The organism is Nocardia sp. NPDC050713 (assembly GCF_040654315.1).
Classification (GTDB): Bacteria; Actinomycetota; Actinomycetes; order Mycobacteriales; family Mycobacteriaceae; genus Nocardia.
Genome location: NZ_JBFAHS010000026.1, coordinates 1 through 54,865, shown reverse-complemented (window position 1 = coordinate 54,865; position 54,865 = coordinate 1). Strand labels below are relative to the sequence as shown.

General features: G+C 69.8%; 58 protein-coding genes, 1 rRNA gene and 1 riboswitch (1 of these 60 cut by a window edge). Of the genes, 17 read left to right on the top strand and 42 right to left on the bottom strand.

What is annotated here, in order from left to right; all coding sequences use genetic code 11:
* Both AB0H49_RS32980 and AB0H49_RS32975 read left to right on the top strand, forming a co-directional pair.
* Positions 1–183: the end of a hypothetical protein gene (locus tag AB0H49_RS32980; RefSeq protein WP_357256757.1), read on the top strand. Its footprint begins 183 nt before the window's first position; only the last 183 of its 366 coding nucleotides appear in the window; its start codon lies beyond the left edge, outside the window; the stop codon is at positions 181–183.
* Complete coding sequence (locus AB0H49_RS32975; RefSeq protein ID WP_355004114.1) at positions 180–551, top strand: hypothetical protein; 372 nt, start codon at positions 180–182, stop codon at positions 549–551. The genes AB0H49_RS32980 and AB0H49_RS32975 overlap by 4 nt, the downstream gene beginning before the upstream one ends.
* A gap of 51 nt (positions 552–602) precedes the next feature.
* Here the strand turns inward: AB0H49_RS32975 and AB0H49_RS32970 are convergent, their stop codons facing one another.
* From AB0H49_RS32970 to AB0H49_RS32920, 11 genes are all read right to left on the bottom strand, one after another.
* Positions 603–1,415, bottom strand: a complete 813-nt coding sequence (locus AB0H49_RS32970) for an acyl-CoA thioesterase II (protein WP_357256769.1) — start codon at positions 1,413–1,415, stop codon at positions 603–605.
* Between the two features lie 94 nt (positions 1,416–1,509).
* Positions 1,510–2,931 (bottom strand): pyruvate kinase, encoded by a 1,422-nt coding sequence (pyk, locus tag AB0H49_RS32965; protein ID WP_355004115.1) that lies wholly within the window; start codon positions 2,929–2,931, stop codon positions 1,510–1,512.
* Between the two features lie 70 nt (positions 2,932–3,001).
* A complete protein-coding gene (locus AB0H49_RS32960; protein WP_357256755.1) occupies positions 3,002–3,670 on the bottom strand; it encodes an amino acid ABC transporter permease in 669 nt (222 codons plus the stop codon).
* A gap of 6 nt (positions 3,671–3,676) precedes the next feature.
* The gene (locus AB0H49_RS32955) at positions 3,677–4,432 is read right to left on the bottom strand and encodes an amino acid ABC transporter substrate-binding protein (protein WP_357256753.1); all 756 of its coding nucleotides are present in this window, start codon (positions 4,430–4,432) and stop codon (positions 3,677–3,679) included.
* A 168-nt stretch (positions 4,433–4,600) separates the two neighbouring features.
* The gene (locus AB0H49_RS32950; RefSeq protein WP_355004117.1) at positions 4,601–5,056 is read right to left on the bottom strand and encodes a TM2 domain-containing protein; all 456 of its coding nucleotides are present in this window, start codon (positions 5,054–5,056) and stop codon (positions 4,601–4,603) included.
* Positions 5,057–5,288: 232 nt separating this feature from the next.
* Positions 5,289–6,548, bottom strand: a complete 1,260-nt coding sequence (gene lgt / locus AB0H49_RS32945; RefSeq protein WP_357256751.1) for a prolipoprotein diacylglyceryl transferase — start codon at positions 6,546–6,548, stop codon at positions 5,289–5,291.
* Between the two features lie 175 nt (positions 6,549–6,723).
* Positions 6,724–7,524, bottom strand: a complete 801-nt coding sequence (gene trpA / locus AB0H49_RS32940; RefSeq protein ID WP_357256749.1) for a tryptophan synthase subunit alpha — start codon at positions 7,522–7,524, stop codon at positions 6,724–6,726.
* Positions 7,521–8,783, bottom strand: a complete 1,263-nt coding sequence (trpB, locus tag AB0H49_RS32935) for a tryptophan synthase subunit beta (protein ID WP_355004120.1) — start codon at positions 8,781–8,783, stop codon at positions 7,521–7,523. Before trpB ends, trpA begins: the two co-directional genes overlap by 4 nt.
* On the bottom strand, positions 8,783–9,601 hold the full coding sequence (gene trpC / locus AB0H49_RS32930; RefSeq protein WP_067846729.1) for an indole-3-glycerol phosphate synthase TrpC: 819 nt from the start codon (positions 9,599–9,601) through the stop codon (positions 8,783–8,785). Before trpC ends, trpB begins: the two co-directional genes overlap by 1 nt.
* Positions 9,602–9,784: 183 nt before the next feature.
* A complete protein-coding gene (locus AB0H49_RS32925) occupies positions 9,785–10,642 on the bottom strand; it encodes a TIGR02234 family membrane protein (RefSeq protein ID WP_355004121.1) in 858 nt (285 codons plus the stop codon).
* Positions 10,639–12,243, bottom strand: coding sequence for an anthranilate synthase component I (locus tag AB0H49_RS32920; RefSeq protein WP_355004122.1), 1,605 nt, complete (start codon positions 12,241–12,243; stop codon positions 10,639–10,641). The genes AB0H49_RS32925 and AB0H49_RS32920 overlap by 4 nt, the downstream gene beginning before the upstream one ends.
* Positions 12,244–12,457: 214 nt before the next feature.
* Here AB0H49_RS32920 and AB0H49_RS32915 point away from each other — a divergent pair, with 214 nt between their 5' ends.
* From AB0H49_RS32915 to AB0H49_RS32905, 3 genes are all read left to right on the top strand, one after another.
* Positions 12,458–12,919: a peroxiredoxin gene (locus AB0H49_RS32915; RefSeq protein WP_355004123.1), complete on the top strand. Its 462-nt coding sequence runs from the start codon at positions 12,458–12,460 to the stop codon at positions 12,917–12,919.
* Between the two features lie 124 nt (positions 12,920–13,043).
* A complete protein-coding gene (locus AB0H49_RS32910) occupies positions 13,044–13,610 on the top strand; it encodes a permease (RefSeq protein WP_357256745.1) in 567 nt (188 codons plus the stop codon).
* A 202-nt stretch (positions 13,611–13,812) separates the two neighbouring features.
* The gene (locus AB0H49_RS32905) at positions 13,813–14,259 is read left to right on the top strand and encodes a transcriptional regulator (RefSeq protein WP_357256768.1); all 447 of its coding nucleotides are present in this window, start codon (positions 13,813–13,815) and stop codon (positions 14,257–14,259) included.
* 12 nt (positions 14,260–14,271) lie between these two features.
* On the opposite strand, the gene hisI is transcribed toward AB0H49_RS32905, so the two are convergent.
* The 5 genes from hisI to AB0H49_RS32880 all read right to left on the bottom strand — a co-directional run bounded on the left by hisI (position 14,272) and on the right by AB0H49_RS32880 (position 17,629).
* Positions 14,272–14,619 (bottom strand): phosphoribosyl-AMP cyclohydrolase, encoded by a 348-nt coding sequence (gene hisI, locus AB0H49_RS32900; protein ID WP_097248387.1) that lies wholly within the window; start codon positions 14,617–14,619, stop codon positions 14,272–14,274.
* A 136-nt stretch (positions 14,620–14,755) separates the two neighbouring features.
* Positions 14,756–15,529 (bottom strand): imidazole glycerol phosphate synthase subunit HisF, encoded by a 774-nt coding sequence (gene hisF, locus AB0H49_RS32895; protein WP_357256743.1) that lies wholly within the window; start codon positions 15,527–15,529, stop codon positions 14,756–14,758.
* A 4-nt stretch (positions 15,530–15,533) separates the two neighbouring features.
* Positions 15,534–16,361 (bottom strand): inositol monophosphatase family protein, encoded by an 828-nt coding sequence (locus AB0H49_RS32890; RefSeq protein WP_355004126.1) that lies wholly within the window; start codon positions 16,359–16,361, stop codon positions 15,534–15,536.
* 11 nt (positions 16,362–16,372) lie between these two features.
* A complete protein-coding gene (gene priA / locus AB0H49_RS32885; protein WP_355004127.1) occupies positions 16,373–17,104 on the bottom strand; it encodes a bifunctional 1-(5-phosphoribosyl)-5-((5-phosphoribosylamino)methylideneamino)imidazole-4-carboxamide isomerase/phosphoribosylanthranilate isomerase PriA in 732 nt (243 codons plus the stop codon).
* Between the two features lie 72 nt (positions 17,105–17,176).
* A complete protein-coding gene (locus AB0H49_RS32880; protein ID WP_355004128.1) occupies positions 17,177–17,629 on the bottom strand; it encodes a MarR family transcriptional regulator in 453 nt (150 codons plus the stop codon).
* Positions 17,630–17,730: 101 nt separating this feature from the next.
* Here AB0H49_RS32880 and AB0H49_RS32875 point away from each other — a divergent pair, with 101 nt between their 5' ends.
* On the top strand, positions 17,731–18,252 hold the full coding sequence (locus AB0H49_RS32875; protein ID WP_357256740.1) for a nuclear transport factor 2 family protein: 522 nt from the start codon (positions 17,731–17,733) through the stop codon (positions 18,250–18,252).
* A 171-nt stretch (positions 18,253–18,423) separates the two neighbouring features.
* Here the strand turns inward: AB0H49_RS32875 and hisH are convergent, their stop codons facing one another.
* The 5 genes from hisH to AB0H49_RS32850 form a co-directional block, all read right to left on the bottom strand.
* Entirely contained in the window at positions 18,424–19,059 is a 636-nt protein-coding gene (gene hisH, locus AB0H49_RS32870; protein ID WP_355004130.1) for an imidazole glycerol phosphate synthase subunit HisH, read from the bottom strand.
* Positions 19,056–19,688, bottom strand: coding sequence for an imidazoleglycerol-phosphate dehydratase HisB (hisB, locus tag AB0H49_RS32865; RefSeq protein WP_141812686.1), 633 nt, complete (start codon positions 19,686–19,688; stop codon positions 19,056–19,058). The genes hisH and hisB overlap by 4 nt, the downstream gene beginning before the upstream one ends.
* Before the next feature lie 20 nt (positions 19,689–19,708).
* The gene (locus tag AB0H49_RS32860) at positions 19,709–20,842 is read right to left on the bottom strand and encodes a histidinol-phosphate transaminase (protein ID WP_357256737.1); all 1,134 of its coding nucleotides are present in this window, start codon (positions 20,840–20,842) and stop codon (positions 19,709–19,711) included.
* The gene (gene hisD / locus AB0H49_RS32855) at positions 20,839–22,176 is read right to left on the bottom strand and encodes a histidinol dehydrogenase (RefSeq protein WP_357256735.1); all 1,338 of its coding nucleotides are present in this window, start codon (positions 22,174–22,176) and stop codon (positions 20,839–20,841) included. The genes AB0H49_RS32860 and hisD overlap by 4 nt, the downstream gene beginning before the upstream one ends.
* 149 nt (positions 22,177–22,325) lie before the next feature.
* The gene (locus AB0H49_RS32850; RefSeq protein WP_357256733.1) at positions 22,326–22,928 is read right to left on the bottom strand and encodes a maleylpyruvate isomerase family mycothiol-dependent enzyme; all 603 of its coding nucleotides are present in this window, start codon (positions 22,926–22,928) and stop codon (positions 22,326–22,328) included.
* On the opposite strand from AB0H49_RS32850, the gene AB0H49_RS32845 reads away from it, so the two are divergent.
* The gene (locus AB0H49_RS32845) at positions 22,927–23,076 is read left to right on the top strand and encodes a hypothetical protein (protein WP_357256731.1); all 150 of its coding nucleotides are present in this window, start codon (positions 22,927–22,929) and stop codon (positions 23,074–23,076) included. The genes AB0H49_RS32850 and AB0H49_RS32845 overlap by 2 nt on opposite strands.
* Before the next feature lie 11 nt (positions 23,077–23,087).
* Here AB0H49_RS32845 and AB0H49_RS32840 read toward each other — a convergent pair whose 3' ends face one another.
* The 3 genes from AB0H49_RS32840 to AB0H49_RS32830 all read right to left on the bottom strand — a co-directional run bounded on the left by AB0H49_RS32840 (position 23,088) and on the right by AB0H49_RS32830 (position 27,457).
* Positions 23,088–24,623 (bottom strand): protein kinase, encoded by a 1,536-nt coding sequence (locus AB0H49_RS32840; protein WP_355004134.1) that lies wholly within the window; start codon positions 24,621–24,623, stop codon positions 23,088–23,090.
* Between the two features lie 167 nt (positions 24,624–24,790).
* A complete protein-coding gene (locus AB0H49_RS32835) occupies positions 24,791–26,533 on the bottom strand; it encodes a penicillin-binding transpeptidase domain-containing protein (protein ID WP_357256729.1) in 1,743 nt (580 codons plus the stop codon).
* Between the two features lie 60 nt (positions 26,534–26,593).
* A complete protein-coding gene (locus AB0H49_RS32830) occupies positions 26,594–27,457 on the bottom strand; it encodes an arylamine N-acetyltransferase (protein WP_357256727.1) in 864 nt (287 codons plus the stop codon).
* A gap of 19 nt (positions 27,458–27,476) precedes the next feature.
* Here AB0H49_RS32830 and AB0H49_RS32825 point away from each other — a divergent pair, with 19 nt between their 5' ends.
* Both AB0H49_RS32825 and AB0H49_RS32820 read left to right on the top strand, forming a co-directional pair.
* Positions 27,477–27,671, top strand: coding sequence for a TerB family tellurite resistance protein (locus AB0H49_RS32825; protein WP_357256725.1), 195 nt, complete (start codon positions 27,477–27,479; stop codon positions 27,669–27,671).
* Between the two features lie 52 nt (positions 27,672–27,723).
* On the top strand, positions 27,724–28,902 hold the full coding sequence (locus AB0H49_RS32820; RefSeq protein ID WP_357256723.1) for a winged helix DNA-binding domain-containing protein: 1,179 nt from the start codon (positions 27,724–27,726) through the stop codon (positions 28,900–28,902).
* Between the two features lie 396 nt (positions 28,903–29,298).
* Here AB0H49_RS32820 and AB0H49_RS32815 read toward each other — a convergent pair whose 3' ends face one another.
* The gene (locus tag AB0H49_RS32815; RefSeq protein ID WP_357256721.1) at positions 29,299–30,948 is read right to left on the bottom strand and encodes an MFS transporter; all 1,650 of its coding nucleotides are present in this window, start codon (positions 30,946–30,948) and stop codon (positions 29,299–29,301) included.
* Between the two features lie 103 nt (positions 30,949–31,051).
* Between AB0H49_RS32815 and AB0H49_RS32810 the strand changes: the two genes are divergently transcribed.
* On the top strand, positions 31,052–31,501 hold the full coding sequence (locus AB0H49_RS32810) for a MarR family transcriptional regulator (protein ID WP_355004139.1): 450 nt from the start codon (positions 31,052–31,054) through the stop codon (positions 31,499–31,501).
* A 170-nt stretch (positions 31,502–31,671) separates the two neighbouring features.
* Positions 31,672–32,310, top strand: coding sequence for a GNAT family N-acetyltransferase (locus AB0H49_RS32805; protein ID WP_357256719.1), 639 nt, complete (start codon positions 31,672–31,674; stop codon positions 32,308–32,310).
* A gap of 44 nt (positions 32,311–32,354) precedes the next feature.
* Here AB0H49_RS32805 and AB0H49_RS32800 read toward each other — a convergent pair whose 3' ends face one another.
* From AB0H49_RS32800 to nadA, 4 genes are all read right to left on the bottom strand, one after another.
* On the bottom strand, positions 32,355–32,840 hold the full coding sequence (locus AB0H49_RS32800; protein ID WP_355004141.1) for a YbaK/EbsC family protein: 486 nt from the start codon (positions 32,838–32,840) through the stop codon (positions 32,355–32,357).
* Between the two features lie 192 nt (positions 32,841–33,032).
* Positions 33,033–33,893 carry a carboxylating nicotinate-nucleotide diphosphorylase gene (gene nadC / locus AB0H49_RS32795; protein ID WP_357256716.1) on the bottom strand — a complete coding sequence of 287 codons (861 nt, stop codon included), beginning with the start codon at positions 33,891–33,893 and terminating at the stop codon, positions 33,033–33,035.
* Between the two features lie 58 nt (positions 33,894–33,951).
* A complete protein-coding gene (locus tag AB0H49_RS32790; protein ID WP_357256714.1) occupies positions 33,952–35,637 on the bottom strand; it encodes an L-aspartate oxidase in 1,686 nt (561 codons plus the stop codon).
* A 100-nt stretch (positions 35,638–35,737) separates the two neighbouring features.
* Complete coding sequence (gene nadA, locus AB0H49_RS32785; protein WP_355004144.1) at positions 35,738–36,781, bottom strand: quinolinate synthase NadA; 1,044 nt, start codon at positions 36,779–36,781, stop codon at positions 35,738–35,740.
* Positions 36,782–36,857: 76 nt separating this feature from the next.
* Between nadA and AB0H49_RS32780 the strand changes: the two genes are divergently transcribed.
* Both AB0H49_RS32780 and AB0H49_RS32775 read left to right on the top strand, forming a co-directional pair.
* Complete coding sequence (locus AB0H49_RS32780) at positions 36,858–37,610, top strand: NUDIX domain-containing protein (RefSeq protein ID WP_357256712.1); 753 nt, start codon at positions 36,858–36,860, stop codon at positions 37,608–37,610.
* A gap of 77 nt (positions 37,611–37,687) precedes the next feature.
* Positions 37,688–39,121 carry an ATP-binding protein gene (locus AB0H49_RS32775; protein ID WP_357256710.1) on the top strand — a complete coding sequence of 478 codons (1,434 nt, stop codon included), beginning with the start codon at positions 37,688–37,690 and terminating at the stop codon, positions 39,119–39,121.
* Between the two features lie 64 nt (positions 39,122–39,185).
* Here AB0H49_RS32775 and AB0H49_RS32770 read toward each other — a convergent pair whose 3' ends face one another.
* From AB0H49_RS32770 to bioB, 5 genes are all read right to left on the bottom strand, one after another.
* Complete coding sequence (locus AB0H49_RS32770; RefSeq protein ID WP_357256766.1) at positions 39,186–39,368, bottom strand: hypothetical protein; 183 nt, start codon at positions 39,366–39,368, stop codon at positions 39,186–39,188.
* Between the two features lie 218 nt (positions 39,369–39,586).
* Positions 39,587–40,144: a DUF1353 domain-containing protein gene (locus tag AB0H49_RS32765; protein WP_357256708.1), complete on the bottom strand. Its 558-nt coding sequence runs from the start codon at positions 40,142–40,144 to the stop codon at positions 39,587–39,589.
* A gap of 66 nt (positions 40,145–40,210) precedes the next feature.
* A complete protein-coding gene (locus AB0H49_RS32760) occupies positions 40,211–40,855 on the bottom strand; it encodes a DUF2567 domain-containing protein (protein WP_357256706.1) in 645 nt (214 codons plus the stop codon).
* Between the two features lie 23 nt (positions 40,856–40,878).
* Positions 40,879–41,106: a hypothetical protein gene (locus AB0H49_RS32755; RefSeq protein WP_097248370.1), complete on the bottom strand. Its 228-nt coding sequence runs from the start codon at positions 41,104–41,106 to the stop codon at positions 40,879–40,881.
* Positions 41,107–41,115: 9 nt separating this feature from the next.
* Positions 41,116–42,129, bottom strand: a complete 1,014-nt coding sequence (gene bioB, locus AB0H49_RS32750; protein ID WP_355004149.1) for a biotin synthase BioB — start codon at positions 42,127–42,129, stop codon at positions 41,116–41,118.
* 133 nt (positions 42,130–42,262) lie between these two features.
* On the opposite strand from bioB, the gene AB0H49_RS32745 reads away from it, so the two are divergent.
* The gene (locus tag AB0H49_RS32745; protein ID WP_357256703.1) at positions 42,263–42,847 is read left to right on the top strand and encodes a TetR/AcrR family transcriptional regulator C-terminal domain-containing protein; all 585 of its coding nucleotides are present in this window, start codon (positions 42,263–42,265) and stop codon (positions 42,845–42,847) included.
* A gap of 209 nt (positions 42,848–43,056) precedes the next feature.
* Here AB0H49_RS32745 and AB0H49_RS32740 read toward each other — a convergent pair whose 3' ends face one another.
* The 6 genes from AB0H49_RS32740 to AB0H49_RS32715 form a co-directional block, all read right to left on the bottom strand.
* A complete protein-coding gene (locus AB0H49_RS32740; RefSeq protein ID WP_357256701.1) occupies positions 43,057–44,265 on the bottom strand; it encodes an MFS transporter in 1,209 nt (402 codons plus the stop codon).
* Positions 44,266–44,560: 295 nt separating this feature from the next.
* A complete protein-coding gene (locus tag AB0H49_RS32735; RefSeq protein WP_357256699.1) occupies positions 44,561–45,913 on the bottom strand; it encodes an LLM class flavin-dependent oxidoreductase in 1,353 nt (450 codons plus the stop codon).
* Positions 45,910–46,692, bottom strand: a complete 783-nt coding sequence (locus AB0H49_RS32730; protein WP_355004153.1) for an ABC transporter ATP-binding protein — start codon at positions 46,690–46,692, stop codon at positions 45,910–45,912. Before AB0H49_RS32730 ends, AB0H49_RS32735 begins: the two co-directional genes overlap by 4 nt.
* Positions 46,668–47,531, bottom strand: a complete 864-nt coding sequence (locus AB0H49_RS32725) for an ABC transporter permease (RefSeq protein WP_355004154.1) — start codon at positions 47,529–47,531, stop codon at positions 46,668–46,670. The genes AB0H49_RS32730 and AB0H49_RS32725 overlap by 25 nt, the downstream gene beginning before the upstream one ends.
* Complete coding sequence (locus AB0H49_RS32720) at positions 47,531–48,622, bottom strand: ABC transporter substrate-binding protein (protein WP_357256696.1); 1,092 nt, start codon at positions 48,620–48,622, stop codon at positions 47,531–47,533. The genes AB0H49_RS32725 and AB0H49_RS32720 overlap by 1 nt, the downstream gene beginning before the upstream one ends.
* Positions 48,623–49,114: 492 nt before the next feature.
* Complete coding sequence (locus AB0H49_RS32715; protein ID WP_357256694.1) at positions 49,115–50,281, bottom strand: alpha/beta hydrolase; 1,167 nt, start codon at positions 50,279–50,281, stop codon at positions 49,115–49,117.
* Between the two features lie 113 nt (positions 50,282–50,394).
* Positions 50,395–50,459, top strand: a riboswitch (cobalamin riboswitch).
* 54 nt (positions 50,460–50,513) lie between these two features.
* Between AB0H49_RS32715 and AB0H49_RS32710 the strand changes: the two genes are divergently transcribed.
* The 3 genes from AB0H49_RS32710 to AB0H49_RS32700 all read left to right on the top strand — a co-directional run bounded on the left by AB0H49_RS32710 (position 50,514) and on the right by AB0H49_RS32700 (position 54,150).
* Positions 50,514–51,545, top strand: a complete 1,032-nt coding sequence (locus AB0H49_RS32710) for an iron ABC transporter permease (RefSeq protein WP_357256692.1) — start codon at positions 50,514–50,516, stop codon at positions 51,543–51,545.
* 743 nt (positions 51,546–52,288) lie between these two features.
* Positions 52,289–53,128: an ABC transporter ATP-binding protein gene (locus tag AB0H49_RS32705; protein ID WP_357256690.1), complete on the top strand. Its 840-nt coding sequence runs from the start codon at positions 52,289–52,291 to the stop codon at positions 53,126–53,128.
* On the top strand, positions 53,125–54,150 hold the full coding sequence (locus AB0H49_RS32700) for an ABC transporter substrate-binding protein (protein ID WP_357256688.1): 1,026 nt from the start codon (positions 53,125–53,127) through the stop codon (positions 54,148–54,150). The genes AB0H49_RS32705 and AB0H49_RS32700 overlap by 4 nt, the downstream gene beginning before the upstream one ends.
* A gap of 40 nt (positions 54,151–54,190) precedes the next feature.
* On the opposite strand, the gene AB0H49_RS32695 is transcribed toward AB0H49_RS32700, so the two are convergent.
* Together AB0H49_RS32695 and rrf are read right to left on the bottom strand one after the other, a co-directional pair.
* Entirely contained in the window at positions 54,191–54,661 is a 471-nt protein-coding gene (locus AB0H49_RS32695; protein ID WP_357256686.1) for an SRPBCC domain-containing protein, read from the bottom strand.
* Between the two features lie 116 nt (positions 54,662–54,777).
* Positions 54,778–54,865 (bottom strand): 5S ribosomal RNA (rrf, locus tag AB0H49_RS32690); the annotation flags it as partial.

Sequence of the window (54,865 nt, the reverse complement as noted above, 5' to 3'; positions counted from 1 at the left end):
GGACTCGGCGTCCGGCAAACACCGCGAAATCGGAACGCACGCCCGAAATCGCGCCCGGCTGTGTCGCGCGAGAGCACCGAGGCATTAAACTCCCGGCGGACAGCATCAGTCATTGGTGGTCCGACACACGACAGGAACCAGACATGCCGAGAATCTCGGATGTTTCGCTTCATGTTTATGTGACGCCAGAGATCCTCGAACAAGTCGTCGAGAGGGTTCGCGCGGTGGTGGACGACCACCTGCACGACCGCGACGTCTTCGCCTGGCGTTTCACATTGCCCGTCGACCCCGACGATCCCACCCACGTGGTGCTCGAAACCCAATGGCGCGGAAGCCATCCGGGCAGCGATCCGGACCCGCGCCGCACCTACGAGATCGCGCTCAGCCTGGTCGGCGCACCGCGCGATCTGACCGCCCCGAGCCTGGCCGCGCTGGAACGGCGGCTGATGATCGAAACATCCTGCGGCACCGCCGATCCCGATGTGCCGCGGACGATAAGCACGCAGCGCAGGGACAGCTTCGATTTCGAGACCGAGCGGGAAATCCTCTAGGCCCTGTCTCGAAGTCCGGCTAGCCTCCGAGACAGTGCCTAGCGCTTCTGGTCACCGACGCGACGGGAAGTGGCGGATCAGACCTTCCTGCACCGTGGTGGTCAGGAGTTCACCGCTGCGCGAGTAGAACCGGCCGGTGGCCAGGCCGCGCGAGCCCGCCGCGACCGGGGACTCGGTGGAGTACAGGGCCCAGTCGTCGAAGCGGAACGGACGGTGGAACCAGATGGAGTGGTTCACGGTGGCCGCGACGATCCGGTCCAGTCCCCAGGACAGGCCGTGCGTGGTGATGATCGAGTCGAGCACCGTGGTGTCGGACGAATAGCCGAGCGTGGCGACGTGGATCAGCGGATCGTCGGGCAGTGTGCCGTCGGCGCGCATCCAGACGCGGTTGTGGTTGAGCCGCTCCCCCGTGCCCTTCAGAATCCAGGCCGGGTCGTTGGTGTAGCGCATGTCGATCGGGTGCGGCGCGTTGACGAACATCTCCAGCTTGTCCTCCAAGCCTTCGAAGCTCTCCTCCACGCGCGGCAACTGCTCGGGATCCGGCACCTCGGGGTGGGGATGGGCGTGCTCCAGCCCCTTGCCCCAGTCCTGGAAGGCGGCCAGCATGACGAACAGCTCCTGATCGTCCTGCACCGCGGTGACCGTGCGGTTGGCGAAGGAGCGGCCGTCCCGGTGCCGGTCCACCCGGTACTCGATCGGCTGCTTCGGATCGCCGCCCCGCACGAAGTGCGCGTTCACGGCGTGCACGGGCCGGTCGCCCACGGTGCGACCGGCCGCCACGATCGCCTGGGCGACCAGCTGTCCGCCGAAGGTCCGGCTCCAGACCTTCTCCGGATGGTGACCGACGAAGACGTCGGTGTCCATCTGCTCGAGATCGAGCAGACCGAGCAACACATCCAGATCGGACCGCGTCGTCGGGTCTTGGGTGCCGACGTGGCCGCCTAGCGAAGCACTCACTCTAATGGTCCTCCTCACCGATACGGTGCACGTGGATCAGGTTGGTGGAACCGACAGTACCGGGCGGGGAGCCCGCCACGATGACCACCAGGTCACCCTTCTTGTATCGGTCCATCGACAGCAACGCCTGGTCCACCTGGTGGATCATCGCGTCGGTGGTCTTGACCGTCGGCACGATGAACGTCTCGGTGCCCCAGGTCAACGCGAGCTGGCTGCGCACCTCGGGCAGCGGGGTGAAGGCGAGCAGCGGCAGCGGGGTGTGCAGGCGGGCCAGGCGGCGCACGGTGTCGCCGGACTGGGTGAACGCCACCAGCGCCTTGGCGTTGAGCCGCTCGCCGATGTCGCGCGCGGCGTAGGAGATGACGCCGCGCTTGGTGCGCGGCACGTGGGTCAGCGGCGGCACCCGGGTGGAGGACTCCGCCTCGACCGCGTGCACGATTCGCGCCATGGTGCGCACCGTCTCGATCGGGTACGTGCCGACCGAGGTCTCACCGGAGAGCATGACCGCGTCCGCACCGTCCAGCACCGCGTTGGCCACGTCCGAGGCCTCGGCGCGGGTCGGGCGCGAGTTCTCGATCATCGACTCCAGCATCTGGGTCGCGACGATGACCGGCTTGGCGTTCTCCCTGGCCATCTGGATGGCCTTCTTCTGCACCAGCGGCACCTGCTCCAGCGGCAGCTCGACGCCGAGGTCGCCGCGCGCGACCATGATCGCGTCGAAGGCGAGCACGATCGCCTCGAGGTTGTCGATGGCCTCGGGCTTCTCCAGCTTGCCGATCACCGGGACGCGCCTGCCGACCCGGTCCATCACGTCGTGCACCAGCTCCACGTCGGAGGGCGAGCGCACGAACGAGAGCGCGATGAAGTCGACGCCGAGCTTCAGCGCGAATTCCAGGTCCTCGATGTCCTTCTCGGACAGCGCGGGCACCGAGACGTCCATGCCGGGCAGCGAGACGCCCTTGTTGTTGGAGACCGGTCCGCCCTCGGTGACCCGGCAGACCACGTCGTTGCCGTCGACGGCGGTCACCGTCAGGCCGACCTTGCCGTCGTCGACGAGCAGGCGGTCGCCGGGCTTGGCGTCCTTGGCCAGCTCCTTGTAGGTGGTCGAGACGCGGCTGTGGCTACCGTCCACGTCGTCTACGGTGATGCGCACTTCTTCGCCGGTCGCCCACACCGTACGGCCCTCGGTGAACCGGCCGAGCCGGATCTTGGGGCCCTGTAGATCGGCCAGGATGCCGACCGCTCTGCCGACGTGGTCCGAGGCCTGCCGCACCTTCTTGTAGTTCTCGGCGTGGTCCGCGTGCTCGCCGTGGCTGAAGTTCAGCCGCGCAACGTCCATCCCGCTCTCGACGAGTTCGCGGATACGGTCCTCGGTGGCAGTGGCCGGGCCGAGCGTGCACACAATCTTCGTCCGTCGCATCACGAGTAGAGCCTAGTCCTGCCGGGTGGCGTGGGCCCGTCGTGGCCTCGGTGAAGAATTGGTGAACTGGTCCTCACCTGGCGACGTGCCGGGACAGGTGGGTCTCCAGGCGAGTCTGACCGAAGCCGAGGATCAGGCAGATGACCCAGTAGTACAGCGCGGCCACCCCGTAGAGGGCGAAGAAGTCGAAGGTCGGCGCGGCCGCCAGCTGGGCGGTGCGCAGCAGTTCGGTGACCAGGATGGTCGACGCCAGCGAGGTGTCCTTGACCAGCGAGATGAGCGTGTTCGACAGCGGCGGCACCGCGATGCGCGCGGCCTGCGGCAGGATGATCAGCCGCAGCATCATCGGATACGACATGCCGAGCGCCTGCGCCGCCTCCCACTGGCCGTGCGCGACCGACAGGATCGCGGCGCGCACCACCTCCGCCGCGTAGCCACCGACATTCAGGCTGAACGCGATCACCGCCGCCGGGAACGGATCGATGACGATGTCGAACTGCGGCAGCGCGTAGAACACGATGAACAGCTGCACCAGCAGCGGCGTGCCGCGGATGATCGAGATGTAGAAGCGCGCGGGCGCGGACAGCAGCCAGGTCGGCGACATCCGCGCCAGCGCGACGAACAGCGCGAGCGCCAAACCGATCACGAAGCTGATCGCGGTGAGCGGAATGGTTTTGGTGACGGTGGCCTCGAGCATCGGCCACAGGTTGCGCCAGATCAGCTCCCGGGTCGCGGCGTCCACTGGCGGTTATTTGCTGACGTCGACGCCGAAGTACTTCTCCGAGATCTGCGCCAGTCTGCCTTCGGCGCGCAGCTCGTCCAGCGCGCGGTTCACCTCGGCGATCAACGGGTCGCCCTTTCGGGCGGCGAAGCCCATGGTGCTGGTCTCGCCGGTCTGCGCGGCGATCTTCACCGACTTGTCGCCGGAGGTCTTGGTGTACTCGTTGAACACCAGGTTGTCGTTGACGGTGCAGTCGACGCGGCCGTTCTTCAGCAGCTGGATGGCCTGCACCCAGCCCTCGACGGCCTCCACCTTCGCGCCGGCGCCCGCGGCGACGGCACTCCAGTTGCTGGTGGCGGACTGCGCGGAGATCTTGCCAGCGAGATCGGCGAGCGAGGTGATGGCGTTGTTGTCGGCGCGGGTGACGATCACGCCCTCGGAGGTCGTATACGGCTGAGAGAGCTCGTACTTGTTCTTGCGCTCCTCGGTGATCGAGACCTGGTTGGCGACCAGATCGAAGCGCTTGGACTCCAGGCCCGCGAAAATCGCGTCCCACGGCGTCTGCACGAACTCGACCTTGCGGCCGAGTTTATCGGCGACGGCGCGGACCACGTCGACGTCGTAGCCGGTGAGCGCGCCGTCGGAGCCCTGGTAGCTGAACGGCGAGTAGGTGCCCTCGGTGCCGACCTTCAGCACGTTCGGGTCGTCGCCGCTACCGCAGGCGGTGAGGCCGGTGGCGGCGACGATGGCGAGCATGGCGGCGGCGAACAGCTTGCGACGCACGAAATCCCTCTCTCCGGTGCGTGGACGGCCCCACACACGACACACAGATCCGGCCCAAGTTACGCCCGTCGCGGGCCGTTGCACAGTATTTCGATCAACGTGCGCGAAAGGTCGCGTCGCGGAAACACGAAGGGCGCCGCCTTGTCGGCGGCGCCCTTCGGCTGGCGATCAGTCCCGCAGGGGTCGCCCGTTGGCGTCGGGCACCTTGCCGGTGAGGATCATGATCCCGTCGATGAGCGCCCAGATACCGCAACCACCGCAGGTGACGATCTGCAGGATGCCGATGGTCGTGTACCCCAGGTAGAAGCGACCGATACCCAGGGTGCCGACCAGCAGCTGCAGAATGCCCGCGATCATCTTCTGCTTGTCGGACAGCGGCACGCCGAACGCGTCACGGCCGTACGGCGCCTCCGGATCGGCCGGGTTGTAGCCCTGCGGCTGACCGTACGGCGCGGCAGGCGGGTAACCACCCGGCTGCTGGCCGAACTGCTGCTGCTGACCGTACGGGTCGGCGGGCTGGCCGTACTGCTGGCCCGAAGCGTCCTTGTTCAGGTCCGGTCCCGTACCGGGCGGACCGTACTGCGGGCCGCCGAAGCCCTGGTTGTTCTGGTAAGGGTCGGTCACTCATGTCCTCCTCATCAAGTGGGCACCCATTGCTGGCCCCCGGTTCGACGATCGCCTCGACGGGCACGCCCGCGACGATCACCGGTCATTCTCGCCGGAATCGATCGATTTTGTCGCATCAGCGCCCATAGGGCACGGGGTCCGAGGAATTGGATTCCTCGGACCCCGTGTGGTTATCGCGCCCTGTGGTGAATGTGTTGCCTACGACCGCCGTCGATTTCGCGGTCGCGAGCTACTCGCCCTTGTCGGCGGTGGACTTCTCACCCACTCCGGCAGCGGACTTCGCGTCCTCGATGGACTCGTCCGCGTCCGGGGAGGCACCCGTCTCCGCGACCGCGGCGGACTTCTCGGCCGCAGTGGACTTCTCGCCTCCGTGCGGCGACTTCGCCGAGCTCGCTGCCGTAGCCTCGGTGGACTTCTCCGCGCTCATAGTCGCCGACTCGCCGCTGTCGGAGTTCTCCGACGTCGCCTCGCCGGGATCATCCAACCGGCCCGATTCCGAGTCCGATTCGCCCGCGTCGTCTTTCGCGGACTCCTTGGTCAGCGCCACGCCGCCCCCGGCCGTCGCCGCCGTTGCGCCCGCGGCACGCAACGCGCCGATCTGCCACGGCCACGGTCGGTTCATCGCGCCGGGTTGCAATTGCTCCGCGGTCTCGCGTCCCTTCGTGGCGAACACGAAATAGGCGATGGCCGCGAGGAAGACGAGCGCCGAGGTGAACGAGTTGACGCGGATGCCCGCGATCATGGTGGCCTCGTCGTCGCGCATCAGCTCCACGAAGAACCGGCCGAAGCTGTATCCCGCGACGTAGAGCGCGAACAGCCGACCATGGCCGATCCGCCAGCGCTTGTCGATCTGCACGAGCAGCACCACGACCAGCACGTTCCAGAGCAACTCGTAGAGGAACGTCGGGTGCACGATCTTCTCGACCACGTCGTTGGAGACGCCGTTCATCGGGTCGGGATCGCCGTTGGCGTCGAACCTCGGGTAGATCTCCAGGCCCCAGGGCACGGTGGTCTCGCGGCCGTAGAGTTCCTGGTTGAACCAGTTGCCGAGGCGGCCGATGGCCTGGGCCAGCAGGATCGGCGGCGCGATGGCGTCGCCGAAAGCGGGCAGCGGGATGCGGTACACCCGGCAGCCGATCCAGGCGCCGACGCCGCCGAGGAATACCGCGCCCCAGATGCCGAGCCCGCCCTGCCAGATGTAGAGCGCCTCGATCGGGTTGCCGCCCGCGCCGAAGTACTTCTGCCAGTCCGTGGCCACGTGGTAGAGGCGCCCGCCGACCAGGCCGAACGGCACCGCGAACATGGCGACGTCCAGCACCGTGCCCTGCTGACCGCCGCGCTCCTGCCAGCGCCGCTCGCCCCACCAGATGGCGACGACGATGCCGAGGATGATGCACAGGGCATAGGCCCGCAACGGGATCGGCCCGAGTTGCCACACGCCTTGCGGGGGGCTGGGGATATAGGCCAGCACATCGCTTCGTAACGTCACGGGGCCACCGTAGCCGAGGACCGGCGAAGCGCACGATCCGGCGGGCCTCCCGCCGCCTCTCGCCCCGGCCGTACGCGGGACTTCGACGGCCTCCACTCGGCACTACCGGCCGGGCGTGCCTCCGCGTTCGCCGCGGCCGTGCGCGCTCTGGACGGACTCCGCCCGAGGACAGGTCCTACGAGGCGACGGTCGCCGAGCGTACGCCGTCGGCGAGTTCGCGGGTCAGCGCGCGCACCGCGTCCAGCCCGTCGGCCGCCGCCGTGACCAGCGCCGAACCCACGATCACGCCGTCGGCGTAGCTGGCGATCTCGGCGGCCTGTGCGCCGTTGCGGACGCCGAGGCCGACGCCGATCGGGATGTCGGAGTGCGAGCGGACGCGAGCGCACAGTGCGGGCGCCGCGGAGGACACCACGTCGCGTGCGCCGGTGACGCCCATGGTCGAGGACGCGTAGATGAAACCGCGGCTCGCCTCGAGCGTCTTCACCAGTCGCTCCTCGGTGGAGGACGGCGCGACGAGGAAGATGCGGTCCAGATCGTGCGCGGCCGAGGCGACGAACCAGTCGTCGGCCTCCTCCGGGATGAGGTTCGGCGTGATGAGACCCGCGCCGCCCGCCTCGGCGAGATCGCGCGCGAAACGGTCGACGCCGTACTTGAGCACCGGGTTCCAGTAGGTCATCACCACGGCCTTGCCGCCCGCCTCGGCGATCGACTCGACCACCGTGAACACGTCGCGCACCCGCACACCGCCGCGCAGCGCCTGCTCGGCGGCGGCCTGGATGGTCGGGCCGTCCATCACCGGGTCGGAGTAGGCGACGCCGACTTCGATGATGTCGCAACCGGATTCGACCATCGCGCGGCAGACGTCGATGGAACCGGCCAGGTCCGGGTAGCCCGCGGGCAGGTAGCCGATGAGCGCGGCCCGGTTCTCCGCGCGCGCCGCGGCGAAGGTGTTGGCGAGACGGGACTGCTGACTCACGACTCGGTCTCCTGCGGTGCGTCGAACAGCCCGAACCAGCGGGCCGCGGTGTCCATGTCCTTGTCGCCGCGGCCGGACAGGTTGACCAGGATGATCGCGCCGGGGCCGAGTTCCTCGCCGAGCTTCAGCGCGCCCGCCACGGCGTGCGCGGACTCGATCGCCGGAATGATGCCCTCGGCGCGGCTGAGCAGCAGCAGCGCGTCCATCGCCTCGGTGTCGGTGATGGGCAGGTACTCGGCGCGGCCGATGTCCTTGAGGTAGGCGTGCTCGGGGCCGACGCCCGGGTAGTCCAATCCCGCGGAGATGGAATGGGATTCGATGGTCTGACCGTCCTCGTCCTGCAGCAGGTACGAGTAGGCGCCCTGGAACGCGCCCGGCGTGCCGCCGGTGAAGGTCGCGGCGTGCCTGCCGGTGTCGACGCCGTCGCCCGCCGCCTCGTAGCCGATCAGCCGGACGGCCGGATCGTCGAGGAAGGCGTGGAAGATGCCGATCGCGTTGGAGCCGCCGCCGACGCACGCGGTCACCGCGTCGGGCAGCCTGCCGGTCAGGTCCTGCACCTGCTGGCGCGCCTCGAGGCCGACGATGCGCTGGAGGTCGCGCACCATGAGCGGGAACGGGTGCGGGCCCGCGGCCGTGCCGAAGCAGTAGTAGGTCTGTTCGGCGTTGGTGACCCAGTCGCGCAGCGCCTCGTTGATGGCGTCCTTGAGCGTCTGCGAGCCGGTGGTCACCGAGATGACCTCGGCGCCGAGCAGCCGCATCCGCGCCACGTTCAGCGCCTGGCGGGCGGTGTCGACCGCGCCCATGTAGATGACGCAGTCCAAGCCGAGCAGCGCGCACGCGGTGGCGGTGGCGACGCCGTGCTGGCCCGCGCCGGTCTCCGCGATGACACGGGTCTTGCCCATCCGCTTGGCCAGCAGCGCCTGGCCGAGCACGTTGTTGATCTTGTGCGAGCCGGTGTGGTTCAGGTCCTCGCGCTTGAGCAGGATGCGCGCACCGCCGGCGTGCTCGGCGAGCCGCTTGCACTCGAACACCGGCGAAGGACGTCCGGTGTAGTCGCGCTGCAGGCGGTCCAGCTCGTCCAGGAAGGTGTGGTCGGCGCGGCACTTCTCGTACTCGGCGGTGACCTCCTCGATCACCGCCATCAGCGCCTCGGGCACGTGCCTGCCGCCGTAGACGCCGAAGTGGCCGCCGAGATCCGGTTCGTGCGAACTCGGATGAGCGACGCCCGCGCTGGCCTGGGGTAGTCCGTGCACCGCCATCACCGGCCCCGTCGGGCCGGCTTGGGGCAGGACGGGTGGGTGCCCGCGGTCACCAGCTCCGACACTGCCGCGCGCGGATCGCCGCTGGTCACCAGACCCTCGCCGACGAGCACGGCGTCCGCGCCCGCACCGGCATAGGCCAGCAGGTCGGCGGTGCCGCGGATGCCGGACTCGGCGATCCGGATGACCTCGGTGGGCAGCCCGGGAGCGATGCGTGCGAACACGTCGCGGTCCACCTCGAGCGTCTTGAGGTTGCGGGCGTTCACGCCGATCACCGACGCGCCCGCGGAGAGCGCGCGGTCGGCCTCTTCCTCGGTGTGCACCTCGACCAGCGCGGTCATGCCGAGCGATTCGGTGCGATCGATGAGCGAGGAGAGCACGTCCTGCTCGAGCGCCGCGACGATCAGCAGGATGACGTCGGCGCCGTGCGCGCGTGCCTCGTGGATCTGGTAGGGACCGACCACGAAATCCTTGCGCAGGATCGGGATGTTCACGGTGGCGCGCACCGCGTCCAGGTCGTCGAGCGAGCCGCCGAAACGGCGTCCCTCGGTGAGCACGCTGATGATGCGGGCGCCGCCGTCCTCGTAGGCCTTGGCCAGGCTCGCGGGATCCGGGATGTCGGCCAGCGGTCCCTTGGACGGGCTCGCCCGCTTGACCTCGGCGATGACGCCGATGCCGTCTTCCAGGAGTGCGGCGCGCGCGTCCAGCGGGGCGGGCGCGGCGGCGGCTGCGGCCTTGATGGCGGGGAAGTCCAAGAGGGCTTCCCGTGCGGCCACATCCGCGCGGACCCCGTCGAGAATCGAGTCGAGTACCGTCATCTGGCTCGAATCCTTTCTGGGGAGACGGACTTGCTGCCTGAGAATCCCCCCAGGCGCTGTCTCACCGATGCTGACAAAGAATAAATGGCCTTACCTCTTGTCTTGCCGCCGGGGTTCAGCTCCGCGGCCGACCTGCGGTCGCACCATGCGGGGAACCCACGGGACGTGGTCTGGGCGGTCACGTCAGCCCGCACCGCCGTCCGCCGCACGGTCGCGCGGGTTCGACGCGGCGGTGTCGGGCGAATCGGGCTCGTCTCCCTCGCGCGCAATCGGATTCACGTTTTCGCGCGATTCGGACACCGCGCGGTCGCCCGAATCCGGCATCGCGCCGGGCGTGTCGTCCGTCGGATCGGTGCCCGCGTCCAGCGCGTCCCACAGCACCCGCTCGGAGAGTTGCCCGGAGTCGTCCGCGGCGCGCCGCTTGGTCACCTCTTCGGTGGCGGCCTCGCGACGGACCACCGGACTCTCGTACTTTCCGGAGAGCCTGCCCGATTCCCTCGGCATCCTGGCGAGCAGGACACCGGCGGCGAACGCGGCGAACGCGGCGGCCAACGTGAGCACCGCGGGCAACGGGGCGGTAATCACCTCCGTGACCGTGGCGCGGCCGGGCAACTCGGCCAGCGCGGCGGCGCGCTCCGCCGTCGCGCCCTGTCCGGTGAGCAATGCGAAGGCGGGCACGGCGGTCACCGCGGCGACGAGCGCGACGAGCACACCGACCATCCGGCGCAGCCATCCCTTGGTGGCGAGCAGCGCGGCGATGGCCGCGAGCAGCACCAGCGCCAGCGGGGTGAGCGCCCCGAACCAGACGCTGCCGTTCAGCTCGTCGGTGCGCGGTTCGGTGAGCCCGTCCGAGGACGACACCGTCACCCAGGTCAGCCTCGACGAGCCCCACATCAGCGCCGCGGCGAGCGCGAGAAGCACGATGGCCCCGACCGGGTACCGACGTCCTTCGGCGCGGCCGGGGGGCGCGACCGCCTCGGCCGCGGACGACTCGTCGGGTTCGGCCGAGGCGCGCGGATGTCGGTCGGGTTCGTTGGTCATAGGGTTCCGCCGTCTCGGTTCGCCGCATCGGCATCGCCCGTGGGCGCGGCATCGGCTTCGGAGGCGGAACCCGCAGCACCGTACGCGCGCACGGTCTCGGCGGCGGCGACGGCCTTCAGCACCGCCATCGCCTTGTTGCGCGATTCCACGTCCTCGTAGTCCGGGTCGGAGTCGGCGACCACGCCCGCGCCCGCCTGGACGTAGGCGACGCCGTCCTTGAGCAGGGCGGTGCGGATGGCGATCGCGGTGTCCGCGTCGCCCGCGAAGTCGAGGTAGCCCACGACACCGCCGTAGACGCCGCGCCGCGTCGGCTCGAGTTCCTCGATGAGTTCCATCGCGCGCACCTTCGGCGCACCCGAGAGCGTGCCCGCCGGGAAGCAGGCGCTCACCGCGTCCAACGCGACCTTGCCCGGCTTCAGCCGTCCCGACACCGTCGACACCAAGTGCATGACGTGGCTGTAGCGCTCGATATGCCGGTACTCGGTGACGCGCACCGTGCCCGGCTGGCAGACCCGCCCGAGATCGTTGCGCCCGAGATCGACGAGCATCAGGTGCTCGGCGTTCTCCTTCTCGTCGGCGAGCAGGCCCTTCTCCAGCAGCAGGTCGTCCTCCTCGGTGACGCCGCGCCAGCGAGTGCCCGCGATCGGGTGCGTGGTCGCCACGCCCTCCTTCACGGTCACCAGCGATTCCGGGCTGGAGCCGACGATGGAGAAGGCGGTGCCGCCCTCGCCGTCGGGGACGTGGATCAGGTACATGTACGGACTCGGGTTGGAGGCCCGCAGCATCCGGTACAGGTCGAGCGGCTCACCGTGGTAATCCATCTCGAACCGCTGGGAGAGCACGACCTGGAACGCCTCGCCCGCCTCGATCTCCTTGACCAACCTGCGCACGCCCGCGCCGAATTCGTCGGAGGTGCGCTGGCGGCGGTACTGCGGCTCGGGCTGGTCGAAGACCGAGACGGTGGACTGGGCGGGCGCGGCGAGCGCCTCGGTCATCCGGTCCAGCCGCGCGACCGCGTCGTCGTAGGCCTCGTCGACCCGGTCGGCGGTGCCGTTCCAGTTCACGGCGTTGGCGATCAGGGTGATGGCGCCCTCGTGGTGGTCGAAGGCGGCCAGGTCGGTGGCCAGCAGCAGCACCATCTCGGGCAGTCGCAGGTCGTCGGCGGCCAGGTTGGGCAGCCGCTCGATGCGGCGCACCGCGTCGTAGCCGAGGTAGCCGACCATGCCGCCGGTCAGCGGCGGCAGATCGGGCAGCCGCTCGGTGCGCAACAGTTGCAGCGTCTCGCGCAGCGCGAGCAGCGGGTCGCCGCCGGAGGGAGCGTCCACCGGGATGTTGCCGAGCCAGGCCGCTTCGCCGTCCACCACGGTCAGCGCCGACGGGCTGCCCGCGCCGATGAACGACCAGCGCGACCAGGACCGTCCGTTCTCGGCGGACTCGAACAGGAAGGTGCCCGCCCGATCGGCGGCCAGCTTGCGATAGGCCGACAGCGGAGTTTCGGAGTCCGCCAGCACCTTTCGGGTCACGGGGACCACCCGGTGTTCCGCGGCGAGCAGATGGAACTGTTCGCGGGTCGTGGTGGTGGGAGTGGACGCGCCAGGCATTCCTCCATCATCCCAGGGCGGACGCTCGGACTTCGTCCGGCCCGGTCCAAGGCCGCCATCGGCGCGTCGCCGCCGACTCGCGCGCCCGTGAGCCGTGGGCGCGCGCGTCCCTACTCTCGCCGCGTCGGCTTCGAGCGACCCACCTCCCGGCCCGGCGATCGGCGGCCGAACGGACAGTACCGAGCGTCCAGTACGCCCGGTACTGTTCTGATCTATGCGCAAAGGCCAGCTCGCCCCACAGTTCGAGCTCCCCGATCAGTCCGGCACCGTCCGCTCCCTCGACGAATTGCTCACCGAGGGACCGCTGGTGCTGTTCTTCTACCCGGGCGCCAATACCCCGATCTGCACCGCGGAGGCATGCCACTTCCGTGATCTGTCCGCGGAATTCACCGCGCTCGGGGCGTCCTGCGTCGGCATCAGCACCGACGCCGTGGACACCCAGGCGGGCTTCGCCACCAAGCAAAGACTCGACTATCCCCTGCTGTCCGACCGCGACGGCGCGGTGGCCGCGCAGTTCGGCGTCAAGCGCGGACTGCTCGGCAAACTCGCGCCGGTGAAGCGGCAGACCTTTGTCATCGACACCGACCGCACCGTGCTCGAAGTGATCACTGGAGAGTTGCGGGCCGACGCGCACGCCGACGAAGCGCTGGCCTTCCTGCGCGAGCGCGTCCGCTGAGCGTTTTTCCTCCTTCGCTCCGGCCGTGCGCGGCCGGAGCGGACACCGTCCGGTAGCGCCGACGAGGCGAAACGCCGACGCGCACCGCCGTCCGGAGACCGACCGGTCGGCCTACGCTGAGACCATGACTTCGAGCGAGGTTCGGCCGGACGGCCAATCCAGCGCGTCCGTCTGGCGCAATCGGATCATCGGCGGCGTGGTCCTGTTCGTGGCCCTCATCGTCACCTACCTCATCCTGGCCGCCTTCATCCCGCGGTGGTGGGCCCAGCGGCTCGCCGAGATGGTGAACGGCAGTTTCGCCAAGGGCATCGGCTGGGGACTGCTCCTCGGCGGCATGTGCACCCTCGTCCCGCTGTTGTTGCTGCTGTTCGCGGTGCTGATGTGGCGCAAGCGGGCCGGCAAGTTCCTGGCGGGCGCGGCGGCGGTGCTGGCCGTCCTCGTGGCGATACCGAATCTGATGACACTGACCATCGTGCTCGGCGGCAACAACGCCGCCCACGCGGGCGAGCGCATCCTGGACGTCGACGCGCCCGCGTTCCGCGGCGCGTGTCTCGTCGGCGCGGTGCTCGCGGTGCTGTTCTTCCTCGGCGCGGTGTACCTCGCCACGCGCCGCGGAATGCGGCGCAGGAAGGCCGCGTCCGCGACCGCCCCCACGCCGGACACGACCCCGACACACCACGACCACCTGTGAATGAACTCACGACATCGGTGATCTGTATGACCCTCGAGCGAAGTCGTGGCAAACTCGTCGACGCGAGTGACCGTGACTACGCTTCTCAATAATCGATAGGCTCCCTAACTACCCCCACGTCACTTGGCTCGAAAGAAGGCGCATAGTGACGAAGTGGCTGGATCCCGTGGAACAACGGGCTTGGCGCGCGGTCGTGGCGCTGATGACGCGGCTGCCGAGCGCCTTGGATACCCAATTGCAGCGCGAATCCGGAGTCACTCATTTCGAGTATTGGGTTCTGACGTTGCTTTCCGAGGAACCGGGACATCGGCTCCAAATGAGTGACCTTGCCCACAAAGCAAATGCCTCGCTATCGCGGCTGTCCCATGTGGTTTCCAAGCTGGAGCGATTGGGCTGGGCGCAACGCTCGTCGACGGTGGGTCGCCGCGGCGTCCAAGCGGTCCTCACCGACGACGGCTATCTCAAGGTCGTGGAGGCGGCGCCCGGCTATCTGGACGCGGTGCGGCGCTTGGTTTTCGATGGGTTGGACGCCACGCAGAAGGCGCAGCTCGCCGATCTCAGCGAGATCCTCGCGCAGCGGCTCACCGAGGTGATCGGTCAGCTCGCCTCGACCGACGGCGCCGCCCGAGGTGACCGGTCGACCGAGTGAACGCCTGATCCGTCAGCTGGGTTCGCCGAGCAGCACGTCCGAATCGAAGCAGGTGTGGGTGCCGGTGTGGCACGCGGCGCCCTCCTGGTCCACGACGAGCAGGACGGTGTCGCCGTCGCAGTCCAGCCGCACCTCGTGCACGTACTGGGTGTGACCGGAGGTCTCGCCCTTGACCCAGTACTGCTGGCGCGAGCGCGAATAGTACGTCGCCTTGCGCGATTCCAAGGTGCGAGCCAGGGCCTCGTCGTCCATCCAGGCGACCATCAGCACATCCCCGGTGCCGCGCTCCTGCGCGACGGCCGCGACGAGCCCCGCGTCGTTGCGCTTGAGACGGGCGGCGATGGCGGGGTCCAATGTCATGTCACCGTTATAACAGGGCCGTCGCGGCGTCGGTCCGGCGCGTGCGGCGCAGCGCTGCGAGTACCTTGCGCCGCTGGTCCTCCGGCCACCAACACCCTAACGTTCTCGCCGACTGGCGTCCGGCGGGACCGCGCACTCAGCGAACGACGATCTTCTCCGCGCGCATGGAGTCCTTGACCTGGCCGATGGTGAGGTCACCGAAGTGGAAGACGCTGGCGGCGAGGACGGCGTCCGCACCAGCCTGCACCGCGGGGGCGAAGTGTTCGACGGCCCCGGCGCCACCGCTGGCGATGACCGGCACCGAGACGGCGGCACGGACCGCGCGGATCATCGGCAGGTCGAAGCCGGTCTTGGTGCCGTCGGCGTCCATCGAGTTCAGCAGGATCTCGCCGACCCCGAGTTCGGCGCCGCGCACGGCCCATTCGACGGCGTCGATGCCGGTGCCGCGCTTGCCGCCGTGCGTGGTGACCTCCCAGCCGGAGGTGGTGTCGGGCTGGCCGTCGGGCACGGTGCGGGCGTCGACGGAGAGCACGATGCACTGCGAACCGAATCGCTCCGACATCTCCCGCAGCACCTCGGGCCTGGCGATCGCGGCGGTGTTCACCGAGACCTTGTCCGCGCCCGCGCGCAGCAGCCGGTCCACGTCCTCGACGGTGCGCACGCCGCCGCCGACGGTGAGCGGGATGAAGATCTGCTCGGCGGTGCGGGTCACCACGTCGATCATGGTGCCTCGGTCGCCGGTGGAGGCGGTGACGTCGAGGAAGGTCAGTTCGTCGGCGCCCTGGGCGTCGTAGAGCGCGGCCAGCTCGACGGGATCGCCCGCGTCGCGCAGGTTCTCGAAGTTGACGCCCTTGACCACCCGGCCCGCGTCCACGTCCAGACACGGGATCACGCGTACGGCCAACGTCATCGGCTCATCCTTCCTCGGCGGTCGACGGATCGGCGACCGTGCAGATCATCTCGAGCAGTTCTTCGTGCACCCCGGGCGCCGCCGCGAGCACCGAGCCGGAGGTGATGGTCCACGGCTCGCCCGCCAGGTCGGTCACCACGCCGCCCGCCGCGCGGACCAGCGCGACGCCCGCCGCGTTGTCCCACGGGTGATGGCCGAACACGATCGCGCCGCCGAGCACCCCGGCGGCGGTGAAGGCCAGGTCGATGCCGGTGGAGCCGTGCATGCGCACCCGGGAGGACAGCCTGCTGAGCGGACCGAGCAGATCGAAGCGGAAGCGGCCGGGGATGCGACCGTCGGAATCGACGTTGAAGGCGCCGAATCCGATCATCGAGTCGGCCAGCTTCGCGGACGGCAGCGGCGCGAGCGGTTTGCCGTTGAGCAGCACCGGCCCGCCGCGCATCGCGGCGTAGCGCTGACCGAGGATCGGCAGCCAGGTCAGTCCGAGCACCGGTTCGCCGTCGCGTACCAGCGCGAGCAGCATGCCGGAGAGCGGGTGACCGGAGGAGTAGTTGAAGGTGCCGTCGATCGGGTCGAGCACCCAGGCGGTGCCGGCGGTGAGCTGCGGACCGCCGAATTCCTCGCCGTGCACCTCGATTCCGGTGCGCAGGGCCAGGCCCTCGGAGACGGTCCGTTCCAGCTCCAGGTCGAGTTCGGTGGCGAAGTCGTTGCGGCCCTTGGTGACCGCGCTCGGCGCGCCGAGCCCCTCGACGAAACGCCCACTGGCGTCGTCGAGGATCTCGCTCGCCACGGCGAGCAGTTCGGGAAGCTCCGCGATCGGGTTGGCAGCCATCGGTTTTCGGATCAGCGCACCGCGGCGAGCGCCTCGGGCAGGGTGAACCGGCCCGCGTACAGCGCCTTGCCGACGATCGCGCCTTCGACGCCGTCGGGCACCAGCCCGGCGATGGCGACCAGATCCTCGACGGTGGAGACGCCGCCGGAGGCGACCACCGGGGCGTCGGTCGCCGCGCACACGTCGCGGAGCAGGTCCAGGTTCGGGCCGGTCAGGGTGCCGTCCTTGGTGACGTCGGTGACCACGTAGCGCGAGCAGCCGTCGCGCTCCAGACGTTCGAGCACCTCCCACAGGTCGCCGCCGTCGCTGACCCAACCGCGGCCGCGCAGCCGGTGCTCGCCGTCGATGATGCGCACGTCGAGGCCGACGGCGATGCGCTCGCCGTGCCTGGCGATGGCGCTGGCGCACCACACCGGATCCTCCAGCGCGGCGGTGCCGAGGTTGACGCGGGCGCAGCCGGTGGCCAGCGCCGCCTCGAGGGATTCGTCGTCACGGATGCCGCCGGACAGCTCGACTCGCACGTCGAGTTCGCCGACCACCTCGGCGAGCAGTTCACGGTTGGAGCCGCGGCCGAACGCCGCGTCCAGGTCGACCAGGTGCACCCACTCGGCGCCCGCCTCCTGCCAGGCCAGTGCGGCGTCGCGGGGCGAGCCGTAGCTGGTCTCGCTGCCCGCCTCCCCCTGGACCAGGCGCACGGCTTCTCCATTGGCGACATCGACGGCAGGCAGCAGCACAAGACTCACTCCGAGCAGCATAGTCGGCCACTCCCCGCGCCCTACCTCCGGCCTGCGGAAACGCACCGGGTTCGGCGGCGGTCAAGATCGCGAGTGATCGTCCAGTATCCGGGTGAGCAGGCCGACCAGTTGGCGGCGCTCGGCGGCGGACAGCGCGGCGAGCAACTCGTCCTGCGCGATGTCGAGGCGCCCGTCCAGGTCGTCGAGATGGCGAGCGCCGGGGCGGGTCAGGGTGACGATGTTGCGGCGGCGATCACCGGGGTCGGGGCTGCGTTCCACGAAACCGCGGTCGGCCAGGTCGTTGAGCGCCGCGACGATGTCGCTGCGGTCGATGCGGGTGCGGCGGCCGAGATCGGCTTGGCTCGCTGGACCGAATTCGCGCAGCGTGGTGAGCAGGGCGTAGTGGTGTCGGCGCGATCCGGTGTCTTCCAGCGCCCGTTCCGTCGCCCGGTCGGCCACGATGGCGACCTGGTTGATCAGCCGGGTGGGCAGCGCGCGCAGCCTGCCCGCGACGCCATTGTGCGCGATCTCCATGGCACCAATCTAGCAACCCACTTGTTGGGGGGACCCACATTCGGTATCGTTGGCCATGCCAACGTTGGAGCCGCCAACATTCGATCCGAAAGGCCGTCGACATGAAGAAGATCCGCCTCGTCCTCCCTCTCGCCCTGTTGCCGATCGCGGCGCTCGCCGCCTGCTCGTCCACCGCGACGGCCGCCGACGCCGAGCGGCGGGAAATCCGAGAATTGTTGGACCGCAGCCACATCACCGCACTCGTCGACCGCCTCGGCCACGCGCTGGACGAAGGCGCGTTCGAGGACTTCCGGCAGATCTACACCGCCGACGCCAGCGCCACCACGCCCGGCGGTATGGCGCAGGGGGTCGACGCGATGATCGCGCAGGCGGGACGAAGTCACTCCGCGGACAAGAAGGTTCAGCACTTCATCAGCAATGTGATCGTCGATCTGCGCGGCGACACCGCCGCCGTCAGCGCCAATCTGCTGGCCACCTTCGCACCGGTGGTCGAGGGCACGCTCACCGAGCCGAAGTACACCCTGGGTGAGATCTACAGTTTCGACGCCGTGCGAACGGCGGAGGGATGGCGGCTTTCCCGGATACGAAGCACGCCGCAGTGGGCGATCGGTACGCGGTTCTAGCTCCGCAGCCCCGCGAAGCGCCCCACCGCAGGGTTGCCCGTCCTCGGGTCAGAGCGCCCGAAGTCGACGGTAGTCGAATGGTTGCGATTCGATCTTGAAAAGCCGCCATATGACTACCGTCGAATCCATTTCACTATCGACGGTAGTCAATCGAAGGTCAGCGCTTACGGCTCACAACGAGTCGATCCAGTTACGCAACAGATGAGCTCCCGCGTCGCCGGACTTCTCCGGGTGGAACTGCGTGGCGGACAAGGCACCGTTCTCCACCGCGGCGAGGAACGGCACCCCGTGCTCGGCCCAGGTGAGCTTCGGCGACGCGAAGTGCTCGCTCGGCGGAAGGTCCCAGGTCTGCGCGGCGTAGGAGTGGACGAAGTAGAACCGGGTATCGGCGTCCATGCCCTTGAACAGCACGCTGTCGGAAGGCGCCGACACGGTGTTCCACCCCATGTGCGGCAGCACCGGAGCGGACAACCGCTCCACCACGCCCGGCCATTCCGCGCACCCGTCGGTCTCCACGCCGAACTCCACGCCGCGCTCGAACAGGATCTGCATGCCGACGCAGATGCCGAGCACCGGACGCCCACCGGCCAGGCGCTGGCCGATGATGCGTTCGCCGCGCACCTCGCGCAGCCCCGCCATGCAAGCCGCGAACGCGCCGACGCCGGGCACCACGAGACCGTCTGCGGCCAGCGCGATCTGCGGGTCGGCAGTCACCTCGACGCGCGCACCAGCGCGCACCAGCGCCCGCTCCGCGGAGTGCAGGTTGCCGGAGCCGTAGTCCAGCAGGGCGACGGATTTCGTTGTCACAGCGTTCCCTTCGTCGACGGCACACCGCTCACCCGCGGGTCGAGCTCGACGGCGGCGCGCAGCGCTCGCGCCACGGCCTTGAACTCGGCCTCGGTGACGTGGTGCTGGTCGCGGCCGTAGAGCACCCGCACGTGCAGAGCGATCCGGGCGTTGAGCGCGATCGACTCGAAGACGTGGCGGTTGAGCACCGTGGAGTACGGCGCGCCCGGCTCCGAGCGCCCGCGCACCGGGCTGCCCGGGATCACCGCGTGCAGCAGGTGTTCCGGCTCGCCGGTGTGCACGCAGTACGGCCGACCCGACACGTCGACCGCCGCGTGCGCGAGGGTCTCGTCCATCGGGATGAAGGCGTCGCCGAAGCGGCGGATGCCGGACTTGTCACCCAGCGCCTTGCCGAGCGCCTGCCCGAACACGATGGCGGTGTCCTCCACCGTGTGGTGCGCCTCGATCTCGATGTCGCCCTCCGCGCGCACGGTCAGGTCGAAGCTGGCGTGCGCGCCGAGCGCGGTCAGCATGTGGTCGTAGAACGGGACGCCGGTGGAGATCTCGGTCTTGCCGGTGCCGTCCAGATCCAGTTCGACGACGATGCTGGATTCCTTGGTGATGCGCTCGACCCGCGCGGTCCTTGTCATCGGTGCTTCCTCCACGGGGTTCATCGGGGCGTGAGTTCGCTGCCTGCCAGCTCGCCGCTGACGCGCAGGAACTCGTCGTTCTCGGCGGCGAGGCCGATGGTCGCGCGCAGGTAGCCGGGGATGCCGACGTCGCGGATCAGCACGCCGCGGTCCAGGTATCGCTGCCAGGCCCGGCCCGCGTCGGCGAACCGGCCGAACAGCACGAAATTGGCGTCGCTGGGCACCACCTCGAAGCCCAGCTCGCCGAGCGCGGCCGCGACCCGGTCGCGCTGCGCCGCCAATTCCGCGACGCTGCCGAGAGTTTCGTCCGCGTGCCGCAGGGCCGCGCGCGCGGCGGCCTGGGTGACCACCGACAGGTGATAGGGCAGCCGCACCAGCAGCATCGCGTCGATCACCGCGGGCGCGGCGACGAGGTAGCCCAGGCGGCCGCCCGCGAACGCGAAGGCCTTGCTCATGGTGCGGCTCACCACCAGCTTCGCCGGGAATCGGTCGATCAGCGCGATCGCACTCGGCGCCGCCGAGAATTCGCCGTAGGCCTCGTCGACCACGACGATGCCGGGCGCCGCGTCGAGGATCCGCACCAGGTCGTCCTGCGGAATGCTGTGTCCGGTGGGGTTGTTCGGGCTGGTCACGAAGACCACGTCCGGCCTGCGTTCGGCGATGGCCGCCAGCGCGTAGTCGATGTCGAGGGAGAAATCGGCGTTGCGCTTGGCCTCGACCCACTCGGTGTCGATGCCCTCGGAGATGATCGGGTGCATCGAGTAGGACGGCACGAAACCCAGTGCGCTGCGGCCCGGTCCGCCGAAGGCCTGGAGCAGCTGCTGCAGGATCTCGTTGGAACCGTTGGCCGCCCAGACGTTCGCCGTATCCACCGTGACGCCGGTCTGGCGGGTGAGGTAGTTCGCCAGGTCGGTGCGCAGCGCCACCGCGTCGCGATCCGGGTAGCGGTGCAGATCCGCGGCGGCGGCGCGGATGGACTCGGCCACGTCGTCGATGAGCGCGCGGCTCGGCGGGTGCGGGTTCTCGTTGGTGTTCAACTGCACCGGAACGGTCAATTGCGGTGCGCCATAAGGCTTCTTGCCGCGCAGGTTCTCGCGCAGCGGCAGATCGTCCAGGCCGATCGCGGACCCGGGCGCAGTGAGCTGACCGGTCATGACAGGGTCTCGAATCGCACCGTGACGGCCTGGCCGTGCGCCGGAAGATCCTCGGCGTTGGCCAGCGCGACCACGTGCCCGGCGACATCCTTCAGCGCCGCCTCGGTGTACTCGACGACGTGGATGCCGCGCAGGAAGGTCTGCACGCTGAGTCCGGACGAGTGCCGCGCGCAGCCCGCGGTGGGCAGCACGTGGTTCGAGCCCGCGCAGTAGTCGCCGAGGCTGACCGGCGCGTACGGGCCGACGAAGATCGCGCCCGCGCTGCGCACCCGGGCCGCGACCGCGGACGCGTCGGCGGTCTGGATCTCCAGGTGCTCGGCCGCGTAGGCGTCGACCACGCGCAGGCCCTGGTCGATGTCGTCGACGAGCACGGTGCCGGACTGCTTGCCGGTCAACGCCTCTCGCACCCGGTGCCCGTGCTTGACCACCGTCATCTGAGTGCTCAGCGCGGCGTCCACCGCGTCGGCGAGCTCGACGCTGTCGGTCACCAGCACGCTGGCCGCCAGCACGTCGTGCTCGGCCTGGCTGATCAGGTCGGCCGCGACGTGCGACGGATCGGCGGTGGCGTCGGCCAGGATGGCGATCTCGGTGGGACCCGCTTCGGCGTCGATGCCGACCAAGCCGCGGCACAGCCGCTTGGCCGCGGTGACGTAGATGTTGCCCGGGCCGGTGATCAGGTCGACCGGCTCGAGTTCCGCGCCGTCGGTGTCGACGCCGCCGTAGGTGAGCAGCGCGACGCCCTGCGCGCCGCCGACCGCCCACACCTCCTCGACGCCGAGCAGTTGCGCGGCGGCCAGGATGGTCGGGTGCGGGAGCCCGCCGAACTGGGCCTGCGGCGGCGAGGCGACCACCAGCGAACCGACGCCCGCGGTCTGCGCGGGCACCACGTTCATCACCACGCTGGACGGGTAGACGGCGTTGCCGCCGGGCACGTACAGCCCGACTCGCTCCACCGGCACCCACCGTTCGGTGACCGTGCCGCCGGGCACCACCTCGGTGGTGGTGTCGGTGCGGCGCTGATCGGCGTGCACCGCGCGCGCCCGCGCGATCGACTCCTCCAGCGCGGCGCGCACCGCGGGGTCCAGCTCGTCGAGCGCCTTGACCAGCTCGGACCGCGGGACGCGGACGGTCGCCGGAATCACACCGTCGAACCGCTCACCGAACTCCAGCGCCGCCGAGACACCATGGTCGCGGACCGCCTCCACCACCGGACGCACCTGATGCAGCACCGAGTCCACGTCGACTCCCCCGCGCGGCAGCGCGGAGCGCAGCTCGGCAGCGGAAGGAGTACGACCGCGCAAGTCGACGCGGGCGAGCTCGATGCGGGATGTCATGTCGGTGTCGATCCTTGTCTGGAGCTGGTCACAACAGGAAAGTTGCCGCTACCAGCCTAGTGGACGCCGCCGGACGCCAGTCCGCCGCTAGCCCGCGCACGGCCGGAGCGAAGGCGGAGGTACGCCGGTGGGATCGCCGAACGCGACGCTCACCCGCAGCGGCGGCGCAGCTCGGCGACTCCCTCACCTTCGAGATCGTCGAGCGCCGCCGCGCGCCCGACCACCGCGAGAGTGAGCGCCTCCGCGGGCCCGCGTACCTCCGGCCCGCTGCCGTCGGCCCAGTCCAGGTCCGTGGCCACCAATCGCAAGCCCTTCCTGCGTCGCCCCGGCCGGACGAACGGGTCGGGATGTTCGACCAGGTAACGCAACCGTTCGGCCGGGATCGCACGGGTGCGGCCGAGCGGGCGGCGAATGTCCTGCTGGTGCACGAACAGGTCGGCAAGCACCAGGGCGGGACCGGACCGGGACAGCTTGCCCGCGGCGTTCTCGAACTTGTCGATCAGCTGGTCGGTCGACAGCGTCCGCGCCTTCCGGACCAGCCGATCGTTGACGCGGTCGATCGAGAGCCCGCACCGGATGACGATGCCCCCGTAGGTCAGCGGTGCGATCGTGTCGTACAGCAGATGCCCGACCACGTCCCGCACCGTCCACCCCGCGCACAGCGACGGCGTCTCCCATTCCTCCGCGCGCAGATCGCGCAGCAACGCGATGAGTTCGGCGCGTTCCTCCGCCAGCATCCCCCTGATCGTCATGCCGGAAGCCTACTCGGCCGCGAGCCTGCGGAGCTATAGGCAACCGCGCCAAGCCCTTTCAGGCGACCAGCCGTTTCACCCGATCGGCTCGGCCGAGATCCAGCCGAGCACCCGCACCGAAACCTCGCTGCGCGGCGAACGCGGCTGACGCGTTGCGACTCAGCGGGTTTCGCTGTCGATGAGCAGTCGCCCGCCGCTGTCCACGACACGCAGCACCAGCTGCTTGGACTCGCCCTCCACCGTCAGGTTGCCCAGTCGCATGTCCACCGAGCCGTCGGCGTTGTTGGAGCCGGTGGCCGCCTGGATGCTGGAGAACGTGTCGACGATGCGCGAGCCCCAGTAGTCGCGGAACGCCTGTTCACCGCCGTAGGCCTTCTGCGCCGCCGGGGTGAGCAGCGACCAGGACCCGCCGGGGTTGCTGTAGAAGTCGACGATCAGCTGACCGGCCGGTCCCCACTCGACGGTGCCCGCGCTCGGCGTGCGGCCGAGCGCCGGTGCCGTCGTGGTCGTCTTGCCGGAGGCCGTGGCGCTCGCCGACGGCGGAGTCGCCTGCGCCGCGGGAGAATTCGAGTCCGACTGGTTCAGGCTGCCGATCAGCAGCGCGGCGACGGCCACCACCGCGCCGACGACGCCGCCGATGAGCACCGCGCGGCGCTTGCCCGCCGAGGAGCCGGACGCCGGACGCGGCTGGGCCGCCGTCCTAGGATGCGCGGCCGTGTTCGGGTGGGCGGCGGCGCGCTGCGGCGGAGGCAGCGGACGGACATGCCGTTCGGTCGGCTGGTGGGTGGGCTGCGGCACGGGTGTGCGCAGCGCGCGCGTCGCCGCCTCCGAGGCCGACTGGCGCGCGAAAGTCTCACTGGCCGGGACGAATCCGACGGGCACCGGGTTGGCGCCGGAATCGGCGAAGGCGGCCAGCGTGTCGCGCGAGACGCGCATGCTCGGCCGTTCCTCCGGGTCCGGGTTCAGCAGCGCGAGCAGGAAATCGGTGGCAGGCCCCGCGTTACGCGGCTGGCTGACCTGACCGTTCGCCGCCGCGTAGAGCACCGCGAGCGGATTCGCGCTCGCGCCGTAGGGCGGTTCGCCCTCCAGCGCGTGAAAGAGTGTGGCGCCGAGCGAGAACACGTCGGCGGCGGGCGTCGGATCGGCGCCGCGGGCCACCTCGGGCGCGAGATAGGCGGCGGTGCCGCAGATCAGGCCGGTCTCGGTGAGCGTGACGTCGCCGGTGGCGCGGGAGATGCCGAAGTCGGTGATCTTGACCGTGCCGTGGTCGTCGAGCAGCACATTGCCCGGCTTCACGTCGCGGTGCACGATGCCCGCCTGGTGCGCGGCGATCAGCGCCGAGGCGACCTGCTCGCCGATGCGCGCGACCTGGGTCAGCGGCAGCGTGCCCTGTGCGGAGAGCACCGCGGCCAGGCTGCGCGACTTCAGGTACTCCATCACCAGGCACGGGTCGCCCTCGTGCTCGGTGATGTCGAACACCACGATCGCGTTGGGATGCTGGAAGCGCGCCGCGTTCCGGGCCTCGCGGGTCGCGCGCTGGCGCACGATGTCGCGTTCGGCCTCCGGCAGGCTCGCTTTTATGTGGATCTGCTTGATCGCCACGGAACGCCGGAGTCGCTCGTCGGTGGCACGCCAGACGACACCTGTGCCGCCGCTACCAATCCGCTCGACCAGGCGGTAATGCTCCGCGATCAACTGACCGGTATCGATGGCGCCTACTCCGAACCTTCTCGAAATCGTGACATCCCGCATATTGACCGCTGACGCGGCCCGCCGACGAGTGTAGCGGGCGCACCGAGCGCGGTCCGCGCCAGCCGGGATATATCCGCCGCCCAAATCACCCGAACGGCGGATGCCGAAGGTTACCGCGCCGCACGCAGCATCCGACCGGCGGCCTCCACCGCCGGACCCGAGCTGCCCGCGTCGCTGACGAACACCGCGAACGCCAGGTCACCGTCGATTCCGACGAACCAGCCGTGCGCGTGGGTGTCGTCGATGTATTCCGCGGTGCCGGTCTTGCCGAGCAGGCCGGGGATGTCGCGCAACTGCGTCGCGGTGCCGCCGGTGACGGTCTCGCGCATCATGGTCTTCAGCTGGTCGTCGACGGTCCCGGACAGCGGCTCCGGCTGCCGGTCGGCCACGCCGGGTCTGCCCTGCACCACGGTCGGCGTCGGCACCGAGCCGCGCGCGATCGAGGCGGCGACCAACGCCATGCCGAACGGCGAGGCTGTCACCTGTCCTTGACCGATGCTGGACTCGACGCGCTCGGCCGGGGTGTCGGCGGTGGGCACCTTGCCGGTGACCGTGGTCAAGCCGGGTGTGACGTAGTCGATGCCGAGTCCGAGCTGGGCGGCCGCCTTCGTCAGCCCGTCCGGCGGCAGCCGCACGCCGAGCATGCCCATGGTGGTGTTGCAGGAGCGGGCGAAGGCGGTGTGCAGCGGGACCTGGCCGAGATCGAAGTTGTCGTCGTTGGGGATTCGGCGGCCCTCGATGTCCGCGCTACCGGGGCAGGGCAACACCGTGTCGGGATTCACCTCACCCGCCTGGAGCGCGGCCGAGACGGTCACGGTCTTGAAGGTCGAGCCCGGCGGATACAGGCCGGTCAGCGCGATCGGGCCCTGCGCGTCCGCGGGGGCGTTCTGCGCCATGGCGAGCACGTTGCCGCTGGAGGGCTGTAGCGCGACGATCGCCGCGGGCTGGGCGATCGGCGCGAGCGCGTCCTCGGCGGCGCGCTGCAAACCGGTGCTCAACGTGGTGGCGATGTCGGCGGCCTGACGCGGATCCTCGCCCGCGACGCGTTCGGTGCCGGTGGGCGTCTTGGCCCGCACCGCCCAGCCCGCCGCCTCGTCGGCGTTCTGCTGCCACAGCTCGGTGATGCCGGTCATGGTCGGTGAGGAGAGTGCCTTGTCGACGGTCAGCAGCCGGGTCTGCGGTGCGAGAGTGACGCCGGGCAGCGCGGCCAGCGCGTCGTTGATCGGGGCGATGTCGGCGGCGCGCAGCGTGATCGCGGTGACCGGCTTGCCCTGCGCGAGTTCCGTCTCCAGGGACTGCGCGGTGATGCCAGGAGCCAGCGGGGCGAGCAGGGCCGCGACGGCGCCGGTGTCCACGCCGGGCGCGAGGTTCACCAGGGTGACGATCTGTTCGGTCATGAGATCGCCGCCCGCGCCGTCGAGAACGCGAGCGGGCTTGGCGAAGGCGGGTCCGTAGGTCAACGGGCCAGCGGCCAGGCCGGGCGCGACGGTGGCGGGATCCCAGCGGATCTTCCATCCGTCGTTCTCGGTGGCCTCGCCCACGGTGGTGTAGCTCCACTCGTCCCGGCCGCCCTTGCCCAGCTGCCAGGTGGCGGCGAGGGTGAAACCGTTCCCGTCGGTCGAGTTCACCTCGAAGGTGACTTCCTTGCCGAGACCGTCGTAGAGCTGATTCAACGTGGCGGTCGCCTCGGCGGGGTCGTCGGTGAGCGCGGCCGCCGCGGCGATGTCGTCGCGGTTCAGCGCGTCGGCGAACTGACCGGCCACGGTGTCCGGCTGTTCGGGCCCGGAACCGCACGCGGCGAGGGCGAGCACGGGCGCTGCGAACAGAACCAGGATCTTCCGGTGGATGCGCACCCAGCCGACGGTAACCGAATCGTCCGTCGGCGCGGCGTACCCGCGCCGACGGTGTCGCGCTCAGCGGTCGAGCCAGGGCGCTGTGCTCAGCGTGGCGGCGTCGGCCGGATCGAGTTCGATGTCGAAGAACTCCTCCAGGATCTTGGGCAGTTCCCCCGGCTCCAGCGCACGGGTTTCGCTCGATCCGTCGGGGCGTTCGGTGACGAGGGTCAGGCCGTCGAGCACGTGGTGGACATCGGGCAGGAAGCGTTGGACGAACGGGCGCGCGGTGAACGGCGAGCGCGCCGAGGTGGACACGAAGTGGTTCCCCACCTCGAAGTCGATGCGGTACTGCGGTTCGGTCGTGAAGGTGTAGCGGTCGATCCAGCCGTCGCGGCCGAACTGGTGCAGCACCCACAGGTCGGTGTCCAGCTCGCCGACGGTGCGTTCGAGGCGGAATCGCCACTGGCCCAAGGCGAACTCGCCGGGGCGTTCGACCAGCTCGTACGGCTCGAGCGGGCCGGAACCGAACCCGACGTCGCAGAGCCAGACGCGGTCGTCGTCCGCGGTCGTCACGCGCAGCAGGGCGTGCGTCGCCGGTCGCAATCCGCCGGAGCCCATCGTCACCCGGCCGCTGAGTCCGGTGACCCCGAATCCGAGGCGTTCCAGCGCGGCGGCGAAGAGTCCGACGTTCTCGTAGCAGTAGCCGCCGCGACGGCGGCGCACCAGCTTGTCCTGCAAGGTGGCCAGATCCAGCGGGATCGGGCGACCGAGCACCGGCTCCAGGTTCTCGAACGGAATGGAAGTGGTGTGCAGGTAGACGAGTTCGCGCAGCGTCGCGAGGGTGGGGGCACGTTCGCCGTCGAAGCCGATCCTGGCCAGATAGGCGTCCAGGTCCAACTCCGCGCCGTTCCAGTGATATGCGGCATCCGCCGGCTTGCTCATCTCACGCCTCTCTTCGTCGGTGTCGAACCGAACAACCGGCGCGTGGCGCCAAGTGTTCCGCCGCGTTTCGGGCAAGCCCGCCGAGGCGCAGGCCGTCGTGCAGATCGGCATCATGATCGGCAATGCCGACGGGTCCTTCGACCAGGCCGAGGTCGCGGCGGCGCGCGAGGCTTGTCAGGCGCTGCGGCTGGACCCGAGCCAGTTCGGGCTCTGAGCGCCGCCACGAGTCGACGCTGGATGTCGGAGGCGGCGGTTAGTATTCGCCTATGCGTTCGATAGATGCCGCCGAGCGGCGCGCGCGACTGGGAGTGCGGCACCGGCTGGCGGACGCGCACCGCACCGACGACATCGCGAATATCGCGAGGTCACTGGTGGTTTTGCACGCCACCGATCCGGCCACGGTGTTCCTTTCCCTCGGCGCGCGCAGCCTCCACGCGACGCCCGCCGAAGTAGAGCGCGAGCTGTACGACGAGCGGACGCTGCTGCGCATGCTCGCGATGCGCCGGACCATGTTCGTCGCGCCCGTCGAGCTGGTTCCGGTGCTCCAGGCCGCGTGCGCGAACGCGTTGGCGGACAAGCAACGCAAGACCTACGGACGTTTTCTCGAGCACGCCGGTATCGGCGACGGCGATGTCGCGAGCTGGTGGGCCGAGGTCGAAGAGGAGACCCACCGCGCGTTGCTCGCTCGCGGCGCCGCCACCGGCGCGCAGCTCGGCAAGGACGTGCCGCGGCTGCGCACCCAGGTGAATACCGCACCGGACAAGGCGTATTCGAAGCCGACCAATATCACGACCTGGGTACTCGTCACCCTGGGCTGCGAGGGTCGCATCGTGCGCGGGCGGCCGAACGGCAGCTGGGCGAGCAGCCAGTACCTGTGGGCGCCGGTGGAATCGTGGCTGCCCGAGGGCGTCGCGGAACTGCCCGCCGAGGAGGCGCGCGCCGAACTGGTGCGGAAGTGGTTGGCCGCCTTCGGCCCGGCCCCGCTCAGCGACCTCAAATGGTGGACGGGCTGGTCACTGGCCGAGGTACGCAAGGCGCTGGCCCGGTTGGAGGTGGCGGAGGTCGACTTGGACGGCACCCCCGGCCTCGTCCTCGCCGACGACGTCGAACCCGTTGCGCCGCCCGAGGATTGGGCTGCACTCCTCCCGGCCCTCGATCCGACCCCGATGGGCTGGCAGTCCCGCGACTGGTACCTCGGCCCGCACGCCGCGTCCCTCTTCGACCGCAATGGCAACATCGGCCCCACCCTCTGGTGGAACGGCCGCATCGTCGGCGGCTGGGCGCAGCGCAAAGACGGCGAGATCGTCTGGCGCCTCCTGGAAGACGTCGGCTCCGAAGCGAAGTCGCGCATCGAAGCCGAAGCCGCCCGCACCGCGAAGTGGTTCGGCCCCGTTCGCACCATCCCTCGCTTCCGCACCCCGCTGGAACGCGAACTCACCGCCTGATACCCACCACTTCGCCGACCCCGGCGTCGCTGCTCGCGACCACACGTGCGGGCCGAACGTCTCCGCACCGCGACCAGCCACACCTTCCCTCGCCTGGCGTCCCGAGCGTTCTCGGCCTCGCACACCTCGGCACGCCGTGCACGATCCGATTGCCTGCAAAGCGCGCAAAGTCTGCGAAGCCACCAGCCCCACAGGGCACGCCGCATAGCAAGCGCTGGCACTGTTGCGCGCGGACGGCACTGGCAACTCCGAGCCGCTAGGAGCCGCGCCCGGATCCGACAAACAAGCACCGCGGCTCGACCCGGCACCCGCGTGTGGAGACGCATCGCCACCCAGCGTGCACCCGCCTCACCAGGCTTGCCGCCCTGCGAGGCGGGTGACGAGCATGTGCCGAACTCAGGGGGCGGCGGCTTCGTCGACCGCAGGTGTCGAGACCGGCTCTGCGCGCCCGCGGATGGATGCGGTCGTGGCCAAGGCCAACAGGAGCAGCCCCGCGCAGGCATAGGCGGTGAGCGCGAGACCGGAGGACATGGACTCGCGGGCGGCCTCGGCGATCGGGGCGGTGGCGGGGTCGGCGGCCAGCGCGGGGATGGCCGATCCGGCGCTGGCCGTGACCGCGTCGGTCAGGCTTTCGGCGGCGGGCGTGTCCGCCAGACGGTCACGCAGGTCGCTGCCGAGCACGCTGAAGAAGAGCGTGGTGAGCACGGCGATGCCGAGCGCGGAGCCGAGTTCCCTTGCCGCGCTTTGGATGCCCGACCCTTGGCCAGCGCGTTCGCCGGGCACTTCGGCGAGCACCACGTTCGTCACTTGCGCGGTCGCGAAGCCGACGCCCACGCCGTAGACGAACAGCGCGAGGACGATGGCCCACCATCGCGTGTCCGTGGCCGCGACGAGCGCGAGCAAGGCCAGCCCCGCGGCCTCCAGCACCAGGCCGATGCGCACCTGCGCCATCGCCGACGCGGTCATCCCGAAACTGGCCCCGCTGGCGACGAAACTGCCGACCGCCAGCGCGGCGAGGGCGAGCCCGGTCTGGAAGGCCGTATAGCCGAGGGTGAACTGCATCCACAACGGCAGCACCGCGATGATCCCGAATTCACCGACGCCCACCACGAGCGTGACCACATTGCCGTTGCGGAACGAGACGATCCCGAACAGCCGGACGTCCAGCAGGGGTTCACCACCCGTCCGCACCAGCCTCCGCTGCCGCCGCCAGAAGAGCGCCAGCGTGCCCATCGCCACGAGGAACGCGACGAGCACCGGCGACGGCCCACCGCGCCAGGCCACCCCACCGACGACGAGCGGCTCGATCGTGCGCACCCACCCGTAGTGGCGCCCCTCGATCAACGCGAACGACAGCAGGCCGAGGCCGAGCACCGACAGCGCCGCACCGCGCAGATCCACACCTCCGCCGACCCGCGGCGCACGTCCGCGCCGGTCGTGCGCGGGACCGTCGACGGACTGCGCCAGTCCGTGCCGATCAGGCACGAACCGCAGCACCGCAGCCACTATGACGAGCACCAGCGGAATGTTGATGCCGAACGCCCACCGCCACGAGAGGTCGGCCAGCCAGCCACCGAGCAGCGGACCAACCGCCGCCGCGGCGCCGATCGTCGAACCCCAGATCGCGAACGCCTTGGCGCGCGCCGGACCCGCGAAGCCCGCGTTCACCAAGGCCAGCGAGGTCGGCAGGATCAGCGCGCCGCCGACGCCCTGGAGGAAGCGCGCGGCGATGAGCGCGCCGCCGTTCGGCGCCGCGGCGGCCAGCAGGCTGGTAACGCCGAAGATCACCAGTCCGATCACGAAAAGCCTTCGCGCACCGTACAAGTCGGCGAGGCGACCGGTGACCAACAGCAGCGCCGCGAAGACGATGGCGTAGGACTCCTGGATCCATTGCGCCTCGATCGAGGTGATGCCCAGGTCGTCGATGATCGGGGCGACGATCACGTTGACGATCGTCAGGTCCACGACGATCAGCGCGACACCCAACGAGACTGCGATCAGCCCGAACCAGTGCCGGGCGGGAGGTGTATCGGTTTCGGTTGGCAATTTACCTCCATCATCAAATTACTTTATGATGAAGGTATTCCGCGTCGGGGTAAGTTGTCAATTTGTGCGGGCGCGCCCGTGCCCATCGAGGGAAGGAGTGCCGGTGTCGAACGACCCTGCGGCGCAACGCGAACGACTCGCCGACGTCCTGCTGTCCTACGGCGCGAGCTTCGCCGAGCTCGGCCGCCGGTTCGCCGCGGAACTCGGCGTGCATTCCACCGACGCTTTCGCGCTGCGGGAGATCACCTCCGCGGAGACGCTCGGCACGCCGATCTCACCGGCATTGCTGAGCAAGCGCATCGCGCTGACCTCGGGCGCGATGAGTTCACTGCTCAACCGGCTGGAAGACGCCGGATACATCACCCGCACCCGCGAGCACACCGACCGGCGCGTGGTCACGCTGCGCACGAGCGGGCAGGTCAAGGAGCGGGCCGACGAATTCTTCCGCCCGTGCAACGAACGCCAGGACGCGATCCTCGCCGAGTACCCGCCCGAGATCCTGGATCAGTTCGAGACACTGCTGCGGCGACTGACCACGAGCTTGACGAGCTGACGCACGCCGCTCCACCGACCGCAGGCTCGACAAGCCGACGCCCACGCCGATCCGCCGACCCCGCACCCGGCACCCCGCACCCCGCACCCCGCACCCCGCACCCGGCGAGCCGATACCCGCGCCGATCCGCCGACGGCGAGCTGACACCGCGCGACGGTACGTTGAATGCCGTGGAGATTCGCCGGTTCACCGAGCCCGATCGCGACGAACTACGCGCCCTGGCCCGCCGTGCCGGTTCCGGAGCGCCGACCGAATCACTCTGGGGGCACGCGGAATCCGAGGCGGCGGTGTACCTCGACCCCTATCTGGACATCGAACCGCGCTCGCTGTTCGTCGCGGTGCGAGACGGCGCGCTGGTCGGCTATCTCGCGGGCTGCGTGGACAGCGCGGCGTTCCCCACCGAAGACGAGCGCATCGAAGCGGCGATTCGCCGGTACCGCTTGGTGTTCCGGCGTGGGCCCGCCGCGTTCTTCGTGCGCGCCGCACTCGACGCGTTGAGCGCGAAGCTGCGCCGCCGACCCACCGCGGGCGACTTCACCGACCCGCGCTGGCCCTCACACCTGCACATCAACGTGGCCGAGGAGGGCCGGGGCACCGGCGCGGCCGACGGACTGATCGAGCGCTTCCTCGAGCACGCCGCCGCGGCCGGATCCCCCGGCTGCCACCTGCAAACTCTCGTCGAGAACACCCGCGCCGTAAGGTTTTTCGAGCGGATGGGCTTCACCGAGCACGGTACGGCGCCGCTGGTCCCCGGCCTGCGCTATCAGGGCAAGCGGGTGTATCAGCGAACGATGGTCCGCGCCCTCTGATCAGCGCGGGCCGACCAGGGCCTAGCCGACCGGACGCGCGAGGTTCACTCCGGAGGTCCGCCGCCACGCTTGGAGAAGTGCGCCTTCTCCGCCCGCTCCATCAGCCGCATGAACTGATCCGTACGCAGGTGGACGAGTTCCTCGTGGTCCCCGGCCTCGAAATAGACGTCGGGCACCGTGGTGAGGCTTTCGTCCATCAGCGTCTGCACGCCGTACGCGGTGCAGACGGCCGGGATCGCGCCGACCTCGCAGTCCTTGAAGACCGAGCGAAGTTCGGACTCCTTGGCGAGGACCAGATGCCGTCCGGTCTGCGCCCAGAGCTTCGACAGGCGCAGGTGATGGGTCGATGGCAGCACCGCGCCGACGTAGCCCTGATCGTCCTCGAGCATGATCGTCTTTGCGAGACGATCAGCGGGGATATTGGCCACCGACGCGGTATGGGCGCTGGTGTAGCTGTGCGGATGACGCACGACCTCGTATTCGACGCCCGCGTCGCGCAGGCATTCCTCCACCGTCGATGACATGGACATTGCGGACCTCCACTCGTTAGCTGGCGCGCCACCGCGTCCCGGTGACAATGGCAGTCGGATGAACCGCGTCAAGCTGTTCTACGAGTAAGTTTGCGCCTTTTGCCGACGAATGCCGACCCCCATTTGCGATCGGATTGCTGGCGAGCGCTCAGCGACGGTCGGCACGCGCCTCTCGGCGCGGCCGTACCCCGCTCACATATCCAAACCGAGGTCCAGCACCCGCACCGAGTGCGTCAACGCCCCCACCGCGAGGTAGTCGACGCCGGTGCGCGCGTAGTCCGCCGCCATCTCCAAGGTCAGCCCACCCGAGGACTCCAGCTTGGTCTCCGGCGCGACGGCATTGCGCCGCTGCACGGCCGCCTGGGTCTGCCAGAGCGGAAAGTTGTCCAGCAGCACCAGTTCCACGTTCTCGGCGAGCACGGCGTCGAGCTGCTCCAGGCTGTCGACCTCCACTTCGCACGGCAGATCCGGCGCCAGTTCACGCACCGCGCGCAGCGCGGCGACCACCGAACCCGCCGCGACGACGTGGTTGTCCTTGATCAGCGCCGCGTCGCCCAGCCCCATCCGGTGGTTCACCCCGCCGCCGACCCGCACCGCGTACTTCTGCAGGCCGCGCAGGCCGGGCAGCGTCTTGCGGCTGTCGCGAATCGCGCACCTGGTGCCCTCGACCTCGTCGACCCACGCCGCGGTTGCGGTGGCGATGCCGGACAGGTGGCACATCAGGTTGAGCATGGTGCGCTCGGCCGTCAGCAGCCCGCGCGTCGGCGCGACGACGCCGAGGACTACGTCACCCGCGTGTACCCGGGTCCCGTCGGCCACCCGCTCGGTGATCTCGTATTCGCTCGCGCCGATCACCTCGTCGAGCACGAGCAGCCCCACGTCGATGCCCGCGACGGTGCCCGGCTGACGGGAGACCACCGAGGCCTTCACCGCCGCGTCGGCGGGCACGGTCGCCATCGTGGTGACGTCCGGTCCGTAGCGCAGGTCCTCGTCCAGCGCGGTGCGAATGAGCGCGAGCACCTCGTCACGGTCCAGTGCGGCGTCCAGCGCCATCAGCGCACTCCTACTCTGTCGGCCCGCGACGGACGCGGGCGAAAGTCGATATCGGGGTTCACGGAATCGCCAGGGTCAGCGCCGGGGCCTCGGGGTCGTCGGCCAGGCGGGAAGCCAGCGACTCCCCTTCCGGTGAGCCGCCGACCAGGAAGACGTCCGGTCGCCCGTCGGCGTCCAGGCGAATCGGAATGCTGTGCCGCAGCGCCTCGTTCGACTCCGGATGATCGGATCGCGTGTGACAGCCGCGGCTTTCGGTGCGGGCCGCCGCGGCGAGCAGCAGCACGCGGGCGGTGAGCGTCAGCGCGCCGTCCTCCAGTTCGGCGATTCGGCGAGCGGCCAGGTCCTCCGGCGCGGGCGGCACGACGACACTGTCACCGGCGAACCGGCTCGACATGCCGCGCAGCACAGCGCGTTCCAAGGTCGCCGTCGCGCTCGCGAGCCCGTCCCGGTCCCGCACCACGGCGGCGTGCGCGGTCATCGCCTGCTGTAGCGCCGCGCGCGGCGCCCGCGGCATGGTGCGTGGCCGCACGTCGGTGACCTCCGCGGGCGCGCCGAGGCGCTCCACGGCCGCCGCACCGACCCGTTCGCCGACGACCAGACCCTCGAGAAGACTGTTGGACGCCAACCGATTCGCGCCGTGCAACCCGGTCCGCGCCACTTCTCCCGCGGCGTACAGCCCGGGCACCCCGGTCCGGCCGTGCGCATCGGTGACAACGCCTCCGCACTGATAGTGCGCCGCGGGCGCGACGGGAATCAGACCAGCGCGCGGGTCGATCCCCGCGGCGAGGCAGGAGGCGGTGATCGTCGGAAAACGTTGCGCGAAACCATCGATCGAGCGCGCGTCGAGGAAGACGTGATCCGTGCCCAGCTCGCGCATCCGCTCGGCGATAGCCCTGGAGACCACGTCGCGCGGCGCGAGATCGCCGCGCGGATGCACCCCCGCGGTCACCGGATTGCCCTCGGCGTCGACGAGAGTCGCGCCCTCACCGCGCACCGCCTCGCTGATCAGCGGCCGCCGCCCCAGCCCGCCGGGCGTGTACAGCACGGTCGGGTGGAACTGCACGAATTCCAGATCCGCGACCGCCGCACCGGCCCACAGCGCGAGCGCGACGCCGTCGGCGGTCGCGCCGGCCGGATTCGTGCTCAGCGCGTAGAGCTGGCCGAGCCCGCCGGTGGCGAGCAGCACGGCCGGAGTGTGCACCACGCCGAAACCCTTGTCGGACACCGCGATCACACCCTGCACCCCGCCCGGGCCGGTGACCACCTCGCAGGCCGCCGCGCCGAACAGCACGGGCAGACCCGCCGCGTTGAGCGCGCGCTGCACCTCCGCGCCGGTCGCGTCGCCGCCCGCGTGGATGATGCGGCGGGTGCTGTGCCCGCCCTCCCTGGTGCGCGAGATCTGGCCGTCGCGACCGAGATCGAACACCGCGCCGAGGTCGGTCAGCGCCGCGACGGCCGCCTGCCCGCCCTCGACGATGGCGCGCACCGCGCTCGTCTCGCACAGCCCGGCGCCCGCCTCCACCGTGTCCCGTACGTGCGATTCGATCGAATCACCGTGCGGCGCTACGACGGCGATGCCGCCCTGTGCGTACTGGGTGGAGGTGTCGATCGGGCCGCCCTTGCTGAGCGCGAGGACCCGCAGCCCGCGCAGCGACGCGGTGCGGGCCGCCGTCAGTCCGGCGACGCCGCCGCCGACCACCACCAGGTCGGCCGAGGCCTCCCACTCGATTACCGGAGCATTCATCTCCGCCAGCCTCTCGTTCCGAGCTCGGACGCGAACATCGCCGCGCCCGCCGAGGTCATGCGGCGCCGCTACACGCCCGCCGCATGTCGTCGGCGTCGGCTCACTCGCCGCCGCCCGGATTGCCGATCGCGATCATCCGCTGCACCGAACTACGGCCGAGCGCCGCGGTTTCCAGATCCACGTGCACCTCGTCGGCGCCCTCCACCAGGCAGCGCAGCAGCGCGGCGGGGGTGATCATCTTCATGTACTTGCAGGAGGCGCGGTCGTTGACCGCCTGGAAGTCGATGCCGGGCGCGGCCTTGCGCAGCTGGTGCAGCATGCCGACCTCGGTGGCGACCAAGACCTGGCTCGACTTGGCGGCCTTCGCGGCGTCGATCATGCCGCCGGTGGACAGAATGTGCACCCGGTCGGCCGGGAACGCGCCCTCGCCCGCCAGGTACAGCGCCGAGGTGGCGCAGCCGCACTCGGGGTGCACGAACAACTCGGCGTCCGGGTGGCTGCGCGCCTGCTCGGTGAGCTCGTCGCCGTTGATGCCCGCGTGCACGTGGCACTCGCCCGCCCAGATCTGCATGTTCTCCCGGCCGGTCACGCGCTTGACGTGCGCGCCGAGGAACTGGTCGGGCAGGAACAGCACCTCGCGGTCGGGGTCGATGGAGGCGACCACGTCCACGGCGTTGGAGGAGGTGCAGCAGATGTCGGTGAGCGCCTTCACCTCGGCGGTGGTGTTCACATAGGACACCACGACCGCGTTCGGGTGCTCGGCCTTCCAGGCGCGCAGCTCGGCGGCGCTGATCGAGTCGGCCAGCGAGCAGCCCGCGCGCTGATCCGGGATCAGCACGGTCTTCTCCGGGCTGAGGATCTTCGCGGTCTCGGCCATGAAGTGCACGCCGCAGAAGACGATGGTGTCCTCGGGCGCCTCGGCCGCGATCCGCGACAGCGCCAGCGAGTCGCCGACGTGATCGGCCACGTCCTGGATCTCGGGCAGCTGGTAGTTGTGCGCGAGAATGGTCGCGTTGCGCTCCCGCGCCAGACGCTTGACCTCCTGCGCCCACTCGGGCGTCGCCGCGACACCCGTGTAGCCCGAGGGCCCGTCGAATACCTGCCCCATCAGCGGAGGCGCCAGTTTCGCACCCGTCGTCGCCATGATGGCTCCCTTCCTCGTGCGGCCGGCAACACCGCCGATTCGCACTCAACCAGGTTTTCGACTTACAATCGAAAACGTGGCCCATAGTAGCACCATCCACGAATCGCTCACCGCGGTGTTCCAGGTTCGCCGCTTCCCCACAAATAAAGGCGCAGGTCAGAGCGCTGCGAGCGGTGTCATGGGCCCGTGCCCGCCCGATCAGCGCACCGAGCTCGCGGTGTTGCTGTGGGAGCGCGCGCTCGACCCGCAGAAGGACACTTGGTCGCTGCCGGGCGGGCGATTGGGCGACGACGAGGATCTGGACGCCTCCGCGCGCCGCCAGCTGGCCGAGAAGGTCGACGTGCGCGAGCTGACGCATCTGGAGCAGCTCTCGGTCTTCAGCAATCCCGAGCGCGTGCCGGGCCCGCGCCGCATCGCGTCGGCCTATCTCGGCCTCGTCCCGCTGACCGCCGAACCGGAACTGCCCGCCGACACCGCGTGGCACCCGGTCTCGGCGCTGCCCGCGATGTCCTTCGATCACGGCACGGTCGTCGACCACGCCCGTACCCGGCTGGCCGCCAAGCTCTCCTACACCAACATCGCCTTCGCACTCGCCCCGTCCGCGTTCACCATGTCGACGCTGCGCGAAATCTACTGCGCGGCATTGGGTTACGACGTCGACACCACCAACCTCCAGCGCGTCCTCGCGCGCCGCAAGGTGATCACCCCCACCGGCGCCACCGCCGCCCCCGGCCGCGCGGGCGGCCGCCCCGCCGCCGTCTACCGCTTCAGCGACTCCGGCCTCCGCGTCACCGACGAATTCGCCGCCCTCCGCCCCCGAGCCGAGTGAGCGTCGACCCATCGCGTGAATCTAAGTTAGAATGAATCTAAGTAAGATTCCATCTACGTTTATCCACTGGAGGACTGGTGGAGTTCGCGGGCCGAGCAGCCGACCTCGACATTCTCGCTCAACAGCGCGTCCTCGTCACCGAGAAGGCCGGGGCCACACGAGGTCGAGCGGTCATCCTGACCGGCCGTCGACGGGTCGGGAAGTCGAGGCTCGTCCAGGAGTTCTGCGATCGATCGAAGCTCCCTTACGTCGTCTTCCAGGCCACCCGCGGACGCAACCCCGGAGCCGAGCGCGCGGACTTCATCTCCACCGTCGCCCACTCCACACTCGGTGACGCGGAACTGGTATCCGGCCTGCAGGCCACCGACTGGAACCAAGCGCTGCGCGCCCTGGCCATTGCGATCCCCGACGACTCTCCCACCATCGCGGTGATCGACGAGGTGCCATGGCTGGTCGAGCAGGACGGCGAGTACGAGGGTGCGCTGCAGACCGTGTGGGACCGCCACCTGTCGGCCAAGCCCGTTCTCCTGATTCTGGTCGGCAGCGATATCTCGGTGATGGAGGCGGTGCAGTCCCGCGAGCGCCCGTTCTTCGGGCGAGCCGCCAAAATGACCGTCGAACCTCTCCATCTGGCCGACGTTCAGGCGATGACCGAACTCGACGCGGCCGGTGCCGTCGACGCTCTGCTGATCACCGGCGGCTTCCCAGAGATCGTTCAGTCGTGGCGGCCCGGCATGAGCAGGGTCGACTTCCTACGCGCTTCGACGGACAACCCGCTGTCACCGCTGCTCGTGGCAGGCGAACTGACGCTGCTCGGCGAATTTCCGGAAGCCTCGCGATCGCGCGCGGTGCTCGAGGCGGTCGGCAGCGGCGAGCGCACTTTCAGCACCATCGCGGCGCAGGCAGGCGGAGTGGGCGCACTGCCCGCCGGAACCTTGACGCCGCTGCTCACTACCTTGCGATCCAAACGAATCGTCGCGGCCGATATCCCGCTGTCGACCAAACCCGACAGCAAGAACAAGCGCTACCGCATCGCCGATTCGTACCTTCGATTCTGGCTTGCCTTCCTACAGCGCGGAATCCCTCTGATCGAACGAGGCCGCGGCGATCTCGCTCGCACGCGTATCGAACGATCCTGGACGGCCTGGCGTGGACGTGCCGTCGAACCACTGATTCGCGAATCGCTACTGCGCCTGCTGCCCGATGAGCGTTGGCCCGATGCCGAGGCGGTCGGTGGGTGGTGGAACCGGCAGAACAATCCGGAGATCGATCTCGTCGGCGCTGATCGTGAGCCGGTCGCCGGTGCGGTCCACTTCCTCGGATCGATCAAGTGGCTGGAGGATCGCCCGTTCGATCGCCACGACTACGACGCCCTCGCCCGGGCGATACTCTCGGTGCCTGGAGCCGACCCTCGCACCCCGCTCGTCGCGGTATCCCGCGCAGGTCTCGGAGCCGAACTCCCGCTGGCGATGCATTGGGGTCCCGAAGATCTCGTCGCCGCTTGGCGCTGAAGCGCCCCGAGCTGCCGACCATGAACCGGTCATCCAGCCGCGAACTTCGCTACGCCGAGGCGAATCACGCGTCGTGGGAACGGTTTCGGTGTTTCGGGGTGCGGCGGTACCGGCTTTTGCCGGGGATCGGCTGGGCGGCGTTGGAGCGGCGCAGTTCGTGGCGGCGGCGCCAAGCGGTGAGATCCGGGCGTTCCGAAGGGGTTCGGGACGTGTCGGGGTGTGGTGCGGTGTGCGGCTGGGCGTGCATGGTCGTCACCTCCTCCCCTGGGCTCGCCCGTTCGGTTGCCGGATCACGGTAACCACGGCGACGTTCGTGCTCCACCCATTTTTCGACCTTGTACTGCCGCAGCGGGCGGCGCATGGAGCGCGATCGCGAGCCCGCCGCAGCGAATCCGCGAATCGGGCGGCGCATGGAGCAGGATCGCGCGTGAGCTTGCCGCCCGCATGTGATGCACCGAAAAGCGTTCAGGCCGTTTTCATCTGCGGCCCAGGCGGCGGCGCGGGTGTGCGGGTGGCGAGCCGCCCACCGGCCCAGAACGCCAGCTCCACCAGCCAGAACAACCACAGGAACAGCGTCACCACGATCACCGGCAGCGCCAGGAACAGCACCGAGGGCACCGCGATCAGCAGGAACAGGACCCAGTCGCGCGGGCTCGCGCCGTCCAACCGGTTCGCCGAGCGCACCGCCGCCCACATCATCCAGCGCCGCGGCACCGAAATGCCGAATTCGCGCAGGCAGCGCCGGAAGAGTCCGTCGGCGTCGGCGCTGCTCACCTCCTGCGAGCGCAGCAGATAGTCGTGCAGGATGGCGGCGCGGGTGTAGGCGCCGTAGCGGGGAATGAGCCAGACCAGCGCGCGCGGCACCGAGGCGAAGTCCGTACGGAAGCCCGTGGGCACGGTGAATTCCTGAACGTCACCCCGATAGACGAGCGGCTCGGACAGCCGCCAGAACTTCGCGTCGATCTCCTCGACGACCGGACCGCCACCGATGAACGCCACGACCCGTTCCTCTCCGAATGCCATGCTTTCCACCATTTTACGTGGTAGAGGCACCAAAACAGCGCGGAGAGGCAACGGTTGGGTGACGTGTCAGCGAGCCGGGCGGGGCACCGAATCCGTCCCGCCCTCGGCGGCCGGATCGTAACCGCCGTAGGAGCTCCCGTACGGCGGGAACGCCCCCGCGGTGTCGAACCCGATCGGCGTGAACGGCTCGCTCGGGCGCGAACGACCGAATGCGCTGCCGTAGCCGGTGCCCAGATCCTCCGACGGATTGAGCGCCGCGAGGAACAACAGCACCAGCGAGGCCACCAGCGGCTGCACGACCAACGCGAGCGCCGTGCCGACTTGCGTTGGCAGCTCGATGATCTGGCCGACGGGCGGGTCGTCCGGACGCGGGTGCAGCAGCTCCGCGACCGTCTCCCCCACCAGCGCCATGAAATACGCGCCGATCAGCGAGCCGGACACCAGCCCGAGTTGCAGCAGCGGCCCGCGCACCGTGCGCAGCCGCCAGGCCGCCACGGCGGTGAGCAGTCCGGTCACCGCGCCCGCGCAGACGAACAGCGCGACGGCGTCGAACTGATGGGTGCTCTCGCCGGTCAGCGGCGCGCCGCGTCCCGGTTCGGTGACGAGCAGCTGTTCGGTCGGCGCCAGGAAGCCCCACAGCACGCCGACGAGCACGCTGAACACCGCGACGGCGGCCAAGACGAGCAGCGCGACGCCCGCCTCGGTCCGCACACCCCGCGCCCGCACGGCCGCCACTAGCGGTGTTCCAGACTCTTCGAGTCGATCACGCCGTGCCGCGAGCACTTGGCCCACCAGCCGTCGGGACTCACCTGCACGATCATCCGGCGCCCGCACTGCTCGCAGAACCGCGGCGGCTCGAGGCCGAGCGCGGCCGCGGCGGGCACCGCGTCGTCGAGACCGGGCACGATCCGTTTGCCGGTGAACGGGTTGTAGCGCTCGTCCATATCCATGACAGTACTCATGGCCCGGCCCTACAGCGTTTCGTTGAGCGCCTTGATCGGCATCTTCAACTCACCGAGCAGATCCAGGTCCGCTTCGGCCGGGCGACCGAGGGTGGTCAGGTAGTTGCCGACGATGACGGCGTTGATGCCGCCGAGAATGCCTTGCTTGGCGCCCAGATCACCGAGGGTGATCTCACGGCCGCCCGCGAAGCGGAGAATGGTGCGCGGCAGCGCGAGACGGAACGCGGCGACGGCGCGCAGCGCGTCGGCGGCGGGCAGCACCTCGAGGTCGCCGAACGGGGTGCCGGGGCGCGGGTTGAGGAAGTTCAGCGGCACCTCGTCGGGCTCCAATTCGGACAGCTGCGCGGCGAATTCGGCGCGCTGCTCCAGGGTCTCGCCCATGCCGAGGATGCCGCCGCAGCACACCTCCATGCCCGCCTCGCGCACCATGCGCAGGGTGTCCCAGCGCTCCTCCCAGGTGTGCGTGGTGACGACCTGCGGGAAGTGCGACTTGGCGGTCTCCAGGTTGTGGTTGTAGCGGTGCACGCCCATGGCGGCAAGCTGGTCGACCTGCTCCTGGGTCAGCATGCCCAGCGAGCAGGCGACCTGGATGTCGACCTCGTTGCGGATCGCCTCGACGCCCGCGGCGACCTGCGCCATCAGCCGCTCGTCCGGTCCGCGCACCGCGGCGACGATGCAGAACTCGGTGGCGCCGGTCTTGGCGGTCTGCTTGGCGGCCTCGACCAGGCTCGGGATGTCGAGCCAGGCGGCGCGCACCGGCGACTGGAACAGACCGGACTGCGAGCAGAAGTGGCAGTCCTCAGGGCAGCCACCGGTCTTGAGGCTGATGATGCCCTCGACCTCGACCTCCGGACCGCACCACTTCATGCGCACGTCGTGGGCCAGCGACAGCAGCTCCTCGAGCCGGTCGTCGCCGAGGCGCAGCACCGCGAGTGTCTGCTCCTGGGTCAGGCCTTCGCCACGCTCGAGCACCTGCTCGCGGGCGATCGAGAGAATATCGGTGTCAACGGGTGCCTGCGTCACTGGACGGATCCCTTCGGCTGAACTGCCTGTCGGCGACGACGCGCCTCGCGCCCGAGGTGGCCGTGCAACTTGAACGGTGTTCAGGCTAGGGTAGCGGTAGGAGTGAGTCAAAACACGACGGGGAGGAATTCGGGTGCAACTGCACAGGGCGGACGTGGTCGACGGCGCCATCGCCATTCTCGACCAGTACGGCCTCGCCGATCTGACGATGCGCAGGCTGGCGAGCTCGCTTCAGGTGCAGCCCGGCGCGCTGTACTGGCATTTTCCCAACAAGCAGGCGCTGCTGGGCGCCGTCGCCGACCGCATCCTCGCGCCGATGGAGGATCCGGTGACCGCCGAAGAGTGGTCCGGCCAGATCTCCGAGCTCGCGCACCGGCTGCGCGACTGCCTGCTCGCCTACCGCGACGGCGCCGAACTGGTCTCGTCCACCTACGCCTCCCGACTGACCACGAGCAAGGGCCGCGAACGCCTCGCCAGCGCCGCCATTCGCGCGGGCATGCCGCGCCAGGAGGCCGAGCTGGCCGCGTTCACCCTGCTGTACTACGTGCTCGGTCAGACCGTCGACGAACAGTCCCGCATGCAGATGGATTCGGCGGGCGCGCTGCCCGAGGACGGCACTCCGATCGACGAAACCCCGGACGCGACAGCCCGTTTCGACTTCGGCCTGCAACTGTTCGTCGCGGGCGTTCGGCACCTGCTGGGCAGCCGCATCCGCTGAGCGGGGCAAGCCTCCGACGCCACCCGATCCGACCGAAGGCCACCGTCACCGGCCCACCACGAGGAAGGTCGCCCTCGGTCGGTGCACTGGGCGGGTGAATGAAGGTCGCTTCCAGTTGGTCTGACCGGATGAAGGTGACCTTCGGTCGGCTGTCGCGCCGACCATTCTGGACGCGGCACTGGTCGCCAGCGGTGTCGCACCCGCGGACGTCACTTCGTCCGCAGTCGACCTGCTACCCCGGGAAACCAGCGGTGCATCGCGACCGCGCCCGCCGCCGCGGAGAACGCCAGTGCGAGAGCCGCCGCGCCGAGCACGGCCACCGAGCTGATCACCCCGACGGCGATCGGCCCCGCGAACATGCCGACGTCGTGGGTGAGCCGCCACGCGCCGAGAAACTCCGCGCGACGCCCTTCCGGTGCGACATCCGCGCCGACGGTCATGATCAGGCCGTTGCTGATCCCGTTGGCCAGCCCGAGCAGCAACGCCGCGACCCCCATGGTGAGCGCGGTGTCCGTCCACGGCAGCACGGCGTAGCCCGCCGCGAAGCAGAGCATGGACGGCACCCCGGTGGCACGGCGGCCACGCCGGTCCAGCCACACACCGGCTGGGTACGACATCAGCACGTCCACCGCACCGGCGACGCCGAAGATGAGGCTGGTGGTCGCTGGACTGAGTCCGATGTGCGCCGCCCACAGCGGCAGCAGCGCCTGGCGGGCGGCGCGCGCCGCGCCGGTCAACAACGCCGCAGCCCCCAAAGTCCCTAGCAGCCTGCGGTTTTCGACGATGACGGACCGTAGGGTGTGCGCGCCCGCGTCCTGTTCCCCGTCGACACCGCGGATGCCGACCATCGCCAGACCCGAGAGCACCGTCGTCGCGCACTGCAACCACAGCGCCCCGTTCGGTCCCATCCCGTGCACGAGCCCCGCCCCGAGGAACGGTCCGCAGAAGAACCCGAGCCGGTGCGCGCCCGCCAGCGTCGACAGCGCGCGCCCACGATCGGCGGGCGGCACCACCGCCACGATGTAGGACTGACGGGCCAGCCCCCATACCGCGCCCGCGGCGCCGTTGAGCAGCATGCCCGCGGCCAGCACCACCAGATTCGGCGCGAAGATGGCGGCGAGTACGCCGAGCAGTCCGAGCAGCGAACCGAGACCGACCGCGCCGCGCTCACCGATCCGCGCGACGATGCGCCCGGCGGGCAGGTCGGTGAGCACCATTCCGAGCCCACCGAGCGCGACGATCACACCGGCCAGCCCGACCGACGCTCCGAGGTCCAGCGCACGCAACGCGTACATGGGCGCGGCCGCACCGAAGCCGGTGCCGTACAACGCCATCGGCACGAACACGGACCAGGTCAGGCTGCGCAGCCGCACCGGATCCGAGGCGAGCGAGGGCTTTTCGGCTAGTTCCCCGCTCACCGCCCCGACCGCCGAGCATCCACGCGGGCACCGCATCGACACGCCACCACTCCCAGCGTAACCCGCTGCCGCCCAATGGATTCGAAACGTGCCGAGACGGCACGACGCAGCCCGCCGGTGGTGACGCGGCGCAGCTCGTCACCGGCGCGGCGCAGCTCACCCGCCGACGAGTCGCGTGCCGCGCGACCGAAACGAATCCGATTGCGCACCGGCACTGTCGAGTGCGTCCACGATCTCGCGACAACCGCCGTCCCGACGGTCGGACGATGCTCGGAACAGTCGCTGTCCGCCCCGCTCACCGGGCGAGCGCCGGGCGACGGGCGAACCGGCTCTCCGGCCGCGCGAGACCGAAGTGGTCGCGCAACGTGGTTCCGCTGTATTCGGTGCGAAACAGCCCGCGCTCCTGCAGGATCGGCACCACGGTCGAGGTGAAGACCTCGAGTCCGCCCGGGTAGTACGGCGGCATCACGTTGAATCCGTCGGCGGCGCCATTGCGGAACCACTCCTCGATGGTGTCGGCGACCTGCTCGGGGGTTCCGGCGAAGACCCGGTGCCCGCGCGCGCCCGCCAACCTGTGCAGCAACCCGCGCAGCGTCGGACGGTCCCGCTGCACGATGCCCGCCACCACCTGCAGCCGCGATTGCCCGTTGTCGGTGACGTCGCCCGCGCCGTCGAACTCCTCGACCGGGACCAGCTCGTCCAGCGCCAGGTGCCGCAGGCTCTTGCCCGCGATGCTCTCCAGTTGGGCAAGGCCATATTCCGGCACGGTGAGCTCGTTGAACTCGCGCTCGAGCCGTTTGGCATCGGCCTCGGTGTCGCCGATGAACGGGCTGATGCCGGGCAAGATCTTCACCTGGTCGGGGTCGCGGCCGAATTCCCGTGCCTTGGCCTTGATGTCGGCGTAGAAGGCTTGGGCGTCGGTGAGCCGCTGGTGCGCGGTGAAGATGGCTTCGGCGTAGCGGCCCGCGAAGGACCGGCCGTCATTGGACGCGCCCGCCTGCACCAGCACCGGGTAGCCCTGCGGCGTACGCGCCGCGTTGAACGGTCCACGCACCTTGAGGTATTCGCCCTCGAAGTCGATGCGGTGGATCTTGTCCGGATCGGCGTAGACGCCCGCGGCCTGGTCGAGCAGGATCGCATCGTCCTCCCAGCTGTCCCACAGCGCTACCACGGCGTCGACGAATTCCCGTGCGCGGGCGTATCTTTCCGCGTGGCCGGGATGCCGGTCGAGGCCGAAGTTGGCCGCCGCCAGGTCTGTTCCGGTGGTGACGATGTTCCAGCCCGCGCGCCCGCCGCAGATGTGGTCGAGGCTGGAGAACAGCCTTGCCAGGTTGTAGGGCTCGTAGTAGGTGGTGGACGCGGTGGCGATGAGGCCGAGACGCGTTGTGGCCGCGGCGATCGCGGTCAGCAGCGTGATCGGCTCCAGGCCGGGCGCCGCGTTGTGCGCGACATTGGTGCGCAGGGCCGGTCCGTCGGCGAAGAACACCGCGTCGAGTTTCGCGGCCTCGGCGGTGCGGCCGATCTCCTGGTAGTAGGTGACGTCGTAGATCCGGTCGGGACGGCTCTGCGGGTGCCGCCAGGCCGCCTCGTGGTGGCCGGACGGGTAGATGAACGCGTTCAGGCTCAGCTGGCGCGGTCGCTCGGTCATGAGGCTTGCTTCTCTTCCTCGTGAAGATGGGAGGCGGCCGCGTCACCGGCCGCGCTGACAAGGGGGTCGACACCGAGCCCGGCGAGCAGCTGCTCGCGCGCCGCGATGAACTCCGGATCGCTGTGGCGGCGCGGACGTTCGAGCTCGATGCGCAGGTCGATGGCGATGCGGCCGGCGTCGAGGACGAGCACGCGGTCGGCGAGCAACACCGCCTCATCGACATCGTGGGTGACCAGCAGCACCGCGGGCTTGTGCTTGGCGCACAGCTCCTGCAGCAGCGCGTGCATCCGAATCCGGGTCAGCGCGTCGAGCGCGCCGAACGGTTCGTCGGCAAGCAGCAGCTCGGGTTCGCGCACCAGCGAGCGGGCCAGTGCCACGCGCTGCTGTTCGCCGCCGGAAAGCTCCTTGGGCCAGGCCTTCTCGCGGCCACCGAGGCCGACCTCGGCGAGCGCCGCGCGGCCTCGATCCGCCGAACCCGCACCGCTGAGGCCCAGTGTCACGTTGTCGAGCACCCGCACCCACGGCAGCAACCGCGAGTCCTGGAACACCACGGCGCGTTCCGAGGGCACCGCGAGATCGCCGGAACCCGGCACGTCGTCGTCCAATTCGGCCAGCGCGCGCAGCAGGGTGCTTTTGCCAGAGCCGCTGCGACCGAGCAGCGCGACGAATTCGCCGCGAGCGATGTCGAGGTCGATGCCGCGCAATACAACCCGGTCACCGAAGCCGCGGCTGAGGTTTCGGGCACGGACCACATTCAGTCCGCGAGTGTCTGGCGCCATGCCAGCGTCCTCCTTTCCAATGCGCGCACGGCGATGTCGCCGAACAACCCGAGCAGGCCGTAGATCACCAGACCGACCACGATGACGTCGATCTGGCCGTAGGTACGCGCCTGCGTCATCAGGTAGCCGATGCCGCTGGTGGCATTGACCTGTTCGACCACGACCAGCGCCAGCCACGAGATGGTGACCGCGAGGCGAAGGCCGATGAAGAAACCGGGCAGCGAGCCGGGCAGTGCGATGCGGCGGATGAAGCCCCACCGTGAAAGCTGAACGGTCTCGGCGAGTTCCACGTATCGGGCGTCCACGCTGCGCAGGTGCGCGTGCGTGTTGATGTACACCGGCACCAGCACACTGGTGGTGATGACAATGAGCTTCATCTCCTCGCCGATGCCGAACCACACGATGAACAGCGGGATCAGCGCCAGCGTCGGAATCGCGCGCTTGATCTGAATCGGACCGTCCAGCACCGCCTCTCCGACGCGGCTCAGCCCCGCGGCCAGCGCGAGCACCACGCCGATGGCGACGCCGAGGCCCAAACCGAGACCGGCGCGCTGCACCGAGGTCAGCAGATTGGACTGCAAGCGACCGTCGGCGAGGAGGTCCCCTGCCGTCTGCGCCACCGTCCACGGCGCGGGCAGCGTGTCCGGATCCAGTGTGCCCGTTGCGGATCCGATCACCCACGCCGCCACCAGCAGCGTCGGACCGAGGGCGATGCCGAACGGAATCGGCTTGCCGGGACCGAGCCTGCGCCGCGACACCTTGCCGCGCGCCTGAAGTTCGACGGGCGCTGTCGTCGCCCTGCCGAATCGGCCGAGTACGCCCGCTTCGAGTGTCGCCATCACCGCTCCTTCGGTTCGTGGGAAGCGCCGGATTCGGCGACCGCGCGCGTCACGACGGCGTCGTAGCGCAGGTCGAAACCGTTGCTGGCGCTGACTCTCTCGGGCAGTTCGCCCGCGGCGTCGATGGCGTCGATGGTGGACTGCTGCCGGTCGACGAGCCGCTGGTCCAGGTGCGGGAAGGTGTAGGTGCCCAGCGATTCCACGATGCGCCGCGCGTCCTCGGGGCTGACCTTCTGGTTGTCCACGTAGTACTTCTGCGCCCACTCCTCGCGATGGGTGTTCACCCACTGGTAGGCCCGGACATAAGCGCCGACCAGTGCGCCGACCGCGGCCGACTTGGCCGGATCCTGCGTCACCGCGCGCCGCGCGTACAAGTAGGCCAGTCCGCCGTAGATGCCCGCGGTCTCGGAGTCCGAGATCACCGACGTGCCGGGCGTGCGCAGCAGGCGGGTCACATTCGGCTCGATCAGCGGGGCGATGTCGACCTGGCCGGTGCGCACCGCGTCGAGGAACTCGGCCAGCTGCAACCGGACCAGCTGCACGTCGCCGATCTTCAGCCCGGCCTTGTCCAGCGCGCGCAACACCGCGGCCTGCTGTGCCGTGCCCTCGGCGTAGGCGATCTTCTTGCCCTTCAGATCGGCCAGCGTGGTCGCGGTGCGGCCGGGCGCGACCGCCAATTTCAATGCGGCGGGGCTCGTTTGCTGCGCGCCGACGATCGGCACGTCCTGACCCGCGACCAGCGCGTGGATCGGCGGCACGTCGCCGACCGGCGCCACGTCGGCCGCGCCCGCGCGGAACGCCTCCAGAATGGCGGGACCGCCGACGAAGTTGGCGAACTCCACCTGGAACGGCAGCTTGTCCAGTTCACCGGAGAAGCGCAGCACGCTCTGCAGGCGCTCCTGCTGATCGGCGACGATCAGCTTGGTGCCAGCGGGCACCTCGGTCGGCAGCGGCGAATTGGCGGTGTCGACGACCGGTGTGTCGTCCTTCGCGCAACCGGTCAGCCCGAGGGTCGCAGCGGTCGCCACGGCGAGCAAGGCGGCGGTGGTGCGGCCACGGAGGCCGGGTAAGAACGTACTCGGTCGAAACATGCTGGGTAGTCAAGCAGGACGAAACAGGCCCGAACACGGTTAACGGCAGCATGATTCGAACCGGTGTCAGACCGCGCGCCGCAGCGCTGTGCTCAATTCGCGCCACCGCGCTATCCGACCACCTCGACGCTGTGCCGTCCGACCACCGCCGCACTCTGCCGACCCGGCTCCCGCGGGACTGTGCCAGCGCGCCACCGCGGTGCCTTACTCGACCCGGAGCCGCCGCGCTGTGCCAGCCCGCCACCGACGCGCTGGGTCAACCCGGCGCCGCCGCGCTGGATCAACCTAGTGCCGCCGCGCTGGGTCAACCTGGCGCCGCAGCACTGGATCAACCTAGTGCCGCGGCACCGGATCAACCTGGCGCCGCAGCACTGGATCAACCTAGTGCCGCGGCACCGGATCAACCCGGCGCCACCACTGGATCAACCCGGCGCCGCAGCACCGGATCAACCCGGCGCCACCACTGGATCAACCCGGCGCCGCAGCACCGGATCAACCCGGCGCCGCGGCACTACGAACCCCACGCACCTGATCCAGATACCGCTGTAAGAATGGCATGACCTGCTGGTCGATGACCTTGTTGTACTCCTGCGGCGCCTGCCTCGGGTTGGCGTGACCGGTGTTGCGTGGCAGCACGACGAGCAGGCTGCCGTCCACTCCGCCCGCGCGCTCGACGAGCACCTGGTGCGAGTACTCGACATCGACGACACGGTCCCGCTCGGCGTCGCGCGGCCGGATGAACACGATGGCCGGGCGCGGTTTGCCGTCGACCGGACGGGACAGCGCGCGCAGATTGTCGATCGCGCCGCCACCGACGATGGCGAGGAACTGCGACTCGATGAGCCCGTTGCTCGCGGCGTTGCGCGACAAGACCTTCTCGGTCGCGACTTCGGCCAGCACGTCGCCCAGTTCGCCGAACCGGATCGTCGGCACCGGATCGGCGGCGCGAACGACGAACCGCTCCCGGCGCGCGTAGGTCTCCACGGCGAGTCGCAGGGCCCGGCTCTCGCGCGCCCCTGGCAACCAGCCCATCCAGCGCAGCATGTCCTCGCCGCGGCCGCGACTCTCCGGGCGCACCGCGTTCAGATCGACGGGGGTGCAGTCCAACAGCACGCCGGCCAGCCGCCGGTCGCTGCCCAGATGGATGTGCTGCCCGACCTCCAGCGCGATGACCCCGCCCATGCTGTGCCCGACGAGCACGATGTTCCGCACGCCCGACATCTGCGCGGCGCGGACGACGAGTTCGGCGATCACCTTGCTGTCGATGCCCTGATTGTCGTATTTGATGGCCCAGACCACGCCCATCCGCCGCAGCGCGGGCAACGACGCCGCCGTGTCGGAGGCGTTCAGGCCGCCCAGTCCGACCAGATCGACGACCGCGGTGTCCCAGTTCTCCTCCCGCGCGGGCGTCGCGACGGGGAGCAGCGCGGGCTCGGTCAGCGCGAGTCTGGCGCGCTCGGGGGCGACATCGTGCACCCAGTACTGGATGAACACGGTGAGTACGAGTATCAGCAGTGCGGCGACCCGCAGCAGTGTCAACCTGGTGCGGCGCAACGTCGTCCACCGGTGCCCGAGGCGGGTCTCCCGGAGCCGAGCCTTCCGTCGCGCATCATCCCAGTCGGTGACGGTGGACGGGTGCCGATCGTCCAACGGCGACATCTCTTCACGGTATCGACGGATGCGAAGGGCTGCCACGTAGTCGCCGCCGAACGACCCGGACGCCTGGAAAGCCAACTGACCGGTAGAATTCTGGCGTCATCCCCGGCGGGTGCGGGAATCCGGTGAGAATCCGGAACGGTCGCGCCACTGTGATCGCCAACACGGCGAAAGTCAGACCTCCCCTGCCGAGACATCTCTGGAAGGGCCGCGACTTGCCTGTGGAGCACCGCCGATGATCCGTGTCCGGACATCGATCGCCATCCCGACGCTGTGCGCGCTGCTCGCCGTCGCGATGATCATCGCCACCGGTTTCGGCGCCGAGACACTGCCCGTCTCCTCGGTGACCGAGGTCCTGCGCATGCGCCTCGTCGGCGGGACTCCCACCGACCTCGCGCTGGACACCATCGTGTGGCAGCTGCGCGTGCCGAGGACGCTGCTGGCGGCCGTGGTCGGCGCGGGACTGGCCTTGGCAGGCGCCGCGATGCAGACGCTCGTGCGCAACCCGCTGGCCGATCCATTCCTCCTCGGTGTGTCCTCCGGCGCGGGCGTCGGCGCCGCGGCGGTGATCACCTCCGGGCTGTTCGCCGGCGCGGGGGTATGGGCGCTGTCCGGCGGCGCGCTGATCGGCGCGTTGGCGGCGGCCGCGCTGGTCTTCCTGATCGCCGTCGCACAGGGCGGTCTGACACCGCTGCGCCTGGTACTCACCGGCACCGTCCTCGGTTCCGCGTTCGCCGCGCTCAGCAGCTATCTCGTGTTCCGCAGCTCGGATCCCGCTGCCGCGCAGTCGGTTCTGTTCTGGCTGCTCGGCAGCCTGGCGGGCGCGGACTGGACCACCCTCGGACTGCCCCTCGCCGTCGTACTGGCCTGCGGGGCCGCGCTGCTGGCCGCCGCGGGGTGGCTGGACGCGCTCACCCTCGGCGCCGACACCGCGGTGTCGGTGGGAGTTCCGGTGAAGCAGTTACGGATCGCGCTGTTCGTTCTGCTCGCCGTGCTCGTCGGCGTGCTCGTCGCGGTATCGGGCGGTATCGGGTTCGTCGGCTTGGTCGTGCCGCACGCCGCCCGCCTCCTCGTCGGCCCGCGCCACCGGGGTCTGCTGCCGGTCTGCGCGCTGTGCGGCGCGCTGTTCCTCGTCGTCGCCGACGCCGCGACCCGGATCCTGGTGCCGCCCACCGAAATCCCGGTCGGCGTGCTGACCGGCCTGATCGGCGCGCCCACGTTCCTGCTGCTCCTCGGTCGTCGGCGCTACCGGTTCGGTGACGCGTGAGCGCGGAGGGTAGATACGAGGTCGGCGAAGACCTGACGCCGCTGAGCACCGACGCGAACCGCGCCACCGTCGGCGAGCCGCAACCGTGCGGCGCAGGTCGGCCCGCCCCGCATCGAGACGGCGAACCGCGCCCGGCCACCGCCATAGCCGACGACCGAACTCAGTGCGGCACATCACCGATATCGGAGTCGACACCGGACGGCGGGCTGTCAGGCGGGACGATCGCGGCCCGGGTGCCGCCGTCCCCAGGCGGCGGGTATCACCCCGGCCGGGCTTTCCGCCTCGAGCCGGTCAGCCCGCACCTCACGGCGATAGCGGACCGCGATCGACTCGGTGCCTGGCGACGACTGTTTCAACGCCGAGCTCGTCCGGGGTCGACGGGCGAGATGGGCGACGCGACGGAGAACAGCAACGGATCGCCGTACGCGACGGCCCATTCACCGTCGCCTGATCCGGCACAGCGGACAACCGGCGGCAAAGACACGGCCACCGGTTCGCGGGTGGAGGCACGCGCGACGGCCCAATTCGACGCATCGGCAGGAAGCCCGCGCGTGACACCAGGAAGCGACGACTTGGACGCCTCCGCGACAAGCCCGAACGTGGCAGCAGGTGCCGACAACTCGGACACCTCCGCGACAAGCCCGCGTGTGGCACCAGGAGCCGACAACTTGGACACCTCCGCGACAAGCCCGCGCGTGACGGTAGGAAGCGACAACTTGGACGCCTCGACGACAAGCCCGCCTGTGGCAGCAGGAGCCGACACCGACTTGGACGCCACCGCACCGAGCCCGCACAGGAGAGCAGGAGCCGATATCGACGCCGCCGGGTTGACGTGCGCGGTCGGGCGGCGGGATGTCGTGGTGGACGCGTCGTTCACGATCCGGACCGGGGAAGTCGTGGGGATCGTCGGTCCCAATGGGAGCGGCAAGACGACATTGCTGCATGTGCTCGCGGGCGTGCGGCGGCCGACGGCGGGGCGAGTCCACGTGGGTGGTCGCGCGCTGCACGAGCTGTCGCCGCGCGAGCGTGCCAAGACCGTGGCGCTGGTCGCCCAAGACGAACGGCCGCCCGCCGATCTGCTCGCGGGCGAAGTGGTAGCGCTCGGGCGCACACCTTATCTACCGCCGTGGGGCGTCGGGTCACCGCGCGAGCGGCATGTGATCGAGGAGGCGCTGGCAGCGGTCGACCTGGCGGGCTTCGCCGAGCGGCCAGTGCACCGGCTCTCCGGAGGCGAACGGCAGCGGGTCCTGTTGGCGCGGGCGCTCGTGCAGGACACGCCGGTGCTGATATTGGACGAGCCGACCAATCACCTGGACATCACCCATCGGCTGGAGCTGTTGGCCTTGGCCCGCACCCTGAACCGCACCGTGGTCATGGCCCTGCACGAGCTCGCTCTTGCCGACCGCTATTGCGACCGAATCCTGGTGCTGAACAACGGCCGCGCGCGTCCGCCGGAACCGCCCGAGACGGCGCTGCGGCCCGAGGTGGTCGCATCCGTCTTCGGTGTGCGCGCGACCCGCGTCGCGCATCCCGACACCGGCGAAACCCATCTGTTGATCACCCCGCGAGAGGCGACACCATGAAGAACACGTCCCGAATGCTGGCCGCGGCCACGCTCGCCGCCACCTTGGCGGCCTGTGGCAACCAGTCCCCCGCGGCGGGCGCGCTCACCGTCCGCAACTGCGACCGAGACGTCCAGTTCCCCGCGCCCGCGCAGCGGATGTTCGTCAACGACGGCAACCTCATCTCCATGGCGCTGGCACTCGGCGCCCAAGACCAGGTCGTAGCCGTCTCCAGTCTGCAGCGCGACGCCGACACACTGCGCCGCCACTACGGACCCGTGGTCGACTCACTGAAATCCGTCGCCCCCGAATATCCCGCGCGCGAGACCGTCCTCGCCCAGCGCCCGGACGTCATGATCGCGGGCTGGAGCTACGGCTACGACGAGGCGAAGAACCTCACTCCCGACTCGTTGGGCAAGGACGGCGTCGCAGCGTACGTGCTCACCGAGAGCTGCCGCCAGCGCGAGGGCGAACGCCAGCGCGGAATCGTGGAACCGTGGACGGCGCTGCGCACCGATCTCACCAACCTGGGCGCGATCACCGGACGCGCCGACCGCGCCACCGAACTCACCGCAGACCTGGATGCCAGGCTCGCCGCCCTGCGTTCCGCACCGCAGCCCGAGCACAGGCCGACCGTCTTCCTGTTCGACAGCGCCAGCGACACGGTGTTCTCCAGCGGCAAATTCGGTGCGCCGCAGGCGATCCTCGACGCGGCGGGTGCGCGCAACATCCTCGACGACGTAGAGGACACCTGGACCAGAGTCTCCTGGGAGCGGCTGGCCGCGGCCGACCCGGACGCCATCATGTTCGTGGACTACCCGAAGCAGTCGTTCGAGCAGAAGGTCGAGATGCTGCGCGCCAAGCCCGGCATCAATCAGCTGCGCGCGGTGACCGAAGGTCGCTTCCTCAACCTGCCGTATGCGTTGTGGACGAGTGGGCCGCTCAATATCGACGCCGCCGAGCAGATCCGTAAGCAGTTGGAGCGGTGGAACATGCTGCCGCCCTCCGGGATCGAGCCCCGCGTGGACGACGCGGTGCGCTGACCGAAAGCGCCGGCTCGGCCGGTTCAGTGAACCGGCTCGCTCAGTCGAGCGAGCCGGTTTCCGCGAGCGTGGCGAGTTTGGCCAGCGCGAGGCGCCAGCCCAGTTCGTTGTCCTCCGGTTTCACCGCGCTGGGCAGGCCCTCGTGGATCGCCACCAGATCCGTGCCGCCGTCGGCCGCGTCGGAAAGGGTGACGGCGACGGTCATCTCGCCCCGGGCGGCCGGGTCGTCGGTCTCGAATTCGAGAATCTCCACGACCTGTTCGTCGGGGATCAAAGTGACGAAACGCCCCTGATAGGTATCCGTTCGAGCGGTGGTCTTGCCGGTGTCGGTCGGGCCGTCGTAGGTGAGGGTGATGCGGAACCGGCCGCCCTCGCGCGGCTCGAATTCGTGGACGTGGCTGGTCATTCCAGTGGGAACCCGCCACCGCGCCACCGCGTCGGCGTCCAGCAGCAAGCCGTAGACCGTCGACCGCGGTGCGCGAATGTGCTTGCCGATCCTGGTGCTGGACATGTGCACCACGGTAGTCCGAGACTTCGGCGCGCAGGAGCCTTGCCGCGCAGGAGGTCTTCCGTGCCCTGAAAACGCCGAAAGCCCCCGACCGAAGTCGGGGGCTTTCGCGAATGATGTTCCGGCGGTGTCCTACTCTCCCACACCCTGTCGAGTGCAGTACCATCGGCGCAGGTGGCCTTAGCTTCCGGGTTCGGAATGGGACCG

What these genes read in the sequence shown, in the direction of transcription:
- hisD (WP_357256735.1), bottom strand. Translation starts at nt 22,176, where the DNA reads ATGACATCCCGCATCGAGCTCGCCCGCGTCGACTTGCGCGGTCGTACT.
- AB0H49_RS32730 (WP_355004153.1), bottom strand. Translation starts at nt 46,692, where the DNA reads ATGGCGCCAGACACTCGCGGACTGAATGTGGTCCGTGCCCGAAACCTC.
- AB0H49_RS32695 (WP_357256686.1), bottom strand. Translation starts at nt 54,661, where the DNA reads ATGTCCAGCACCAGGATCGGCAAGCACATTCGCGCACCGCGGTCGACG.
- AB0H49_RS32700 (WP_357256688.1), top strand. Translation starts at nt 53,125, where the DNA reads ATGAAGAACACGTCCCGAATGCTGGCCGCGGCCACGCTCGCCGCCACC.
- AB0H49_RS32820 (WP_357256723.1), top strand. Translation starts at nt 27,724, where the DNA reads ATGCGTTCGATAGATGCCGCCGAGCGGCGCGCGCGACTGGGAGTGCGG.
- AB0H49_RS32790 (WP_357256714.1), bottom strand. Translation starts at nt 35,637, where the DNA reads ATGAATGCTCCGGTAATCGAGTGGGAGGCCTCGGCCGACCTGGTGGTG.
- AB0H49_RS32850 (WP_357256733.1), bottom strand. Translation starts at nt 22,928, where the DNA reads ATGACGATCAGGGGGATGCTGGCGGAGGAACGCGCCGAACTCATCGCG.
- nadA (WP_355004144.1), bottom strand. Translation starts at nt 36,781, where the DNA reads ATGGCGACGACGGGTGCGAAACTGGCGCCTCCGCTGATGGGGCAGGTA.
- hisI (WP_097248387.1), bottom strand. Translation starts at nt 14,619, where the DNA reads ATGACATTGGACCCCGCCATCGCCGCCCGTCTCAAGCGCAACGACGCG.
- trpB (WP_355004120.1), bottom strand. Translation starts at nt 8,783, where the DNA reads ATGGCGGTGCACGGACTACCCCAGGCCAGCGCGGGCGTCGCTCATCCG.
- hisB (WP_141812686.1), bottom strand. Translation starts at nt 19,688, where the DNA reads ATGACAAGGACCGCGCGGGTCGAGCGCATCACCAAGGAATCCAGCATC.
- AB0H49_RS32890 (WP_355004126.1), bottom strand. Translation starts at nt 16,361, where the DNA reads ATGGCTGCCAACCCGATCGCGGAGCTTCCCGAACTGCTCGCCGTGGCG.
- AB0H49_RS32720 (WP_357256696.1), bottom strand. Translation starts at nt 48,622, where the DNA reads ATGTTTCGACCGAGTACGTTCTTACCCGGCCTCCGTGGCCGCACCACC.
- AB0H49_RS32905 (WP_357256768.1), top strand. Translation starts at nt 13,813, where the DNA reads ATGACGCGGCTGCCGAGCGCCTTGGATACCCAATTGCAGCGCGAATCC.
- AB0H49_RS32755 (WP_097248370.1), bottom strand. Translation starts at nt 41,106, where the DNA reads ATGAGTACTGTCATGGATATGGACGAGCGCTACAACCCGTTCACCGGC.
- AB0H49_RS32710 (WP_357256692.1), top strand. Translation starts at nt 50,514, where the DNA reads ATGATCCGTGTCCGGACATCGATCGCCATCCCGACGCTGTGCGCGCTG.
- AB0H49_RS32765 (WP_357256708.1), bottom strand. Translation starts at nt 40,144, where the DNA reads ATGGCATTCGGAGAGGAACGGGTCGTGGCGTTCATCGGTGGCGGTCCG.
- AB0H49_RS32970 (WP_357256769.1), bottom strand. Translation starts at nt 1,415, where the DNA reads ATGGACACCGACGTCTTCGTCGGTCACCATCCGGAGAAGGTCTGGAGC.
- trpC (WP_067846729.1), bottom strand. Translation starts at nt 9,601, where the DNA reads ATGACGGTACTCGACTCGATTCTCGACGGGGTCCGCGCGGATGTGGCC.
- AB0H49_RS32860 (WP_357256737.1), bottom strand. Translation starts at nt 20,842, where the DNA reads ATGACCGGTCAGCTCACTGCGCCCGGGTCCGCGATCGGCCTGGACGAT.
- AB0H49_RS32910 (WP_357256745.1), top strand. Translation starts at nt 13,044, where the DNA reads ATGACTTCGAGCGAGGTTCGGCCGGACGGCCAATCCAGCGCGTCCGTC.
- AB0H49_RS32925 (WP_355004121.1), bottom strand. Translation starts at nt 10,642, where the DNA reads ATGACCAACGAACCCGACCGACATCCGCGCGCCTCGGCCGAACCCGAC.
- AB0H49_RS32715 (WP_357256694.1), bottom strand. Translation starts at nt 50,281, where the DNA reads ATGTCGCCGTTGGACGATCGGCACCCGTCCACCGTCACCGACTGGGAT.
- AB0H49_RS32915 (WP_355004123.1), top strand. Translation starts at nt 12,458, where the DNA reads ATGCGCAAAGGCCAGCTCGCCCCACAGTTCGAGCTCCCCGATCAGTCC.
- AB0H49_RS32735 (WP_357256699.1), bottom strand. Translation starts at nt 45,913, where the DNA reads ATGACCGAGCGACCGCGCCAGCTGAGCCTGAACGCGTTCATCTACCCG.
- nadC (WP_357256716.1), bottom strand. Translation starts at nt 33,893, where the DNA reads ATGGCGCTGGACGCCGCACTGGACCGTGACGAGGTGCTCGCGCTCATT.
- AB0H49_RS32875 (WP_357256740.1), top strand. Translation starts at nt 17,731, where the DNA reads ATGAAGAAGATCCGCCTCGTCCTCCCTCTCGCCCTGTTGCCGATCGCG.
- AB0H49_RS32880 (WP_355004128.1), bottom strand. Translation starts at nt 17,629, where the DNA reads ATGGAGATCGCGCACAATGGCGTCGCGGGCAGGCTGCGCGCGCTGCCC.
- hisF (WP_357256743.1), bottom strand. Translation starts at nt 15,529, where the DNA reads ATGACGTTGGCCGTACGCGTGATCCCGTGTCTGGACGTGGACGCGGGC.
- AB0H49_RS32800 (WP_355004141.1), bottom strand. Translation starts at nt 32,840, where the DNA reads ATGTCCATGTCATCGACGGTGGAGGAATGCCTGCGCGACGCGGGCGTC.
- AB0H49_RS32725 (WP_355004154.1), bottom strand. Translation starts at nt 47,531, where the DNA reads ATGGCGACACTCGAAGCGGGCGTACTCGGCCGATTCGGCAGGGCGACG.
- AB0H49_RS32845 (WP_357256731.1), top strand. Translation starts at nt 22,927, where the DNA reads ATGCCGGAAGCCTACTCGGCCGCGAGCCTGCGGAGCTATAGGCAACCG.
- AB0H49_RS32830 (WP_357256727.1), bottom strand. Translation starts at nt 27,457, where the DNA reads ATGAGCAAGCCGGCGGATGCCGCATATCACTGGAACGGCGCGGAGTTG.
- AB0H49_RS32920 (WP_355004122.1), bottom strand. Translation starts at nt 12,243, where the DNA reads ATGCCTGGCGCGTCCACTCCCACCACCACGACCCGCGAACAGTTCCAT.
- AB0H49_RS32770 (WP_357256766.1), bottom strand. Translation starts at nt 39,368, where the DNA reads ATGCACGCCCAGCCGCACACCGCACCACACCCCGACACGTCCCGAACC.